The organism is Pedobacter sp. MR2016-19, assembly GCF_014947265.1.
GTDB lineage: Bacteria > Bacteroidota > Bacteroidia > Sphingobacteriales > Sphingobacteriaceae > Pedobacter.
This window is the reverse complement of the sequence record NZ_JADCNK010000005.1, coordinates 230685-288355: the sequence shown is the minus strand read 5'-3', so window position 1 is coordinate 288355 and position 57671 is coordinate 230685. Positions and strand designations below refer to the sequence as shown.

The window sequence follows — 57671 nt, the reverse complement described above, 5'->3', positions numbered from 1 at the left end:
ACCACAACCTGATTCACCAACCAGCCCTAAGGTTTCGCCAGGAAAAACCTCAAAGTTCAATTGGTCAACCGCTTTAACATAATCAGTCGTTTTGCCGAAAAGACCGTTGTGGATAGGATACCAGGTACACAGGTCTTTAATCTGAAGTAAAGGTTTCTGGGCGTAAAGTTTTTCTCTGCGTGCAGCTATTTCGAGTGCTGTGAGTTGATTTGAAGCCTGTAAATGTGCCGAAGCATCATCAATTTTTCCGGTAAGGAAATCGGCCACCACAGGCAATTTTTTTAATTGTAGGCCAGGTGAGGGGCGACAGGCAAGCAAACCTTTGGTATATGGATGTTGCGGATTTTCGAAAATAGATTTTGCCGGGCCTTGTTCTACAATTTGGCCTTTGTACATTACAGCAACTTCGTCGGCAATTTCATTTACTACACCTAGATCGTGCGAAATGAAGATCATCGACATATTCCGTTCCTGCTTGAGTTTTAGCAGGAGTTGTAAAATCGTTTTTTGAACGGTTACATCTAATGCTGTAGTGGGCTCATCGGCTATCAATAATTTTGGATCGCAACTTAAAGCCATAGCAATCATTACCCTTTGCTTTTGTCCGCCTGATATCTGGTGTGGGTAGCTATCAAATATTTTCTCTGGGCGGGGTAGCTGTACCTCGTTGAACAGTGCAATGGTATGTTTTCTCGCTTCTGCTTTATCTACCTTTCGATGCAGCATAATGGCTTCTGCTACCTGGTATCCGCAGGTAAAAACGGGGTTAAGCGATGTCATTGGTTCCTGAAAAATCATCGAGATCTGGTTTCCCCTGATCTGGCGGATTTCATTCGAGCTGAGATTGAGCAAGCTAATTTCTTCAAAATCTATTTCTCCCGTAATTTTTGCCGCACGTTCATCGTGCAAGCGCATAATGGAGAAAGAGGTAACTGATTTTCCAGAGCCTGACTCGCCAACAATACCTAATACGGTTCCTTTTTTTACATTAAAACTGATTTGTTTTACAGCCTTAAACCAGGTTTTTTCATCTTGGTTATAAAAATCGATATTTAAATGCTCAACGTTTAACATTAGGTTACAATGGTAATGTTTTCTCCCGTAATTATATCCATACCTTTAAATTTTAACAATACCTGGGCGGTAGTAATTACATCTTTCTGGCAATAGGTAACAATTCTATCAAGATTTTTTTCTTCATAATAAACCTGCCTCACCTGCGTACCGTTGATATCATCCTTAGGGGTAGGAATATCTAAGATAGCGGCCAAAAGGTTTAAGGAAGTAAAATGTTTGTAATCGCCGAATTTCCAAAGTTCCATCGTATCGATGTGGTTAATCTCCCAGGGTTTTTTGCCAGAAAGCTGTAATTGAACAGGAATTTCTATGCCATTAACTAATAACCGTCGGCATAAATAAGGAAAATCAAATTCTTTTCCATTGTGTGCACAGAACATCAAAGTGGGTACTTGTTTATTCAACAAAGCAGAAAACTGGTGCAACATCTCTTTTTCATCATGGCCAAAAATAGATTTGATGCGCAAAGAGGATGACTTGCCCTGTACACTAAAAATACCCAGGCTGATGCAGATAATCTTACCGAATTCAGCCATGATGCCTGCTTTTTCATAAAATTCTTCCGGACTTTGGTCAGAATTTCGCTGGTAATGAGTTTTCTGCTCCCAAAGTTCCTGGAAATGGGGTGGTACATCCTGAAAAGATGGATATTGAGGTACAGTTTCGATATCGATAACCATTACCTGATTGAGATCTAAAGCCTTTAGCATACATCGATAGTTTTCAGTTAACAATTTACAATTTTCTGTTCAAAATCTTTTATGCAAACCATTAAACATTACAACAATATTTTATAAGTTTGGATATGGCGGAAAGTAAATTCGAGCAATCTTTAGCAGATGGTGCTCACCAAAAGCTTCAAAATTTAATTGGTACCTGGAGTGGGATAACCAAAACCTGGTTTGAAAAAGATGTGCTGGCAGATGAATCTCCAACTGAAGCAAAAATTACTTCTATTTTGGGTAACCGTTTTATTTCTCTTGATTACCAGGGAAGTTTGGAAGGAAAAACTTTTGAAGGCAAAATGATTGTCGGTTTCGATATTCCTTACCAAAGATTTACAACAAGCTGGGTTGATAGTTTTCACATGGGCACGCAGATTATGCTTTCGAGCGGTGAGGCTACAACAAACGGTTTTTCTGTTTTTGGCGAATACGGCAGTCCGGAATATGGTGAACAGCTTTGGGGCTGGAGAACAACGCTTGAAATAATTAACGAAAATGAAATCGTATTAACCGCTTACAATATTTCGCCGGAAGGGGAAGAAGCAAAAGCTACCGAAACGGTTTATAAGAGAAATTAAATATTGTTGGTCGAGATTTGTAATCCCGACTTGAGAACTCTTAAGTGGATTATAAATCCACAACTCATTCAGACGAGATTGCAAATCTCGACTAACAGTGACGATTTATAGAAGGAAATAAATTTAAACCTATCAGGTTTTTAAAACCTGATAGGTTTCTTCTCGACTAAAACAAGCTTGGCGAAGCCTGATTCGCCATTACCGGAATTTTTAAATCGGTGCCTACCGCTTTATTAAGTTTCTCGGTAAAATAGGCTGAAAATAGTGGAGACGAAAGTTCCACATTTTGGTGTACAAAGAAATAAAGGCTTTGTAAACCTTGCTCTTTCCAGGTTACTATTCTTTCGATCCAGTCATCTAAACGTTTTTTATCGATTTTATCATCATTGGCGCCTACAAAACGTACAAAAGCAGTTGGCGTGGTTAAACGCATGTGTAACATGTCTCTTCTGCCCGAAGTATCTACAATGATGTTGGTTATACCATTATCTTCGAAAAGTTTGGCAAATTCATTCGCAATGGCGGGGTTGGTAAACCATTCCGTATTTCTCACTTCAACGCCCAGTGGAATTACTTTTGGAAATTCGTTGATCATGATTTTTAACCTCTCAAAATCTTTCGGTTTAAAGTTATCGTGCAATTGAAGAAAAGCCATTCCTAGTTTATCTTCAAAATTACTGATGGCATCACAATACTGCTCTACGGGTTCCTTAACGTTGATTAACCTTTTAAAGTGACTGATAGTATTGGTTAGTTTAGGAAAGAATTTAAAATCTGCAGGTGTCTTTTGTGTCCACGTAATTACCTGCTCGCGGGTAGGCATGCCGTAAAAAGTGGCATTCAATTCAATCGAATTAAACTGGGTAGAATAATAAGTCAATTCATCCTTGGTTCCTTTTGGATAAAAACCTTTTAAATCGGCCTTATTCCATTTAGCGCAACCCACGTAAGCTTGGAAAGATTGTTTAGGCTTATTTGCGGCTAAAATTGCTGCTGTTTCAGGAGCATCAGCAGGAAGGGTATAATCTATAATCGAAGGATCGTCTACTTTACCGAATTGCATTTTTTTTTAGGTTTTAGGTGTAAGGTAAAAGGTTTAAGGCAAAAAAATACCTTAGCTTATTCAACTAAGGTATTTATATATTGTAAAAATAAGAAACTTGTGCTTTGCTTTAGCTTATTGTGGAAAGTTTATAGTTTCCATAACCTAAACTGAGAACTGAAAATTGCCAATTGAAAACTGACTTAGTAACCCAGAATCTTCAATACTTGCTTGCTGTTCTGTTCCTCTCCAAAAACCTCAAAATTGAAACTTTCGTCGCGGTTTCTGCGGATCAAAACATGTTTCGGACTAGGCAATAAACAGTGGTGAATACCACCATAGCCACTCAATACTTCCTGGTAAGCACCAGTATGGAAAAAACCTAAATACTGCACCTTACGCGTTTTCGGCATAAATACACTGTTCATGTGTGCTTCCTGGTTGTAATAATCCTGTCCATCACAGGTAATACCACCTAAGTTCACCCGTTCATATTCCGCATCCCAATTGTTAATCGGCAACAAAATATATTTTTGGTTCAATGCCCAAACATCAGGTAAATTGGTGATGAAAGAACCATCTAACATCAACCAACGTTCGCGGTCGTTCTGTTGTTTACGGCCCAGTACTTTATAAAGGATACCAGAAGCCTCCGCAACCGTATATTTACCAAATTCGGTAATAATATCTGGTTCCATTACCTCGTGGATAGCACAGATTTCTTTAATCCTTTTCACAATTTCGTTAACCATATATTCGTAATCGAAATCGAACACCAGCGAATCTTTAAATGGCATACCACCACCAATATCAAGGGTATCTAAATCAGGATTGATTTTTTTGAACTTGCAATAAAGGGTTACATATTTCTCCAATTCGTTCCAGTAATATGGTGAATCGGTAATGCCTGAGTTGATGAAAAAGTGTAATAACTTAACCCTGAAATTAGGGTTATGCACGATTTTGTTGTTGTAAAAATCGATAATATCTTCCATACGCACACCTAAACGCGAAGTATAAAACTGCGAGTCGGGTTGCTCTTCAGCGGCAATACGGATACCTAAATTACAAGGGGTATCAATATCAACCTCATCATCAAAAAGATTAAACTCCTCTTTGTTGTCTAAAACAGGGATAATATTGGTATAACCATCGTGCAACATATCAATGATATATTGTTTGTATTGGTAGGTTTTAAAGCCGTTACAGATGATAGTGGTATCTTTCGTTAATACTCCTTTTTTCTCCAGGGCATCAACCATTGGCATATCAAAAGCCGAAGAAGTTTCCAGGTGGATGTTATTTTTTAATGCTTCTTCTACAATATGCTTAAAATGCGAGCTTTTTGTACAGTAGCAATATTTGTAATCGCCACGATAATTGTTCTTTAAAATAGCGGTTTGGAAAAGAATCTTCGCCTGCTGAATCTTCTTACTTACCATCGGTAAATACGTGAAACGTAGGGGAGTCCCGTAAGTTTCGATCATTTCCATCAGGTTTAAATCCTGAAAATATAATTCATCATCTATAACATCAAAGCCTTCCTGTGGAAAACCAACGCTTAGATCGAGAAATTCTGAGTAACTCTGCATTTACTTTTAAATAATTTTTGCAAAAATGTAATTTTAAATCGAGAATTAAACGGTATTGAAAATATTTTTACTGTAAGGAAACGTTTAGCCTGATTACAAAAAACGACGAGAAGTTGTTTTGGATTGAACGTAGATGGTTTTATTTTGTTAATGGTCTGTAAAACAGTTGCTGATAATATATTAAGTTTTAAGATTTGGAAATCAAGTTCCTGTTTTTATAGGTTGGGGTTGGTCCTGCTCTCCACTTTATCCCGATAAAAATCGGGATGTTCGTTCCGATCAGGTTTATTTAAATTGGGCTGGTGCTACTATGTTTTAATAGCGAGTGCATCTATTCGGTGGGTTTTCCGTGCGTTCCGCGCTTCCGTGGCAAAATACCATGGTTCGTGGAGACACGAAGAACCACGGCGAGGAGAATAATATTTAACTTATAACTTGGAAAGCAGGTTTCTGTTTTATAGGTTAGGGTTGGCCCTGCTCTCCAATTACTCGTTGCACTCGTGTTCGTTCCGATCAGGTTTATTTAAATTGGGCTGGTGCTGCTATTTGGGTTTGATAGCGAGTAGCTTAATGGATCATCAAATAGCGCTTTATCCTTTGCGGAGGTATTTTGTTAAAATTACAATGGTTTGTCCTTCTACTTTACCCTCAATCTGTTCAATGTTATCATGAACTAGCCGGATGTTTTTAACTACAGTACCCAGTTTAGCGCTCAAAGTAGAGCCTTTAACATCCAGTGTTTTAACCAAAACCACGGTATCGCCTTCAAATAAACGCGTGCCATTGCTGTCCTGATGGAATTCTACTGTTCCGTCTTGCTCGTGGTCGCCGGTTTTTTTAGCCCACTCCAAAGTTTCATCTTCCAGGTATAAAATATCCAGACTATCTGCTGCCCATCCTTCATTTCTTAACCTGCTCAACATCCTCCAGGCAACAACCTGTACCGGGGCAAATTCCGACCACATGGTTTCTGTTAATATTTTCCAATGGTTTGGTGCCAGCTGTTCTGTTTTTTCAATCTGGTCTAAACAGGTTTTACAAACTAAAATACTGTTATCACTATTGGCATTGCTGGTTGGTGGCACTTCGTACACTGATAAATTGGTTTCAGCGGTGCATAATTCGCATTTATTGCCCGAACGGGTCTGTAATTCTTGTGCTAAAGACATCTTGATACTGGATTTTTGGCGAAAGTAATAAAACTAATTGGAATCACGCGGATCGTCATTTCGACCGCAGTGGAGAAATCTTTATATTTAGGTTTAATAGAAAGGAATGTTTGCTGATGATTTGGAAAGCAAGTTACTGTTTTTATCGGTTTCAGTAGTCCTGCTCTTCACTTTACTCGTTGCACTCGTGTTCGTTCCGATCAGGTTTATGTATTTGGGCTGGTGCTGATATTTAAGGTTTAATAGCGAGTGTGCATTTGTCAGATGGGTTTCCGTGCGCTTCGAGCTTCCGTGGCAAAAATAAAAATGGCTGGGAGATATGAGACAAGGGCGAGAAATAATGTTCTGATCATTTGGAAAGCAGGTTGCTTTTTTATCGGTTTCAGTAGCCCTGCTCTTCACTTTACTCGTTGCACTCGTGTTCGTTCCGATCAGGTTTATGTATTTAGGAGAGTGCTGCTATTTAAGGTTTAATAGCGAGTGTGCATTTGTCAGATGGGTTTTCCGTGCGCTCCGAGCTTCCGTGGCAAAAATATAATGGTTCGTGGAGACACGAACCACGGCGAGGAGAAAGCGGGTTCACAATCCCAAGGTTGGTGGCTCACCAACCTCATATATATTATTTGGCTTGGCTGGTGGGCCGCCAACCAAGGATATTAGGGAATAAACTATTTAATAGGCAAATGTATCTCAGCCAGCATACACCTCGCGCTACCACCGCCATTTTTTTCAATCGTATAAAGGGGTGCGTAAATGATCCTGCTGTATTGTTCTAATGCAGCAATCTGCTCAGCAGTTAAGGATAGATACGCCTGTTCTGACATCACCAATAAACTTTCGTCCTCGGTATTATTTACCTGCAGCATGTTGCCTGCAAATCTGTTCATCTGTTCCAGACTGATTTCGATGATTTCTTTTCCAGTGCCTTTTAAACTAATAGTTACATTTAACCTTTCATCAGTATCTTTAATTGAATCCAGGCAGATTACTGCAAAACGATCGCCAATGCACATCATCACATTGGTATGGTAAATCGGGAAATTTGATCCATCTACCGCCTGGAAGGCAACTGGCTCGTATCCGGTAAGCATGCAAAAATTGTTCAGCACTTCTTCATCAGTGCGCACACTCAAGCAGGCGTAAACAATTTTATTGGTACGATCTAGTACCATGCTTCCGGTACCCTCTAAAAACGCATGTTGTTGTTCGTAAAAGCTTAAATCACTGATGTGGTTGACTTCGAAATGGTTTTTCAATCCTTCTAATATTTCATTTCTGCGCTCTAACCTGCGGTTTTCAGAAAACATAGGATAAAGATATACTGAGCCATCATCGTGGAAAGAAACCCAATTGTTCGGAAAAATAGAATCAGGTGTTTCAGGCTCCAAAGTGTCATCTATAACGGTAACATCAACACCGTTTTGCTGCAATAAGGTTACAAAAGCATCAAACTCTTTTAGCGCAGCTTTTTGTACATCGCTTTCGGTAGAAGCAACCTGGAACTTATTGTTTCCTGCCGTTTGCTCGTTGAATTTAAAATCAACAGGGCGGATCATTAAAATGTGATTGGTCGTCTGCATTTTTGGGTTAATTGTTTAAACCGGTTAATTGGTTAACTGTTCCGGGCGATTGCCCGTCATTCATTTACCATCTTACGTTTTACATGCTACAAATTGTCTCTCAATATCGGTAAACTCATACAATGAAAACCACCACGGGCGCGTGATAATTCTGCAGATGGCATTAAAATCAAAGTATCGGTTATGGTTTCAGCATTTACTTTGCCGCTTTCTAAATCCTGGATCAAATCTTTCACATCCACCACATCAAAGCCAGCGGCTTTAAAGGCTTCAACAGTTTTATCGTTTCTATCGTAACCTAAAACTACACCTTCTTTAATGGCTAAAAGATTACATGAATCCGTCCATTGTTCTCTCGAATCGTAAGGGAACTGGTTATTTCCGCTGTAGATAATCTGCGTGGGTTCAGTGCTTTTTAAGTCGTTCTGGCTAATGTCGTTTAATAAAGCTTCTACATGTTCGAAATGTTTAGGTTCCTGTGGATTGGCTTTAGTAAACTGGATAGCAGTAGTGGCCTCCAATTTTTCTGGTTCTTTTAAAAAGTTGATCGGCTCGTAAGGATTATATTTTGGTGAATGGGCAATGGAATTCAAAATGACCCAGGTATTGCGTTTAACCTGAGTGAAAACTGTGTCCAGGTGCATATAATCGCGTTTGCTTGGTATTTTTACCACGGTAACTTTTTCCACCACATCCTGATCGAACAATAGTTTAATCGCTTCATTGGCACCATGTTCAGAAGTTCTTTCGCTACAGCCAATCAATACATGGTTAGGGCTTACCATCATCACGTCACCACCTTCTAAAGTGGTGCTGAAAGCAGGTTCATCGCCCGGGCGTAAAAAGTGCATGGTCACGTCCGGAATTTCGAGAATATTATTGCGGTAGCTATCAAACAAAGGATGGTTGAAGAAAATATAACGCATTAAAAGTGTTTCGCGCACACGAGCTTTTTTTGCCGGTTTGTTTAACAGGATGTGGTTATTAATGGTTATGCCCACATCCCTGGTGAAAATTAAATTGGGGATTGGCGCAAAAATCATGGTATCGTTGGCCAATGTTCCGGAGATAAAAATCTCTGCCAGTTGTTTCGGATCGGTATTCGTTAATTCCAATTGAACTTTATAAGTACAACCTTCAATCGCACAAACAGCGGCAACCAGTTTTTTACGGATGGATTCGTCCTCCAGCATTTCACTTAAGAGGTTCTGAATCTCAATTACAGACTTTGAATTGTGGAAGTCAGGGTGGTTAGGTTTATAATAATTACGGTTGGATGCTTCTGAATCTATTTCAGCCAGTTTTCCTTTAATCTTATCAGGATCAAGAAAATACATCAGCAGTTTAATATAATAATCGTATTCGCCTTTACGGATGGTATCTAAATGGACAATATCTTCGAAAAGCCAATCTTGTGCCTTAGAGGGTACTACTTTGCCTAATCCACTATCAGGACTATGTATTAATAATTTACGCAATCTGCCGATTTCGGTGGTTACGCTCACTTTAAAATTGGGGTTCTGCTCGCTCATAAAAAAGTTAGTTATTGCAAATCTATCAGAAAAATTCAGATATGAGAATTGAGATGATAGATTTGAGATAGACTGATGCTTAAAAAGGTTTATTTATTGCATAGAACCAAGATCTCTAAACTATTGGAATTTTTTAGCGTCCGAAAGTACGATGTCCGAAAGTCTGAAGATATAGTTTGAAAATAAGCACTGGAAAAGTTAGAAGATCAATGAAGTTATTTTATAGGCACCCTGTCTTCCGACCTCGGACCTCTGACTTTTTTATTGCATAGAACCAGCCAGATAAACCTTATTGAAGCGGCAGCTCCCGATTCCTTCAATCGGGACTATAGCGGAAAGAAGGACTATCGGTACAGATAAGCACTAAGGTACCTTTTCAAACCTTTTATCACGATGAGAATTGAACTGCCAGCCGGAAACCTTTTACCTTCCACCTTTTTTCTCTATTTTTGACGCATGAATTTTATTATTGCCGAAACACAGAAAGCCATTTTTGAACTTTATAAGGAAGAAGTAGCCGAAAGTGTAATCAACATACAAGAAACCCGTAAAGAATTTGAAGGACAGGCAACTATTGTTGTTTTTCCAATCACTAAAATTTCGAAAAAATCGCCAGAACAAACAGCCACAGAAATTGGCGAATATTTAGTCGCTAACGTAGCTGATATTACCAAATTTAACGTAGTTAAGGGCTTTTTAAACTTAAGCATTGCCGAAAGTTATTTCTTAAAACAGTTTAACGAAGAAATTTTATCGCCTGATTTTGGTGTATATGCACCGAATGGTAAAAAGGTAATGGTAGAATATTCATCGCCAAATACCAATAAACCGCTTCACCTGGGGCATGTGCGTAATAACCTGTTGGGTTACTCGGTTTCTGAACTGCTTAAAGCTTACGGTTACGATGTGGTGAAGGTAAACCTGGTTAATGACCGTGGGATCCACATCTGTAAATCGATGCTGGCCTGGCAAAAGTGGGGCAATGGCGAAACGCCTGAAAGCACAGGCTTAAAAGGGGATCACCTGGTTGGAAAATACTATGTAATTTTCGATAAAGAGTATAAAAAAGAGATTGATACTTTAAAAGCGGAAGGACAAACTGAAGAAGAAGCTAAGAAAAATGCACCACTAATTAAGGAAGCGCAGCAAATGCTTTTGAAATGGGAGCAAGGGGATGAAGAGGTAGTTTCGCTTTGGAAAACCATGAACGAATGGGTTTACGCTGGTTTTAATGTAACGTATAAAAACCTTGGTGTTGATTTTGATAAATTTTATTACGAAAGCAATACCTATCTGTTAGGAAAAGGTACGGTTGATGAAGGTTTGGCTAAAGGCGTTTTCTTTAAAAAAGAAGATGGTTCGGTATGGATCGATTTAACTGCAGATGGTTTAGACCAGAAATTGGTTTTACGTGCGGATGGAACTTCAGTTTACATTACGCAGGATTTAGGTACTGCCGAAATGAAACACGATGATTTCAATATGGATGAGTCGATTTATGTGGTCGGAAATGAGCAGGATTACCATTTCAAAGTGTTGTTCCTGATTTTAGAAAAACTGGGTAAAAGCTGGGCAAAAGGTTTGTACCACCTATCGTACGGAATGGTCGATTTGCCAAACGGTAAAATGAAAAGCCGCGAGGGAACCGTTGTAGATGCCGACGAGCTGATTGAAAGCATGGTAACCACTGCCCGCGAAAAAACCGAAGAATTGGGTAAAACCAACGATTTTAGTGAAGCAGACAAAGAAGAATTATATAAAAATATAGGTTTAGGTGCCTTGAAATATTTCCTTTTAAAGGTTGAACCGAAAAAACGTTTATTGTTTAATCCGGCTGAGAGTATCGATTTCCAGGGGAATACCGGACCGTTTATTCAGTATACGCATGCGCGGATTAAATCGTTATTGAGCAAATCGGATTACAAGTTTAGTGTTGGGAGTTTGGCGTATAGCGGGATAAGCGATGTGGAATTGGAAATGATTCTGCAATTGGCAAAATATCCTGCGGAGATTGCCATTGCGGCAAAAGCTTACAGTCCGGCGAGTTTGGCTAACTATTTATATGAACTGGCTAAGCTGTTTAACAAATTTTACCATGAGGTACCGCCAATTGTAAAAACGGAAGAAGGTGAAGCGAAACAGTTCCGTTTAAACCTGAGCAAAAAAACTGCTGATATCATTCATGCTGGAATGTTGATTTTGGGAATTACTTCGCCAGAGCGGATGTAAAGCATGGAAGAGGTAAGATGGAAAATGGGTGATGTGAGATGGAAAATATATACTGCGATTCTTTAATTATTATGCAAAAATAGGGGGGAGTCGCATCATTTAATCATATAAGTAATTATCCCTGCCCTTTGTTCTGTATTTACAGATGGAAAGGGCAGGGGTGATTAATTATTTTGCTTTAGCCGATTCTGGCAGCAGTACCAATCTGATATAATTCTTGCCGGTCAGGTATTTATCTGCAATATCTTTTACCTCTTTTGCAGTCATTCCTTTGATGATCTGGTTATAGTTACTGATCTGGTCAAGCGGTTCTCCATTGCTGAGTTGTCCAGTCAGGTAATCCAGCCAGAAATTATTGGTTTTCATCGTGGTTTGCATCGTATGTAAGTCTTCGGCTTTAAACTTTTCAATGTTTTCAGGTGCCGGGCCAACTTTCTTCAACTTTTCAACCTCATCTACCGCAGAGGCAATCATCCTTTCTACATTTGCAGGTGAACAGCCAAAATAGATAGATATACCATATCTGCCATCAGGCAATTTACGGGTACTTACTTCCGCAGCCGGAGAATAAACCCCACTTTCTTCCTCCCGCAATCTTTCCAGTAAACGGATTTCCAAAGCTTCTTTTAGTGCCTGCATCTTCAGGGTACTCGCGTAATCATAATCAAACTTTCCAGAAAAAACCAGGTAAACCATGGCCTTGTCCTCCTTACCAGCATATACTGTTTTGGATATCAAGCCTTCAGGGGCATGGATGTCCAGATTTTTTGCTGCCTCTATGGTTCCGTTTGCAGGAAGGGAAGCGATGTATTTTTCCAGGTAAGGCTTTAGTTTTGCCTCGTCTATATTTCCTACAAGGACAAATTTCATCCCCGTTACATTGGCGAATCTCTCCTTATATATCGAATATGCGCGATCAAGGTTGATCTGTGCAATCTTCTCCAGGTTAGCAGGCGTACGGCGGACATTGTAGTTCCCCAAAACTGTAGTCATTGTATCACTGAAAACCGATTCAGGATCATCGTCTTTGTTCACCAGGGCCGCTTTTGCATTGGAGATAATTCCTTTGAAAATCTGCTCATCTTTACGCGGTTCTGTAGCGTAGGCATACAGCAAACTAAAGGCACTGTCCATATCTTTGGCATTTGTACTCCCAATAAAGCCTTGCATACGCTCATCTATAAAAGGAAAAACCGATACCTGTTTACCTGAGAGGTATTTTTCCAGCTGACTGGCATTATAATTCCCTACACCTGCTGAAGAGATAATATTTGAGGCATTAGCTGCACTTTCATAGTCCGCATCACCGTATAAGGATGTTCCCCCATCGGTAAAAGCCTGGAAAACAATCTCGTCATTTTTGAAGTTCGTTTTCTTCAGGATCACATTTACACCATTGCTGAGGGTAAGGAAAGTAAGTCCGGTTTTGGCATTTTTCTCCTCCTTCACAATTTTTCCGGGTACCGGCATATGAGCCAGTAAGGGCAACGTACTTACATCGTCTTTAAAAGCATCCATCTTTTCTGCATTGACTTCCTTTATCCAGGCTAAAACAGCAGACTCGGCCGGTAAAGTTGCCTTATCCTTTTCAGGTGCGGTCACAATGATATCCCTGTCTGTTTCCCTGATGTATTCTTTGGCTAGTGCATTTACCTCTGCAAGCGTAATTGTAGGAATAAACCGGTTTACCATTTCATTTTGTTTGCTTAATCCAGGAGCGGCCCCGCCATAAAGGAAATGGTTCATATAAGCATTTACATAGGTATTGGAAGTCATTTTATCCTTTTCCTGCATCATCGCTTCCATATCATTCAGATACTCCCTTTTGGAACGCTCCAGCTCTGTTTTAAAAAAGCCCAGCCGCTGCAGTCTGGCCGTTTCCCTCCAAACCGCTTTAAATCCACTCTCCACTTCTCCGGGCCTGCAGCTAACATAAAGTTTAAATGCTTCCAGCCCTGGCATAACTTCACGAATTGCGGCACCACCTTCTAAAAACGGAGGATTGGCTTGCCGTGATAATTCCATGTAACGCCTGCTCAGCATTCCGTTGAACAGATTTCTCAGCAGTGAAGCACGGTAATCATTCTCTGTATAAATTTTCTGCTCTTTATGCTTGGAATTAACTTCTATAACCGTATTGGTCAATTCTTTATCCGTTACCGCAAGAAACTGGTTTTTTCCTGTTAAGGAAGAACTATATTTTACCCTTGGTTTTTCATTTGGCGGGTTTTTCAGGTCAGCAAATTTTTGCCTGATCAGTTGTTCCATTTTTGCCACGTCAATATCACCTACAATAATAAGGGCCTGCAGGTTCGGACGGTACCAGTTATGGTAATAATTGCGGATCACTTCTGGTTTAAAATGAAGGATTACATCTGCTTTACCAATAGGCAAACGTGAGGCATAACGCGAGTTATTTACCATCACCGGAAGGGTTTGTCTTAGTATGCGGTCTTCAGCGCCCTTACCCAACCTTTCTTCTTCCATAATCACACCGCGCTCCTTTTCAATCTCGGCAGTCTCCAGTGTTAGTCCTTGCGCCCAATCGCGCATAATCTGCAGCCCGTTTTTCATCACCGCAGGATCATCTGTGGGCAGCGGTAACTGATAAACTGTTTCATCAAAACTGGTGTAGGCATTTAAATCGGCACCAAACCTGACGCCGGCTTTCTGGAGATAATTGATCAGCTCACTTTTAGGGAAGTGCTCCGTTCCGTTGAAACTCATATGTTCCAGGAAGTGTGAAAGTCCCTGCTCCTCATCTGTCTCCAGGATAGATCCTACCTTATTGGCAAGATACATCACTACCCTGTGCTCAGGCTCATTGTTATGGCGAATATAATAGGTAAAACCATTCGCCAACTTTCCGGTACGTACCGAAGGATCCAAAGGAATCAGTTTTGTACCCGGCTGAACAGTATGGTGAACAGCAACAGTGGATTTAGCAGGCTTGTGTTGTGCTCCCGCAAGCAAAGGCAGGCAATTGCCTGCGATAAGCAGGGCTATATTAATTTTGTATATTTTCATATGGGTAATAAAATTTATAATGCTGGTTTTTCATCAGCTATACCGCGCTGTGCGATGATCTGTGATCTGCCTGATTTAGTGTGGCAGCACTTCTGCCAGTTTACGCTCCAGTGCTACTCCCCGCAGGTTTTTTGCGATAATCTTGCCGTTCGGGTCAATCAGGAAATTCGACGGGATCATAGTCACATCAAACAGTTTACCGACTTTGGAGCCAACATCCTGTAGATTTGGCCAGGATAATTTATCCTCACGCAAGGCGGTCATCCATGAGCCTTTATCAAAATCTGAAGAGATGCCCAGTACATTAAAATTGTGTACAGCAAATTTTTTGTAGGCTGCAACTACATTAGGATTTTCCTGTCTGCAAGGTACACACCAGCTGGCCCAGAAATCGACAAGCACATATTTTCCCTTGTAGGAAGATAAGCTGACTAACTTTCCGGTAGAATCAGGTAGGGAAAATTCTGGTGCCACCATCCCAACACTTACTTTTTGTGCACGTTTAAGGTCTGCAGTCAGTTTTTTTCCAACTGCAGTCAGTTTCAAAGGGGCCATAATTTGTTTAAACAAGTCCATGGTTTTTTCAAAAGGCATTCCGTGCCTGAAAGACTCTGATAAAAGGTAAAGACTGAAATAATTGGAGGGATGACGGGCTATATATGAACTGTCTGTTGTTATTTTTATCTGATCCAGCGAATCTGATGCCTTTTCTATTGTCTTCATCTGCTGTCTGAGCTTTTCCTTATTTTGTGTGCTGTCACTCATCAGGTCCTCAATGTTGAAATAAGCAGACCTTGCATCACTCAAAGCCAATGTAAGCTCCGCTGTTTTACTTTCATAAGCTACCTTTTCTGTATTCAAAGGAGAACCTGAAAATATGGCTTGTGAAATGTTTCCCAATGGAAAAGAGACATTAAAAACCCCTTTCTCAATAAACAATTGACAGGACGGGCGCACAGCTTCGTCTTTCTGGTACTTTCTTTTAGTGGTCAGGGAATAAGAAAGCACTGACCATACCGGATCTTTTACGTTCCCGCGGAAACTGAAGGTTCCGTTTTTCACCAGGGCAGAATCCTGTTGCATATCATCGCCTATATAACGTTCAAGATAAACAGTCACTTTATCAGTGGGTTTCATGCCGGTTATTTTTCCCTTTAAGGTATAATTCGGAGTTTTCTTCTGCGCTAAAGACACAGTGCTGCCTGTAATCAGCAACAGGAAAAGTATAAATTGGATCGATCTGTTATAATATGTATTCATTCTTATAGATTTAGTTGTAACCTGGGTTTTGTGTCAGTTTTGGATTATTTCGTATTTCTGCCCTTGGTACCGGGTATAGGGCAGCGGTAGACTTCCAGTAGGTAGGTTTATTTTCTGACATCACCTGGTCAAGGTGTCCAAGTCTGCGCAGGTTAAACCAGCGATCGCTCCATTCAAAACACAACTCCACTCTTCTTTCCTGTTCTACAGCATCAAGAATCGAACTTTCGGTTTGTCCATCATCCAGATTTTCAAGCCCCGCACGATTACGGATGGTATTCACATCCTGAACGGCAGCATCAAGTTGTCCGAGTTTAGCTAAGGCTTCTGCACGAATCAGGTATTGCTCCGCAAGCCTGAAAACTACAGTATATTCCTTATATTCTGAATTCTCAAGGTCTAATCTATATTTGTAGATCCTGTAACCGCCAGTTTCCTCATTAATATAATTCCATCTGCGTTTATCGCCGTCTTCAAAAGCGTCGATAAGACTATTGCTACCTTCATCCGCAACGGCAACATAAGCACCATCACCCAGGGTTTGCCCCGCTAAACCATATCCAATTTCATTCCACATTTGAAAGATAGATTCCTTATTATCGCTGTGAAAAATATCCATCTCCGCATCATCTGCGCTGGTTCCTTCCATCACACCAAGGCTATACTGACTATCATTTTCGATGATTTCGGAAGCTTTAAGACTGGCATTCTTCCAGTCACCGGTATATAAATATACCCTCGACAGCAATGCTTTAACCACCCATTTATTTGCCCTTACACGACCAGCGGTAGGATATTGATCACCAAGATAACTCTCGGCTTTTAGCAGGTCTTCCAGTATTTGTGCGTATACTTTAGCGACTGGTGTCCGGGGAAAATTCTTAGTTTCTTTATAAGCTGTGCTGGTTACCAATGGCACATCGCCAAAAAAATTGACGAGATAGAAATAACAAAAAGCACGCATAAATAATGCCTCACCGATAGCTTTTTGTTTCCCTGAAGTAGTCATGCCTTTCGAAGTTGCGACACCTTCTATGATCGAATTTGCGGTATAGATTACACTGTAATAATCTGACCAATAGGTTTTGGTAGAGGAGTTGACAGGATCTAAACGGTTATGGTACATATTCAGGAAGTCATCGTCTAATGATGCTGCTGGCTTCAATTCATCAGAAGAAAGTCCTCCGGCCACAGGGATATCAAATAAATTACTGTTACTTGCCCATTGAGCATACATACCAACCACTACACTATCAGCAGATTTATCATTGGCATATACTTGTTCTGTAGTTCTGATGAACTCAGGCTTTACTTCTAATATTTTTTTACACGATGTGCTAACCACAGTCAGCATCAGCAGGAAAGCTATGCGGTATATCAAATTTTTCATTGTATAATTTTAAAAAGTTGTTTTTAGACCAAAAGTAAACGACCGCAGGGTAGGCATACTGATACCTGTTTCAGGATCAAAGCCAGGATAGTTGGTCAGGGTAAACAGATTATTACCCATCGCGTATACACGCAAATTTTTCATCCCCAATTTCCCGGCTTGTTTTTCTGAGAAGTTATATCCAAATGAAACATTTGAAAGCCTGATATAAGAATTATTAAAGGCGGTAGCTAAACTTGAATTATAAGTGTAGATCACGGCACCATCTGTGGTATAAGCGATGCGGCTACCCGGATTTTGCGGACTTTGCCATCTGTCGAGTACTTCTACGGGCTGGTTATCCAAAGTAGCACCAGGGCTCAAATTCAGGATACTATTTCGTCCGCTCTTTTTAAAACTTAGGAAAATATCCAGATCAAATCTCTTATAAGAGAAATTATTAGTAAAACCTCCGTAAAATGTTGGCAAAAGGTTACTTAACGGAACATTATCATTTGGATATTCTATAGTGCCATTTCCATCCACATCCCTGTATACAGGTTTACCGGTTTGAGGATCTATTTTCTGAAAGTCGAATCCCCAGAACAATGATAAGGATTTGCCGATGGCATATAGATCCTTATATGAGGAATTTTCCAGGTCAGGGAACGATAGCAATTTATTTCTTCCAACGCTTAAATTAAAGCTTGAGGTCCAGCTAAAATCTTTGTGTTTAATCTGCGAAGTGTTCAACATAAATTCCCATCCGCTATTCTGTATCTGCGCATCCATGTTCTGATTTACGTCGCCCACTCCAACTTGTGAAGCCAAAGGATACGCTACCAGCTGGTTACCTGAACGGTTCCTGTAATAATTTACGGTAAGCATCACCGCATCGTTCAGGAAACCAAGCTCTATTGCGGCTTCGAATTTTTTATTTTCTTCCCACTGATAATCACTGTTGAAAAGGTTTTTAGGAAAAAGTCCGGTTCCCTGATATTTGTTGAAGGTTTTTTCGTAATTCACGAAATAACTGTAATCACCTATATTGTCATTACCGCTCAGTCCGTAACTTGCCCTCAGTTTACCCATGCTTAAGAAGGGCATTGCCGATTTCATCCATTGGCGTTCTGTAAAAATCCAGGCTGCACCAAGCGACCAGAAATCGCCGAACTGTTTACCGGGTGCAAAGCGAGAGGAACCATCCCGTCTCAATGTTGCATTCACGAACAACTCATTCTGGTATTCATACCCTATACGGGTAAAGGCGGAAAGAAAGCGATACTGACTTCCCAGTTGCGTGGTATCAGACCTTTGGGCTGCTGAGACATTGCCTAACAAAGCATCATCCGTAAAGCCATAAGCATTTAAGGCATAATTTGAAGATCTGTTATCAATGTAGGTGCCACCAAGTAAAGCGCGGAAAGTGCTGTTTCCACGATGAAGGACATAATCTGCCTGGGGCTCAAAGGTGAATGAGTTGTTTCTGTTATTTGCATAATAGGTGTACCCTTGAGGATTAGAAGATTTAGGGTCTTGTGCAGCGATAGGAGTCAACATCATTTGCCTGATCCGTAAATCAGTATAACCTACACTGGCTTTCAGCGTCAGGTCAGGCAATACTTTGTAACTTCCCACAAAATTGGTGATGGCACTTTTAGATTTGCTTTCCATCTTGCTTAATGAAGTGGCAATCGGATTAGGCACTCCCCAGTTTAAAGAGCCATCCTCATTATATAAGGAGTAATTGGGTGGCAGAGCGTAAAAAGCAACAGGATCGAGGGCGATAGCCGTGTTCCTATCTCCTGAATAGCTGAGGGTCAAGGCAAGATTCAATTTATTATTTTTCGAATTGTGATCGGCATTGAATCTGATATTCCCACTTTTTAGCCCATCCTTAGTATTGTATACCGTTTTCTCATTTCTATATCCTCCTCCCAGCAAAAAACGGGTCTGATTACTTCCACCAGTGATATTCAGCTCTGCATTTTGCGTTAACGCCGTTTTATCAAAAAACTCCTTTTGCCAATTGGTATATTTCGTCTGACTCCACTTGGTTAAATCAGGGAATGCATCTTCGGTGATTTCTATCCCATCATTGATTGCAGCCTGTCTGCGCATGTCAAGATATTGTTCCGTATTCAGCATATCGATGAAATGTGGAATTTTAGCAATAGAAGCGTAAACGTCGGCCCCGATTTGTATCTGGCCCGCTTTACCTCTTTTTGTCGTAATCAGAATCACTCCATTAGCTCCTCTTGCACCATAGATCGCCGTAGCATCTGCATCTTTAAGGACCTCGATATTTGCAATTGAACTGGGGTCTATACTTTTAAATGGACTTTCACTTGATCCATTAGTCAATATGCCAAGATTGGTTAAACCAGCAATAGAGCTTGAAGTAAAAGGAACGCCATCTACGATATAGAGCGGCATTCTGGCTTTTCCATCAAGATTCAATGTATTGATCCCCCTTATCTGCACACTCACTTGTGCGCCCGGCAAGCCACTGTTATTGGTAATCAACATGCCCGAGACCCTGCCCTGTAATGCAGCAATAGGATCTGGAGTGGGTGTTTTCTCCAATACAGCTGCATCTATAGAGACTGTAGATCCGGTATTTGTTCTTTGAGAAGTTTTTTGTCCATAAGCCAGCACCCGCACTTCATCAAGGACATTTGTACTAGGCTTCAGTTCAATATTAATTACCCCTTCAACATCTGCCACACGTATTTTCTGCTGCTGATAGCCAATATAACTCACTATCAGTACATCTTCCTTTTCAAGCCCTTCGATCAAAAAACTACCATCATCTTTTGTCCGGCTCACCCTGTGTGTACGTTCTACCATTATGGATACGCCCCCGAGCGGTCCCTGTTTTACTTTCACCACCCCGCTTACTGTTATTTTAGGGGTGAATAAGCTGATAATTTTTTCGGCTACTGACTTTTCTTTCCTGCTGATAATCACCGAATGTTCGTCTATCGCATAACTGAACGGGAGATTTTCCAGGCATTTATCCAGTACTTTTTCCAGCGGAGCGTTCCTGAAGCCTGCATCTATTTTTACCGTTTGAAAAAGCTGATCTGAAGAGGCTACGACATCGTAACCTGTCTGTTTTCTGATCGCTCCGAAAATTTCTTTGAGCGTACTGTTTTTCTGCACAAAAGTAACCTTTTGGGCGAATCCGGTGGCGCTCACCTGAAGCAACGTTGCTAAGAGTATAATAGTTGTTAACTTCATGATAAACAATATTTTATAAAAGCAGCGCAAAGGCTTGCATAAAATCTTATTATAATTTTTATACATTTGATATCTGTTAAAATTGAATTGATTCATTACCTGATAAGATTAGGTTTTAGCAAAACACGGCCAGGGATGTTCCACCATCCTTGGCTATTTTGTTTTTGAAAGATCAATATGCTAAAAACCCTTTTCGTCGGTTCCTTCCTAAGGATCGTGATGGCGGTTGTTCATGTTGGTTGGTTTGGTTGATTAGTTGATTAGTGATATTGTTAGCCTTTTAATGATCAACGAAAACCTTATTTCCGGTAATTTCGAATGATACATCTTTGGTCCTGGCCAGAAGGTTCAAGGTTTTAGAGAGCTGGTCGTACTTGGTTATACTCCCCAGGAACTTCTTTTTCTTAATCTCCTGGTTTTTATAAATGATCTCCACATTGTACCATCGGGCAATTCTTGACAGGATATTTTCCAGGGGTTCATCATTGAACATAAAGTAGCCCTGTGTCCAGGCAACGGCCTCATCAGGGTTTACAGCTATGATTTGTTCTGTTGTGGCCGAGCGTATAAACTGCTGACTAGGTTTTAGTAACTGGTTGTTGATTTTTACGCTTCCTTCAAGGAGTGTCGTTTTAGAAAGATTATCATCAGGATAGGCCGAAATATTAAAGTGGGTACCCAATACTTCCACCGTTTGTCCTTTACTGGATACAAGAAAGGGATGGATTTTATCTTTCGCTACCTCAAAATATGCTTCCCCTGTTAACTCTACTTTACGGTTGAGTGCCCCCAGGAAGGATGAAGGATATTTGATTGAAGAAGCCGCGTTTAGGATTACTTTGGTTCCATCCGGTAAACGCACTTCATAATTTTGTCCACGTAAAGTAGACAGGGTATTGATTTGATCGTTACTGGTTATACCCCGGTCAACTACTTCGTATACAATTTGCCCGTCGCTGGTTTTGCGGACAACCACCCCTTGTTCTTTTGCCAACTCACCAGTACGGGCATCAGAAAGTATGATGACTTTTCCATCAGGGAGTGTAAGTGTCGCGTTGTTTTTTCCGGGGGCAATATCTTTGGTATAAACTACCTGTTGCTGCTTCGGCTGCGTTTTTACTACATAAAAAATTGCAGTGCCAACCGTAATACATAATGCTGCCGCAATGGATATTTTTTTCCATAGCGCAGGTCTCTGTATTTGTGGAGATGATACCGTATTTTGTTTCTCAAAATCTTTTATGCCATTAACAAACAGCACTCTTCTCCAGATCTCATTGCGAAGCGGGCCATCCTCAATAATTTTTCTGTCTTTTTTTTCATAATTGGCCGAAAAAATATATAAATATTCAACAATTTCCTTCTCTTCCGGTGTACAAATTCCCAGTTGATACTTTTTAAGTAAATTATTGTGCTCGTTCTGATGATTTTCCATCCTTTATTTGCGCTTACTGTGGCTAATTACAGTGATAACAACTAAAGAAGGGGTTGGTAGTAGGCAGGATTAAAAAAAAGTTAAGAAAATATTAAATGAATCACCCATTTTGCTTTTCAGGATCCGTAAAGCATTATTTATTTGCTTTTTTACGGTTTTATCAGAGATATTTAATTGTTCAGCAATTTCTTTATGTGTTTTATGCTGCTTTCTGCTCAATTCAAACACTTCTCGCATTTTTGGTGGCAGGCTGTTTAATCCCTCTTCAATCACACGTTTAAGGTCCTGTTCCCGCACTCTGCTGTCAGGCATTTGTGAAGGGTGCTGAATAATATGCTCTACCTGTGCTAAATATTTAGCTTCTATCTTAAAATGTTTCAGGCGGTTTAAAATTCTGTTACGCGTAACTGCATAGAGGAAAGCTGCTAAATTGGGATAAGAGGGAAGGCTGTCAGATCTTGACCAAAGGGCGGTGAACACTTCCTGAACTACATCTTTTGCTTCTTCTTCATCATTCAGCATCTGGTTGGCATGGCGAATAAGCAGCAGCCAGTAACGGTCGTAAATAATTTCAAAGGCCTCTTTATTTCCTGAATGGAAAGCATTTAAAAGATCGTCATCACTTTCAGGAACGAATGCTTTCATATTCACAAATAAATGCTGTCATAGTCAAAAGTAACAATAAATACCATTTTAAGCAATAATTCTAATATCCATAGTGAATTTTAAAACCTAACAGACAGCATGCTACGAAATCACTATCAATTTGTAAACATCTTTCAAACTTCAATAAACGAATAGTTTTAATCGGACAGCCGGATTTTGATAAGAATTTTTAAAATGGAAACACAGGTGGCTTACCTTTCAAAGGTGATATAAACAGTATTTTTGGCTTAATACTAGCGTTTCTGTAAATCGGTTTAGATTTAACCGGACAACAATTAACTTGTTTCAGAAGCTATCTACAATAGGATAAGATGGGAAATGTAATACGGATGATGCGGAAACTGTTCAGCACCATCCATTTTATAACTCCTATATTTATTTATTAAATGAATTTAGTTCCAAATCTGGATTTAACCTCTGCCACAAACTCTTTAACCCTTTGCTCTTCGTTTCTTGGGCAAATCATGAGCATATTGTTATTTTCAACCACGATGTAATCATGCAGTCCTTGTAAGATAACCAGTTTATCTTTTGGAACATTCACCATACAGTTCGATGAATCGAACATCAGAACCTGATCTGAAGGAATAACGGCATTACCCACATAATCTTTATCAGCCATTTCATAAATTGAGGCCCAGGTTCCTAAATCAGACCAGCCAAAATCAGACGGAAGCACATAAACATTTTCTGCTTTTTCCATAATTCCGAAATCTATCGAAATATTGGTGCATTGGAAATAAGCGTTATTTATAAATTCTTTTTCACCAGCTTTATTCAATTCAGACCTGCCAATATTAAATATTTCATACATGTCTGGGAGGTGTTTCTCGAAAGCATTTAGTATGGCCTTAGCCGACCAGATAAAGATCCCGGCATTCCACAAGAAATCGCCGCTCTGCAAAAATGATTTTGCCAGTTCTAAATTTGGCTTTTCGGTAAAGGTTTTAACTTTATGCAGATCGGTATCAGTATTTAGAACATAATCAGTGTGCTGAATATAACCATAACCTGTATCCGGGCGATTTGGTTTAATGCCCAATGTGATTAAACAATCATTTTTTGATGCAGCTTCTAAAGATTGCTCAATAGATGCTACAAATCCATCAATATTCGCAATGGTATGATCTGATGGGGCAACCACAATAGTTGCATTCGGGTTTAACTCAGCAATTTTTAAACTTCCATAAGCAACACAAGGGGCTGTATTTCTCATTAAAGGTTCCGCCAAAATCTGGTTATCTGATAATTGAGGTAATTGCTCTTTAATTAAATCTGCATAAATTTCGTTGGTAACGATAAATATATTTTCAGGAGGACAGATGTTTAGAAATCTTTCGTAAGTGCTTTGAATCAGGGTTTTTCCAACACCGAAAAAATCGATAAACTGTTTTGGATATTCTGTTCTACTTACTGGCCAAAAGCGACTTCCTACACCGCCAGCCATAATTAATGCATAATAATCTTTATTCATTTTTTATTTTAAAAATTACACTATTCCTTCGTTGAGGAGATCGTGTAAATGGATGATGCCAAAGTAAGTATTTTGTTCCAGAACTAGCAATTGTGTGATGTTATTTTGCTTAATAATGTCTAATGCATCAACTGCTAAAGCATCGAATTGTATGCTCTTTGGTGTTTTGCCCATTATATCTTCGGCTTTTAGGTTTGCAATAGAATTGTTATTTTCTAACATCCTCCTGATATCACCATCGGTAATAATGCCTAGCACGTTCTCATCGTTATCAACAACAACAACAGCACCCAAACGGTTTTTACTAATTTCTATTAACACATCTTTAACCGGAGCTGATGGATGTATGGAGGGTTTTTCGTTTGATAAAGCAAGATCCCTGGCTTTTAAATATAATTTTTTTCCCAGGGATCCTCCCGGGTGGTACTTTGCAAAATCTGATTCGTTAAAATCCCGGCATTCCAATAAACAGATTGCTAAAGCATCGCCCAGAGCCAATTGTGCCGTTGTACTGGTAGTGGGTGCCAAATTATGTGGACAAGCTTCTTTTTCGAAAGAAGTATTTAAAACCAGATCGGCTTGCTCGGCTAAAAAAGAATTCAATTCTCCAACCATCCCGATCAGCAGATTGCCAGCTGTTTTTAACAAAGGGGTAAGTACTTTTATTTCTGGCGTATTTCCACTTTTAGACAGGCAAATTACAATATCATCAAGCTGGATCATCCCTAAATCGCCATGAATAGCATCTGCAGCATGCATAAAAATAGCAGGTGTACCAGTTGAATTAAAAGTGGCCACCATTTTTTGAGCAATGATTGCACTTTTTCCTATACCAGTAACAATTACCCGTCCTTTACTATGTAAGATGCTTGATACGACCTTTTCAAAATCAGCGTTTATGTTCTTGGCAACATTTAATATAGCTGCCGCTTCAAGCTCTAAAGTGCTTATAGCTGATTGGATTATTGATTTTTTACTTTTCAAAGAGAAAATAATTGTTTGTTAATACTTGAAATTCTTGTAAAATTATGTTATTTTGGATACAAAAATAGCATCGCATATTTTATTACACAAAATGGACGTGAAAAAGTCGTTATTTGATAACCTTCAAAATTTCTTTGGGTTTGATAATTTCAAGGGTGATCAGGAGTCGATCATTACCAATATTTTAGAGGGCAACAATACTTTTGTTATTATGCCTACAGGCGGAGGGAAGTCTATTTGCTATCAGTTACCTGCTTTAATGAGCGAGGGGACAGCAATTGTGATCTCTCCACTAATCGCATTGATGAAAAACCAGGTAGACCAGTTAAGGGCTTTCGGTGGAAATGACAGTATTGCTCACTTTCTTAATTCATCCTTAAACAAATCTGAAATTACTCAAGTTAAATCTGACCTCTTAAGCGGGCAGACTAAATTGTTGTATGTTGCGCCCGAATCTCTGGCGAAGCAGGACAATATTGAATTTTTAAATCTGATTAAAATTTCTTTTGTTGCTGTTGATGAAGCGCATTGTATCTCTGAATGGGGGCACGATTTCAGACCAGAATACCGTAAAATTAAACAGGTTATCGCTGGATTAGGAAATAACATTCCAATTATTGCACTAACTGCGACTGCTACTCCAAAGGTTCAGCAGGATATTATGAAGAATCTTGGAATGATGGAGGCAACGTTGTTTAAATCGTCATTTAACAGGCCGAACTTATTTTATGAAATCCGCCCTAAAAGAGACATTGCCAAAGAGATTATTAAATACATCAAATCAAATCCGGGTAAATCAGGCATTATTTATTGCCTTAGCCGTAAAAAAGTAGAGGAAGTTGCCGAAGCCTTAAATTTGAACGGAATTAGTGCTTTGCCTTACCATGCAGGTTTAGATCCAAAAGTACGGGCCGAAACGCAGGATAAATTTTTGATGGAAGATGCTGAGGTGATTGTGGCAACCATTGCTTTTGGTATGGGGATCGATAAACCTGATGTTCGCTTTGTAATTCACCACGATGTACCTAAAAGTATGGAAGGCTATTACCAGGAAACTGGCCGGGCCGGGCGTGATGGTGGCGAAGGCGTGTGCATTGCTTTCTACTCTCAAAAAGATGTAGATAAGCTGGCTAAGTTTATGAAAGATAAGCCGGTTTCGGAAAGAGAAATTGGTACACAAATATTAAAGGAAGTGATCGATTATGCGGAATCTGGTGTTTGTCGCCGTAAGCAGATCCTTCATTATTTCGGCGAAAACTTTAACGAAACAGGCTGTAACTGCATGTGTGATAACTGCAAAAAGCCTAAAAAACAATTTGATGCTGAAAGCCAGTTATCAACTGTATTAAAGTTTATTGAGAAATCCGGAGAAAAATTCGACGATGCACACTTGCTAAACGTTTTCTTAGGCTTAGAAACGGCACAAACCATTGCATACGAACATAGTAAGGTTCCTGAGTTTGGAATTGGCAAAGAAGAAGGTGAGTTGATGTGGAAATCAATTATCCGCCAGGCTGTTTTAAACAATTACCTGTTTAAGGATATTGATAATTATGGTTTATTAAAGTTAACCAAGCAAGGGAGAGATTTTATTGTTAATCCTTATAGCCTTAAATTCATACTAAATGAACCAATAGAGAACGGTGCCGACGATGATGATGATGATGTAAAACATGGTACCGGAGCTTTAGATACCCATCTTTTATCCTTACTTAAAGAGCTGCGTAAAAAAATTGCGAAGCAAAAAAGTGTTCCACCATTTGTCGTTTTTCAAGATCCATCGTTAGAGGAAATGTGTACACATTACCCGATTACCATGGAAGAACTTCGCCAGATTTCTGGTGTAGGTTCAGGTAAAGCGATGAAATTCGGTACGCCTTTTATCGAATTGATCAAAAAATATGTCGAGGATAACGATATCGAACGTCCAATTGATCTGATTATTAAAACTCAGGCCAATAAATCGCAAATGAAAGTTTCGATCATTCAGAATATCGACAGACAGATCGGTTTGGAAGACATTGCTGATTCTAAAGGCATTACTTACGAAGAAATCCTGAAAGAAGTAGAATCAATTGTAAACTCTGGTACTAAACTTAATCTAAACTATTTCATTGATGAAGTGATTGATGATGACAGACAGGATGAAGTTTTTGATTATTTCAGGGCAGCTGAAAGCGATTCTATCGATGAAGCACTTAATGAATTGGGCGAAACAGATTATACCCGAGAAGAAATTCAATTGATGCGCATTAAATTCATGTCAGAATTAGGAAACTAGAGATTGATGGAAGATGGGAGAGGTAAGATGGATGATGTATCTGCTTATCAGTCCCATTTTCTATTATAGATTTTATTCCATACATTTTCCATCTTCCATAATACATTTTACATGTTAAACTATTTAGATAAATTAAAAAATACAGATTCGGGAAATTTCTTTTTAATGGCGGGTCCATGCGCTATTGAAGGCGAGGATATTGCCATGAGAATTGCCGAAAAGATTATTACGATTACCGATAAACTACAGATTCCATATATTTTTAAGGGTTCGTACCGCAAGGCGAATAGAAGTAAAGGAAGTTCTTTTACAGGTATTGGCGATGAAAAAGCTTTGCGCATTTTAGAAAGGATTGGTAGAGAATTTGGTGTTCCAACCGTTACCGATATCCATGAAAGTGCTGAGGCGGCGATGGCCGCTGCTTATGTGGATGTGCTGCAGATCCCCGCGTTTTTATGCCGCCAAACCGATTTATTAATTGCTGCTGCAGAAACCGGAAAAGTAGTTAACGTTAAAAAGGGCCAATTCCTTTCTGCTGGTTCAATGAAATTTGCTGTAGAAAAAGTAAAAGAAGCTGGGAACGACAAAGTCATTTTGACTGATAGAGGTAATACTTTTGGTTATCAGGACCTGATAGTTGATTATCGTGGATTACCAGAGATGCAAAGTTTTGGCGTTCCTGTAGTGATGGATTGTACACACTCGTTACAGCAACCCAATCAGAGTAGCGGTGTAACCGGAGGTAAACCAGAGTTGATCTCAACCATTGCCAAAGCAGCAATTGCAGTTGGTGCTGATGGTTTATTTATCGAAACGCATCCTGATCCTGCAAATGCAAAATCAGATGGAGCAAATATGCTTCATTTAGACCTGCTGGAAGAAACTTTAACCAAACTGATTAGAATCAGACAAGCCATACTATAATTTTGAATAATCCGAAAGTATTTCTTACTGCTGAATGGCGCAAACTAGCTTTGGCACAGTATGCCGTAGATAAAGAAATACTTTCGAAATACTTGCCTCCGCATACCATACTGGATGATTGGCAAGGCAAATATTACGTGAGTTTAGTGGGATTTATGTTTGTGGATGTAAAATTGCGTGGTTTTAATATTCCTTTTCATACTAATTTTGAAGAAGTTAACCTAAGGTTCTACGTCAAATTTAAAGATGGTGGCATTTGGAAACGAGGTGTTGTATTTATTAAGGAATTTGTTCCAAAACCTGCTATCACTTTTGTAGCCAATGCCCTTTATAAAGAAAACTATCAAACACTGGCCATGAAACACCTTTGGGTTGAACAGAAAGATCAACTGGAAGTAGCGTATTCCTGGAAAAACAGAAATTGGAATAGTTTTGCGGTTACTGCTACATCAAAGGCAGAAGATATTTTGGCTGGCAGCGAGGAAGAATTTATTACTGAACATTATTGGGGTTATACCAAAATCGCAGAGAATAAAACCTCTGAATATGGTGTTGAACATCCGCGCTGGCAAGCATATCCCATCAAGGATTATAAAATCAATGTTGATTTTGGAATTAATTATGGCGATGATTTTGCTTTCTTAAACAGTGCCATTCCCGATTCTGTAATTCTTGCTGAAGGATCAGAAATCAGGGTTTTAAAAGGTAAAAAGTTTTAATCTGTTTACCTAATAATGGTCGGTATGCTGAGTTATATTTTATAATATTTTCCACGCGCTAAAACAAGAGAAGTCAAGTTTTTAAAACTTGACTTCTCTAAATCTTAAACTCTTTTACGATAACTGAAAGATTATTTAGCAACTGCTTTACCTGAATAAGTTGCCGCTAATTTTAATGCATTGTAAGTATTTACAATTCCGCCACTGATACAAAGATCAGAAAAAGGAACAGAAACTTTTTCGGCATCTGGTCCTTCGCCTTTAGCATATTCTACATTGTGGTTCACTTTAGTAACCGATTTAACGATAATTTCTTTTACTTGCGCTGCCGTCAATTTAGGGTAATAAGAACGGATTAATCCGGCTAAACCAGCCACAACAGGAGAGGCCATACTCGTTCCATCTAAGTTTTTGTATTTAGAACCCGGTACGGTAGAGTAAATCTGAACACCAGGAGCGAAAACATCAACCTGTGTTTTACCAAAGTTAGAGAAACTGGCTTTTAGTGTTTCATCGTCTTGAGGACCTGAAGCACCAACGGTAATCCATGAAGCAATGGTTTTTTCATCTAAATCTTTATGGTTAGGGAAATTATTTTCGACATCGATATTTTTGTTTTCGTTACCTGCAGCCTGAACGATCAGTACATCTTTAGATGCTGCATATTTCATCGCTTCGTTAACAATAGCTTTATCCCAGCTATAAGCTTTACCAAAACTCATGTTAATTACTTTTGCGCCATTATCAACCGCGTAACGGATTCCATTTGCCACATCTTTATCTCTTTCATCACCATTTGGCGTACAACGAACACCCATAATGGCAACATTATCTGCTACACCTAAAATGCCAAGTTTGTTGGTTCTGTCAGCTGCAATAATACCAGCTACGTGCGTGCCGTGCATAGCATCAGGGCCTGCAACATCATTATTGCCATAAAATTTTTCCTTAGGGTTGTTAGGATCATCGCCAACTATGGAGCGTGGATCATAATCAAGATTTAAGTTGTATTTGGCCTGGCGTGTATAATAATCAAATCCTTCTACAATTTGATCTTCGTAAAAATCTTTAAAACTGCCTTTTTCTAATTGTTGACTTAGTACATTTTGGATCCTGCCCTCAACCTCAGTAGCTGGTTTAAAGTTTTTAAAATCTTCTGCGGTTGGATTTTCTTTACCGATTTTCTTTACTACTGCATCTAAAGCATTTTTAAAACCAGTAATACCTGCCAGATTTTCCTTAGCTTCCGCTAATTGTTTTTCTAAATCGGCTCTTTCTGCTTTAAAAACCTCGAAATCTTTTTTATCTTTTTCTGCTACATTCGCATCTGTGGTATTGGCAAAACGTACCTGGTCGCGACGAACTAAACGGGTTAATTCTAAAGTTTCGAAGTTTACAGATTCTTTAGGGCCACCAATAAAGTTCCAGCCATTAATATCATCGATATAGCCATTCTTGTCATCATCCTTACCATTGCCAGCTATCTCTTTGGTATTTACCCACATAATCCGTTTTAAATCCTCGTGTGTAGCTTCTACACCGCCATCATTTACGGCTACAATTACTTTAACAGATTTTTTACCTTTTAAAAGTTCTTTATATGCTTTTTCCGTACTGATTCCGAAAGTGCTATCACTTTTAAGATCAAGGTTTTGCCAATTGGCTTTTTGCGCATTGGCCAAAGTTGGTACTGCACTTACGAACGCAATGCTTAATAGCGCGCTAAAAATTCTACTCTTATTCATTTATGTATTTTTGTATTAAACGGTGAAAGTTAATTTTAATTTTTTTATTGAAAGAAATTCTATTAAAATTTAATGCTTTCCAGCTATTTTATTGCAGAGCTTTATTAGCAGTTTTAATAAAAAAGCCGTCACCTCGACCCGAGCACCAAAGAGTGGAGATATCTATCTGAACAGATTCCTCGACCTTATTGCACTCCGCTCGAAATGACGACCGATCTAAAAAAAATTACCTTACTCTATTTTAAGCCAGCTGCAATTTTCTTGGCCATTTCATCATGTGATTCAATTACTTTTAAAGTATTCGTAGCCCATTCTTTAATGCTTTGGTCACGGTTTTCAATCCCTTGTTTAAATAATGCTACTGTTTTTTCATGATCGGTAACCATCATAGCCATATAATGTTTATCAAATGCTGTACCGGTCATTTTTTTCATTCCATCCAAATGGATCTGCTCATCGGCGGGCAGTGCATCAGGAGTAATCACTTTTTTGTTAACCGCCAACGCTTTTAATTCTGCATTCGCTTTGGTATGGTCGGCAAGCATTTTAGCTGCGAAGTCTTTTACTTCGGTACTTTTTGCATTTTTTGCTACAATCTTAGCTGCTTCAACTTCCATAATACCACCTACAGCTGCTTTTCTTAAAAATGTAGCGCCTGCCTCATCAATACCAGATTCTGTACTCTCGGCACCGGCAACATGGTTACCATTTACCATGGTAGTATCGCCAGAAACGCTGTCTTTTGTAGTAGCCGATTTTTTATCTGCAGTTTGACAGGCCTGAAAGGAAAGTGCCAAGGCAAAAGCTGTTGACAATAAAAATATCTTTTTCATGTTTTCTCTATATTTAATAGATTAGAAACAAGAGCACTGGAAAAAGGTTTTTGTTGTAAGGGTTATTGTGCTACTCCATATGGATTTTTGATAACAATAGCCATTAAACGCTCCGGATTTTCCACTGGTTCAAAACCAAATTGTTTGTACAATCCATGTGCATCCAAAGTGCCTAAGCGATATGTTCTTAATCCCTGTAAATCGGGATGAAAGATCATAAACGACATCAGTTTTTTAGCTAAACCCAAGCCGCGGTAGTTTTCTTTAACATAAACATCACAAAGCCATGCAAAAGTAGCCTTATCGGTTATCCATCGTGCAAAACCTACCTGTTCCTGATCTTTATAAATTCCAAAACAAAGCGAATTTTCTATAGAACGTTTTACGGTATCCAGCGGAATGCCCTTTGCCCAATATGACTCTACACTTAAATAATAATGTATGGCTTCCAGATCTAAAAGGTCCTTTTTATCAGAAAATATAAAACCGTTTTCGCTGATTTCCATTTTGATTAATGATTGAATTTTAAATGATTAAATGAGTGAATTCTTTCAAAATCCACTTAAAAAATTAGCTGAATTTTTCTAAGCCTCTTTCGCAGTTAACCGATTAACCAGTTCAGATAATTAAGCCTTTCTAGTTACGCATATTAATAAACTGCAGTGGCTGATCAAAATCTTCATTTCTACAAAGGCTGATCACGGCCTGCAAGTCATCAATTTTCTTTGCGGTAACCCGAACCTGATCATCCATAATAGATGGTTGAACTTTTAAGCCGCTGGCTTTGATTTTCGCCACCACTTTTTTTGCTGCTTCTTTATCCAAACCTTCTTTTATGCTGATTTCTTTTCTGATCATGTTGCCTGAAGCCTGATGCTCGTCGCCAAAATCTAAACTTTTCGGATCTAAATTCTGTTTCATCATCCGCGAAATAATGGAATCTTCGATTGCTTTTAATCGCATATCATCTTCAGTAACGATGGTTACTACGTTTGTTTTTTTATCCAGATCGATGGTGCTTTTCGATCCGTTAAAGTCGAATCGGTTAAGGATTTCTTTTTTAGCATTGTTAATGGCGTTGTCTAATGTCTGCGCATCAACTTTACTTACAATATCAAAAGAAGGCATGGTTTTAGCTTTAAAGTAAAAAAATAAGTAGATTTAATAGAAATTAATCCATCCTCACAAAAAAACGAAAAATAATATGAAAACCACTAAACCAAAGTCTCAAAAAAAGATCACAAAAAAAGAAGTTAAAAAACAACTTGAGCAGTCAATCACGGATAAGTTTTTAGAAGTAATTAAAAGTTTAGGTCATGATGTATCGGAAATTAGTACAGAGGTTGGTAAGGCAAGTAAGCGGGTGGCTAAAAAATTAACCAAAAAATTTACCATTGTAAAAGCAGATGTGGGACAAAAAATTGATGATTTGTTACATGCATCTAAAGAGAAAGCAAAAGCAGCGGAAAAACCTGCTGCCAAAGCGATAAGTAAATCTGAAAAATCTGCGGAAAAAGTTGTTAAAAAAGCTGTTGCGAAGGCAAAACCAGTAGTGCAAAGCATTAAAGTTGCCGCAATAGAAACTGAAGAAAAAGCAGAAAAGGTATTGGCAAAATCAGTGGCGACAGCAAAAGAGGCTGTTAAAGAAGCCACTAAAGTAGCTAAAAAAGCAGTAAGTAAAGCGCCGGAAACGGCTAATGAGGTTGTTAAAAAAACGGTTGCGAAAGCTACCCCTGCGGTTAAGAAAGTAGTAAAAAATCCTGCTGGAAAATAAATTTGTTAACGTTAACATGTAAATGAATTAACATCGATTTAACAAATTAATGTGCAGTTTTGAACATCCCTGTTTGGCAGGGATTTTTTATTTTTTTAAATGAGTAATAAGAAGATTCCATTTTTTAACCGCGAAATCAGTTGGCTTTACTTTAATGAACGTGTATTGCAAGAAGCGGCCGATGAAACAGTTCCGCTGATTGAACGGATTAAATTTCTATCTATATTTTCTTCCAATTTAGAAGAGTTTTATCGTGTTAGGGTGGCTACCATGACCCGGTTAACCAATCTGAACGATAAAGCAAAGGCACTTTTGGGATTTAATCCAAAGAAAATTCTGAATGAGATTAAAAATATCGTTGTAAAACAGGAAAGAAAATTCGACCAGCTTTTTCAGGCTACCTTAATTAACGAACTTGCTCAAAACAGGATTTTTATTTTAAACGATACTCAACTGAATGTAAGCAGGGGAGAATTCGTTAAAAATCATTTCAGGGATAAGATTTTATCAAATGTGGTTCCGATTATGCTGGATATGGATAAGCCATTTCCAGAACTGAAAGACCGGTATCTATATTTCTTTGTTAAACTTTCTAAAAAGGATACAAAAGTTAGAGAAAAGTATGCATTAATCGAAATTCCGCCTAATTTACCCCGGTTTTTGGTGCTGCCGGAAACAAACGATCTAAAGTTTATTATTCTTGCCGAAGATATTATCAGGTATTGTTTAGATGATATCTTCTATGTTTTTACTTACGATAATTTAGAGGCTTATTCGATCCAGTTAACACGGGATGCCGAACTGGATATTGATAAGAACATTAATGATAAGTTTATCGAAGATTTAAAAAGCAGTTTAGAAAAACGCAAAAAAGGGAAACCAATGCGCCTGCTTTATGATTCGGCCATGCCGCTTAATATGCTTACCGTTTTAGTAAACAAACTCAAGCTAGAGGCAGATAGTTTAATCCCTGGCAACCGTTACCATAAATTTGGCGATTTTATCGCTTTCCCGAATGTAGGTAAAAAGGAGCTGGAATATGCACCGAACGTACCGCTTAAGGTACACGATCTGCATAGAACCCAAAGCATGTTCAATAAAGTTGCTCAGCGCGATTATCTGGTGAATCTGCCATACCAATCGTACGATTATATCATTTTATTTTTGCGTGAGGCAGCCCTTGATCCAAAGGTTACGGAGATACAGATTACTTTATATCGCTTAGCTGAAAACTCGAAAGTAATCAATGCCTTAATTAACGCTGCTAAAAATGGAAAGGCTGTTTCTGTTTTATTAGAACTTAAGGCCCGCTTTGATGAACAGGCTAATATTTACTGGACAAGCCGCTTAATGGAGGAGGGTGTTAAGGTGAATTATGGCTTAACCGATTACAAAGTACACTCTAAGATTTGCTTGGTTAAACGGATTGAAAAGGATAAGCCGGTTTACTACGCCAATTTAGCTACTGGGAATTTTAACGAGAAAACTGCAGGTTTATATTGCGATCATAGCATTTTTACCGCAAAGAAAGAGATTACCAATGATCTGGTCAAACTTTTTGATGCATTGAGCAAGCGTACCGTAACCAGGGGCTTCAAACACCTTATTGTTTCACCATTGGAGAGCCGTTCTAAGCTGGTTAATTTCATCAACCGCGAAATTAGAAATGCCAAACAGGGTAAACTTGCTTATATCATGCTAAAAGTAAACAGTTTAGCTGATGAAGGCATTATTTCCAAACTTTACGATGCGAGTAATGCCGGGGTTAAAATTCAGCTTATTATACGCGGTATCTGCTGCCTGGTGCCAGGCGTAAAGGGCTTTAGTGAAAATATTACCGCTATTAGTATTATCGATAAGTTTTTGGAGCATGCCCGGGTTTATATCTTCGGTAATAATGGTAAAAACGATATGTATTTATCTTCTGCAGATTTAATGAGCAGAAATTTCGAGCACCGCGTGGAAGTAGGTTTTCCAGTCCTGGATCATGATGTTAAACAGGAGATACAAGACATTATTGACCTGCAACTGCAAGACAATACCAAATCGAGGCAAATTAATGCCTTAAACAATAACAAATACCACAAAAACAGATTAAGTAAAAAAATAAGGGCACAGGTAGACATCTACAACTATTTAAAAACCAAGCATCAATCATAATGTTAAGATACGCAGCTATAGATATCGGTTCGAATGCGGTGAGGTTACTCATTGCAGATATTAGCAAACAAGACGGAAAATATAAATACAAAAAGAATACTTTGATACGTGTACCACTCCGGTTAGGAGATGATGCATTCCTGGATCAATATATTTCCGAGAAAAAATCTGCAGACCTGGTAAAAACCATGACCGCTTTTAAAAATCTGATGGATGTGTATCATGTTTCCGAATATTTAGCTTGTGCAACATCTGCCATGCGTGAAGCCAGCAACGGACAGGATATTGTAAAACTGATTAAGGAGCAAACAGACGTTACCCTGGAAATTATCGAGGGACAGCGGGAAGCGAATATTATTTATGCCAACCATATAGAAGAAGAATTAGACGAAAATAAAAACTACCTGTATATTGATGTGGGTGGGGGTAGCACCGAATTATCTGTTTTTGTAAAGGGTACTCCGGAAGTATCAAGATCATTTAATATTGGTACAATCAGAATGCTCGACAATCAGGATAAGGAAGAAACCTGGGAAGAGATGAAAGATTGGGTAAAAGAGCATACAAAAGAATATAAACACTTAGCTGGTATTGGTACGGGTGGCAATATTAATAAATTGTTTCGCATGTCGGATGAGAAGGAAAATGCGCCTTTATCGTTACAGAAATTAAATTCGATGTATAATAAATTAACCAGTTATTCATTGAAAGAAAGGATCAATACTTTGGGCTTAAATCCCGATCGTGCGGATGTAATTATCCCCGCTTGCGAAATTTATTTAACTTTAATGAAGTGGACGGGTATAAAACAGATTTATGTACCTAAAGTAGGAATGGCTGATGGGATTATTAAATTATTGATAGAAGAGAAGCTGGATTAGAGCAATCATTTCATACAGGTGACATCGTTTAATGATAAATGGCTGGCTGATAGTATATTTAATACGCTAAAAGAAGCCGTTTAATGTGCGCGTATAAACTTACTATATTAACATCCTGAATGATTAAAATATAATGATATATTTGCTAATTAATTTAGTAAGTATGTCGGTAAACGTTAATATCACTTCAAAGGGAATACAAAAAGTACTTAAGAACTATAATGAAAAGCAGGCTATTGCGGAGTACATATGGAATGGTTTTGATGCCAATGCGAATACCATCCGTATAGATTATGTAGCCAATGCGCTTGGCCTTTTGGAGCAGTTAACTATTGCTGATAATGGTTATGGAATTAATTTTGATCGCTTACAACAAAAATTCGATCCGTTTTTCGAATCTGAAAAATCTATTCAGATTGTAGCACCAAAGCACACCTCGAAAATGCATGGCCGTAATGGGGTGGGGAGACTTACCTTTTTTACCTTTGCGAATAATGCTGTTTGGCAAACCACTTACCAATCCGAAAAAGGATTTTGTTCTGGCGAAATACACATTAACACTGGTGCTTTAAATAGTTACAGCCATGATTTTTCCAGCGTTCCGGAGAATACTGGAGAAACTGGAACAACCGTTTCATTTACTAATTTGAAGATCAGTCAACAGGATTTAGAAGAAACAGTACTTCCTTTTTTGATAAACGAATTCTGTTGGTTTATTGAATTGAATAAACACAAAAATTACTCGATTATTGTAAATGGTGAAGCATTAGATTTTAGCAGCAATATTAAAACTGTAGAAGAGTTTAATCTTTTTTATCCCGATACTGCCGTTAATTTTAAGATTAAATATGTTCATTGGAAAGAAAATCTGCACAAAGAACTCTCTAAATACTATTTCTTAACCAGTGGAGAAGAGATTTATAAAGATTACACCACCTTAAATAAAAAGAGCGACGATTATTTTCATAGTGTTTATATTGATAGTGATTTTTTTCGTGATTTCGATTTTAAGAGTTTCGAAAATGAAGGGCAGGTGGCCATATTTGGTGCTGCTAAATCTTCGGCCGAATATAGATTTTTGATTAAAGCACTAACGGAATATCTTAAAAGTAAACGTAAACCGTTTTTAAAAGAATATGCCAACTGCCTGATTGAAACTTACGAAGAGGATGAGATATTTCCTGTTTATGCCAGCGAAAGAGAGCAAGAATTAAGGAAACCGGAGTTGGTTAGTTTAATTAAGGCATTATATGAAGTGGAGCCTAAATTGTTTAGTAGTTTAAATACCGATCAAAAGAAAACCATTGTACGTCTTACCGATCTTTTAATGCGTTCTAACCTCCGTGATGAAATTTTTGAAATGTTTAATGGCATAATCGAATTAGAAGCCGAAGAGCAGGATGAGTTATTGAAATTGATAAAAGGCCTTGAAGCGACGAAAAATTAGATTAACATTTTATCGGTGATTTAGTAATTTCAAGCTGATAGTTCTGCTTTTTTTATCCTATTCTCAAAATCTTTGTTATTTTAATAATATATATTCATTTTTATAGCGGCAGTTTAGCTGTCAGTTTCGTATGATGAAGAATGTTTATTATTAAATCTTACTGTTTTTGTATGAATGAGCAGTTAGGGTGTTTTGAAACAGGTATTCCCATAGAAATTTACGGATTGAGCGAAAAATCAGTTACAATAACGTTCGGAATGGCTATTGATAACGGTTTGTTGCGTCTGATTACTGATTTTAATCAATTGCTGTTGCAAAATCCTTTTCCTGGTTTTATTACTACCGTTCCTGCTTACACTACATTAACTGTTTTCTTTGATCCGTTAAGTGTGATGTTATCAGATCTCCCGGGAGAGGTTTGCTTCGAAAAGGTATCCGCTTATTTAAATGAAATTGCACAAATAAAAAGAGAAAAATCAAAAGTAATAGCTGATAAAGTGGCTATTCCGGTATGTTATGGAGGCAATTTTGGTCCGGATCTTTCAATAGTAGCCCGCACCAATAACCTTACTGAAACTGAGGTAATCAATATTCATAAGGCTGGCGAATACACTATTTTTATGATCGGTTTTGTACCAGGTTTCGCTTATATGGGCGGTATGGATACCAGATTATCAACGCCTAGAAAAGAAGTTCCAAATGCTAAAATACCCGCAGGATCAGTAGGTATTGCAGGCAATCAAACGGGCATTTATCCAATGGAAACACCCGGAGGATGGCAGGTTATTGGAAGAACTCCATTAAAGATGTTTGATGTAACCCGTTCGCAGCCATCACTTTTAAAGGGAGGCGACCTGGTTACTTTTAAATCCGTTGATATAGATGAGTTTAATGCTTATGCTGAATATGAGTATGAAAGTCAGCATCATTAAGCCGGGCTTGTTAAGCACTGTTCAGGATCTGGGCAGGTACCGATACCTCTCGCAGGCTGTACCTGTTTCTGGCGCGATGGATGAATTGGCTCACCGGTTAGCCAATAAAGCTGTTGGCAACAATGATAATGATGCGACCATTGAGTTTACCTATGCCGATGCTTCGTTTAAAGCTGAAACAGCTATTTTAGTGGCTTATTCCGGTGATGGAGCTTTCCTGGTTTTTAATGATCAAGTAATGCCTGCAGAAAAGCCATTGTTTTTTCCGGCAGGCTCCGTTATAAAGCTGATCCATAATGCAATGGGGGTGCGTACCTATCTGGCTGTTGCTGGTGGATGGAATGTGCCTGATCTAATGGAAAGTAAAAGTACATTTCTTGCTGCTGCTTTTGGTGGCTTTAAGGGAAGAGCATTGCAAAAGGCAGATGTTTTGATCGGTGGTACCACTATTAGCGATGTATCACAAGAGATATTAGAAAAATTAATTCATCGGTCGTTAACCTATCCAAATTGGCGCATTTCGCGCGAAAGTTTGCTACCAGAGAAAAGGCAAAACATCAGAGTTGTGCTGGGCAATGAAATCGGCTGGTTTGATGCAGCATCCATTATTTCATTTTTAACCAATTCTTATACCGTCGATAGAAGGAGTAATCGAATGGGTTATCATTTATCTGGAAAACCATTGGTGAGAAAGGTTAAAAAGGAATTGCTCAGTACGGCAGTAACTCCCGGGATTATTCAGGTCACCGGAAGTGGCGACTTGATTATACTCATGGCAGACTGTCAAACAACAGGTGGTTATCCACGTATTGCCCATGTTGCAGCGGTCGATTTGCCTTTATGTGCCCAGTTAAAACCCGGTGACACCATTCATTTTTCTGAAATTTCGAGAGACGAAGCGGAAGAACTTTACCTGGAACGTGAACAGGATTTATCATTAATTACCACTGCAATAAGTCTTAAATATATCAAAACATGAAAATGATCGATCTTAATTGCGACATGGGAGAAGCATTTGGGAATTATGTTATGCCCAATGACGAAAAACTAATGGATTATATTTCATCGGCAAATATTGCCTGCGGTTTCCATGCCGGCGATCCGGCTGTAATGCAGCAAACTGTAGCTTTAGCCTTAAAAAAAGGAGTAGCCATTGGTGCGCACCCTGGTTTGCCCGATCTGCAGGGCTTTGGTCGTAGAGAAATGAAGATTAGCCCAAATGAAGCTTATCAGCTAACTTTATATCAAATTGGTGCATTAAGTGCTTTTGTAAAAGCTGCAGGTAGCAAATTACATCATGTTAAGGCGCATGGTGCATTATATAATATGGCAGCAAAGGATACTGCTTTAGCAAAAGCTATTGTGCAGGCTGTTTACGATTTTGATCCAGGCCTGATCTTATATGCCTTAGCAGGAAGTAAGATGATAGCTGAAGCTGAAAAAGTAGGCATAGTTACCGCATCAGAAGTTTTTGCCGACCGTAGTTATCAGGATGATGGTTTGCTTACTCCACGCTCAGCAAACAACGCTTTAATTACTAACGAAGAAGATGCTGTAAATCAGGTTTTGGGATTCGCGCTAAAGCAGGAAGTAAAGAGTGCAAACGGAAATCGTATCGCCGTAAGAGCAGAGACTATTTGTTTGCATGGCGATGGTGAACACGCTGTTGCTTTTGCTAAATTAATAACTGAACGATTACAAAAAGAAGGCATCTTAATTAAAGCTCCATCAATATGAAGCCTAAATACAATTGGAGTGTACTTTTAGGAGCTGCATTTTTAATGGCTTCTTCGGCCATCGGTCCTGGATTTTTAACACAAACAGCAGTTTTTACCCAACAACTAGGCGCTAGTTTTGCCTTTGTTATATTGCTATCCATCATATTAGATGCCATCGCACAGTTAAACGTTTGGCGGATTATTGCAGTTGCTGATAAACCTGCTCAAGATATAGCCAATAAGGTTTTTCCGGGTTTAGGTTACTTTATTTCATTTCTGGTTTTTTTAGGTGGTTTGGCTTTTAACATTGGTAATATTGCTGGTGCTGGCTTAGGATTAAATGTGTTATTTGGCATTAGTGTAGGGCAGGGCGCTGTAATCAGTGCTATTATGGCAATAGGGATCTTTATTTACAAAGAAGCGGGCAAAGCAATGGATGTTTTTGCCAAAACCATGGGGTTGATTAAGATTGTACTGGCTTTAATTATTGCCTATACTAGTTCGCCACCATTGGCAGAAGCCGCATTAAGGGCTGTAAACCCTACACAGTTTAGTTTTACCGCCGTATTAACCATTGTCGGTGGAACCGTTGGTGGTTATATTACTTTTTCGGGCGCTCATCGCTTATTAGATGCCAGGCAAACCGGAATCCAAAATTTGGGTGCCGTAAATAAAGGTGCATTAAGTGCCATCGGACTGGCATCTATCATGCGCTTATTGTTATTTATTGCTGCTTTGGGCGTAGTAAGTAAAGGTTTTACCTTAGATCCATCCAATCCGGCCGCCTCGGTTTTTAAATTGGCCAGCGGCGAAATAGGATATAAAATTTTTGGTGTAGTGATCTGGGCTGCAGGAATTTCTTCTGTAGTGGGCTCTGCTTATACTTCCATCTCTTTTATCAAAAGCTTTCACCCACTGATCTTAAAGTTTAATAGAGAAATTATCATTGCCTTTATATCCATCTCCTGCATCATTTTTATCCTGATCGGTAAACCCGTAAAAATATTGCTTACTGTGGGTGCTATTAATGGTTTTATTTTACCCATTGCATTGGGGATTATGCTTATTGCGGCTTATAGAACTAAAATTATCGCAAATTATAAACAACCACTTTGGTTAACACTAACAGGTTTAGCTGTGGTAATCACCATGGTTTGGATGAGTTACGGAACCATTTTACAGATGATTAAAGGAGAATAAATCTTTATTTACATGACTACAATTACGAAATATCTTTGCCTTTTCTTACTATTGAATTCCACCTGTTTCGCGCAGCATGCCGCACAGGCTGTTGCTGTTGAACCCGGTGTTTCTCTTGCCCTGGCAAACTCCAGAAGTGCCGCGATAAGTAACATTCAGTATCAGCTTCATTTTAGAATACCAGCAGCGCAATCAGAATCAATTCAATCGACCGAAAATATTGATTTTAAGCTGAATAAATTGGATCAATTACAAATTGACTTTAAGCAAAATGCTGATCATTTGAAAACGCTTACTGTTAATAAGAAATCCATACCTATCGATTTTAAAGCGGAACATATCTTAATCAAGCAAGCGTATTTAAAGGTTGGGAATAACCATATCGAAATCGAATTTATTGCGGGTAATGAATCGCTAAACAGGAATAAAGATTTTTTATATGCGCTTTTTGTTCCTGATCATGCGAGAACGGTATTTCCTTGCTTTGATCAGCCTGATTTAAAAGCTAACTTTTTACTTTCATTAACTGTTCCAACCAATTGGAAAGTAATGGCTAATGCGGTAAAAAAAGATTCGTTGGTACAAGATAATTTTACCACCTATCATTTTAATCATTCAGATAAATTGCCCACCTATTTATTCTCTTTTACTGCAGGGAAATACACACTTGTTAATCAGAAAATGAAAACCCGTGATATGGAATTTCTGCACCGGGAAACCGATTCAGCTAAAATTAAGTTCAGCGTAGATTCTGTTTTTATAGCCCATCGCGATGCCATCGATTTTTTGGAAAACTGGACCGCGATAAAATACCCTTTTCAGAAAATAGGTTTTGTCAGTATTCCAGATTTCCAGTTTGGCGGTATGGAGCACCCTGGTGAGGTACAATATAAAGCATCCTCATTGTTTTTAGATCAGGGAGCTACCAAAGATCAGTTCATTTCCCGTTCAAATCTGATTTCGCACGAAACGGCGCATATGTGGTTTGGCGATCTGGTGACCATGAAGTGGTTTAACGATGTTTGGATGAAAGAGGTTTTTGCCAATTTTATGGCCGATAAGGTAACTGAAAAGTTAATGGGCAAAAATACTTTTGATCTTAAGTTTTTACAAGACCATTATCCTGCAGCTTATGGCGTAGACAGGACATGGGGCGCTAATCCCATTCGCCAGCAATTGGATAACTTACAAGAAGCTGGATCGATGTATGGAAATATTATTTACCATAAAGCACCAATTATGATGCGTCAATTGGAGCTGTTAATGGGCAAAGAGAACTTTCAAAAAGGGATCAGGGAATACCTGAAAAAATACAGTTATGGCAACGCTACCTGGAATGATTTGATTGCCATTTTAAGTAAATACAGTAAAAGTGATCTGCTGAGTTGGAATAAAGTTTGGGTAAATGAACCTGGCCGGCCGGTTTTTAGTTATGATATTAAATACAGTGGCGATAAAATAAGTAACTTAAGCTTAAGTCAGAACAGTGAAATGGGGCAGGCCCGGGTGTGGCCACAATCTTTTACGATTAAGCTGGTTTATCCAACCTATAGTAAGTTTTTGGTAGTAAATGCAATGAATGCACAAACTGTTTTAAATGAAGCAAAAGGTCTTCCAAAGCCGTTATATATTTTGTTTAATGCAAATGGTGCGGGATATGGCCTTTTCCCGATGGAGAAAGAGATGATGGCAAATCTTTATAATATTACTGATCCTTTAGAACGTGCATCAGCTTATATCAATGCTTATGAAAATATGCTTTCGGGCAAAAGTAATAAACCTGAGGAGCTTTTAAATGTATTGCTTAAAGGTATAGCAACGGAAAAGAATGAGATGAACCTGAGGTTGATCACAGGGTACATGACCAATATTTACTTGACATTTTTAACTGACGAAAAACGAACGGGTATCCATGCGGTGATGGAAAAAACAATTTGGGACGCAATGGAGCAACAGCAAATGCAAAACAACAAGAAAATTTTGTTCAATGCTTATCAAAATGTGTATCTGAGTGCCGAAGCTGGAAAAAGAATGTATAATATTTGGCTCAAGCAAAATGCGCCAACTGGAATCAAATTGTTAGAAGATGATTATAGTGCATTAGCTTTAACGTTGGCGCTTAAATCAGATACTGTTAACACGATCTTAAAAGATCAGCTGGAACGGACCAAAAATGAAGACCGTAAAAACCGGCTAATTTATTTAATGCCCGCATTATCTTTAAATGTTAAGGAAAGAGATCGTTTCTTTAATGGTTTAAAAGACCGGAAAAACCGCCAGAAAGAAGCTTGGGTAACTACGGCTTTATCTTATTTGCATCACCCCATCAGGCAAAAAACATCTATTCATTATTTGAAAGAAAGCTTAGACTTATTAGTAGAAATACAGCAAACTGGCGATATATTTTTTCCGCAATCGTGGTTAGCGGCTATATTCTCGGGTTACAATAACAAAGAAGCAAATGCCATAGTGCAAGATTTCTTAAAATCACATCCTGCTTACAATCCAAAATTAAGGGATAAAATTTTGCAGACTACCGATAACCTTCGACGGGCGCAAATCATCATACATTAACTTTTAATTAAATAAATTTGTTACAAACGGGTTTATGAAGAATTTATACTTTCGTCGCGAGAGCGTTAATTTAGATTTGAAAAGGGTAAGCATTAATTTGTTTGCCCTTTTCTTTTTAGATCTGGACTGGAAGCCGATTGACTTACTTATTCTTAATTTTAACATTCACATATATAGGTACTCTTTGAAATTACTTTATAGATCAAATATGAATTAAATAGTTATTTCATTTTTTGTGAAATAATTTATTTTGTGTCATTAATTGTGAAATAATATTAATTGTTTCATTATATTTGATATAATTAATGGTAAATTAAAAAGATGATATGAAAGACTACTTTGTATTAATGGCGGATATAGTTGATAGTAGAAGAAGTGATCAAAATAAACTCATGAGTAACTTTAAAACAGTAGTTAGTGAAACTAATTATGAAAATAATGAACTCATGCTATCTCCGATGACAATTACTTTAGGAGATGAATTCCAGGGAATAGTTAATGATGCTAAAGCAGCTGTGAAATTGATATTTTCTATTGAGGAGAAAATTGTACATCTCAACGCTGGATTTAAACTAAGATTTGTATTGGTTGAAGGAAAAATAGATACACCAATTAATAAAATCATTGCTTATGAAATGCTTGGTGATGGATTAACACAGGCGCGTGAAGCATTGGCGCTCCATAAGAACTCAAACATTAGGTATTATTTTGATCTTAGAAATAAAACTAAAAGTGAAGCCTTAGTAAATAGCATGTTTTTATATCAAAGCATCGTTGATGATTGGAAAATTAGCAAAGATTATGATCTGATTACCAAATTCATTAAATTAAGGGATTATAAAGTTGTTGCAGAACAATTAGGAAAAACTCGTTCTCAAATATGGAAAAGAGAAAAAAGCCTTAAAATAGAAGAGTACTTTTCAGCTAAATCATTAATAAATTACATCTCAGAATTACCATGATCTCAATCTTAATTATAGGCATACTGATTATCGCATGCGAGTTAATACTTGCCTTTTTGTTTTCGCTTATTGCACAACAGTATTACAAAAAGTCGGAAATAGATATTAGATCAATTAGCAAGGGATTCATCGAACGTCTTTTTCTGACAATCTTTATGTTTAATGGTATTCCTCATGCGCTAACTTTTTTTAGCGCATTAAAGTTAGCAACAAGGTTAAAACATGACGATAAAACAGGGGAGACAGAAAAATTTAACAGCTATTATTTAATAGGTAATATGGTTTCTGTTACAGTTGCTCTATTTTACGTTTACATATGGAATCATACGGGAAATATCGAAAATGCTGTAAATCGGGTTCTAAATAAATGAGTATTATTGGGTTATGAAAGTAATCCAATGAACCCAAAGTAGTTCTTTACTTGGCTTATGTTTTATTCCCAGCTGCTTTTAACATACGTGTTCCCTAACATTGTATATAAAGGCCTAATTAAAAGACTCAGTTTCGTTATTCAGGTCATCCAATAAACCATTCAACAAAATTTCTCTTTTATCTTCAATCGAAGTATCATCCTGGATATAAACAGTAAGGTTCGTATTTTCTGCGGCTTGAGTATACATATCGGTCTGGTTTATGTTTATCAATTAAATGTCTATGATTATTTAACGTAGATTTTTGAATATAGTTTGTAACTTTTTTATTTGAAATTTAATAATATTCCAGTTAAAGAATAAATTATTCCTGGTCAAACATTGATCTACTTATTCAGGTTATCATTACAACAAAACAAATCCTATCAATGAAACATTACGACGCGATAATTATCGGAGCGGGGCAGGCAGGTACACCATTAGCCAAAAAACTTGCTGAAGCGGGCAAAAAAACAGCCATAATTGAGAAAAGATTGGTGGGTGGCACCTGTATAAACGATGGTTGTACACCAACAAAAGCTATGATTGCTTCTGCAAGGGCAGTTTATCAAGCCAGAAAAGCAACTGAACTTGGCGTAGAAGTTGGAGCCATCAAAATTGATTTCAAGAAGATAAAACAGCGCAAAGATGATATTGTAGAACAGTTTAGGGCATCGTCAGAAAAGGGAATTAACAATACAAAGGAACTCCGGCTCATTTTCGGAACAGCAAAATTCAGCGCTGAAAAAGAATTAACCATTGCCCTTAACGATGGTGGTGAAGAAAAAGTAACTGCTGATTTGATTTTTATCAATACCGGAGCAAAAACTGCCATACCTGATATAGAAGGACTTGATGAAATTGATTATCTTACATCCACAACAATTTTAGATATAGAAACCGTTCCAGAGCATTTGGTGGTGATCGGCGGCAATTACATCGGACTGGAGTTTGGGCAAATGTTTAATCGCTTTGGTAGTAAAATAACCATTTTGGAAAAATCATCAGGCATATTAGCTAAAGAAGACCAGGATATTTCATCAGCCCTTACCGAAATCTTAACAGATGAAAAGATTGAAATCATTACGGCTGTGAAGATTGATAAAATCAGTCAGGATAAAAAACAGCTTCATCTTTCAATCCAATCGGGTAAAACAAAAAAGAACATTACGGCAAGTCATGTATTAATTGCAGCCGGACGCATACCGCAAACCGCTGATTTAGGCCTCGAAAATTGTGGTGTTAAATTAGATGATAAAGGACATGTAATCGTGAACGAAAAGTTGGAAACCAATATTAAAGGAATTTATGCATTGGGTGATGTAAAAGGTGGGCCCGCCTTCACCCATATCGCCTATAACGATTATACCATTGTTTACCGTAACCTGATTGAAGGGACGAAATATTCCATTCACGATCGGCCGGTACCATATTGCATGTTTACCGACCCTCAACTGGGGCGGATAGGCATTTCTGAAAAAGAAGCAAAAGAAAAGAAATTGAATTATAAGGTCGCCGTTCTGCCAATGTCGAATGTTGCGCGCGGTATCGAAACAAACGAAACTTTGGGGCTGATGAAAGCAGTTGTAGATGCTGACACTAAAGAGATTTTGGGTGCTGCTATCCTGGCCTCAGAAGGCGGAGAAATTATGTCTGTTCTGCAAATGGCAATGGAGGGCGGTATTACTTATGATAGGATTAGGTATTGCGTTTTTGCGCACCCTACCTATACCGAATCGCTGAATAACTTATTTATGAAACTCGATAAATAGTATGATCGAATTAAAAGGGATAAGCAAGAAATTTGGAGATACCCAGGCGGTAAAGCAAGTCTATTTTAAAGTTGCCGAAAAGGAAACATTGGTATTGTTAGGTACCAGTGGATGTGGTAAAACCACCACTTTAAAAATGATCAATCGTTTAATTGAGCCCGATGGAGGCCAGATTTTTATTAATAATGAAAACATCACCAATCAGGATCCTGATGTATTGCGCAAGAGTATAGGTTACGTGATGCAGAATATTGGTCTTTTTCCGCATTATACCATTGCGGAGAACATTGCACTTGTACCTAAACTTTTGAAATGGGATAAGGAAAAAATTAAAAGCCGTACGCAGGAATTGATCCAAAAACTTCATCTACCGGAAAGCACGCTGGCGATGTATCCGCATGAGTTAAGTGGCGGACAGCAGCAGCGCGTAGGGCTAGCCCGTGCGTTGGTTACCGATCCATCGGTATTGTTGATGGATGAGCCCTTTGGAGCCTTAGATAACGTTACCCGTACCAGTATCCAAAAAGAATTTAAAGCACTCGAAGAGTTGAAAAGAAAAACGATTGTGATGGTGACACATGATGTTCAGGAAGCTTTTGAACTGGCAGACCGGATCTGTTTAATGGATAGAGGTGAGGTAGTTCAGATTGGAACACCCAAAGAATTATTATTTCGGCCTATAAACGATTTTGCAAGGAATTTTCTCGCCGGACAAATGCTGGCATTAGAGTTTAAAGTAATTAATATCCAGGATATTTGGACTTATCTACCTGAAGAAACCATTCATGAGGGAGAAAGTAAATCTGCTGATTTAAGTATATGGGAAGCCATGGAATTATTAAGGAATAATGACCGGTCTGAGCTTTTCGTTTCAGGCGCTGATCAGGCAATCAAATCGATCAATTTCGAGCAGTTAACCAAAGGATTTAACCAATACCAAAACGCACAGCTGCATGAATGAGCAACATCAAACCATATGGCAATTTATGTCGGGGCAGTCTGATAAACTGCTCAGTCAGACTTTACAGCATGTAGGTTTAACCTTTATTTCTTTAATCCTCGCTATTGCCATTGGTTTACCCTTAGGTATATTGATTGCGAGAAAGCGTAAACTTTCCGGAACGGTTTTGGGCATTGCAGGGGTGTTGCAAACCATACCAAGCATTGCCTTATTGGGATTTATGATCCCGGTTTTAGGGATTGGTGCAAAACCTGCAATCGTAACACTGCTCATTTATGCCTTGCTGCCGATTATTCGAAATACTTATACGGGCATTATTGGCATTGATCAGCATGTTAAAGAAGCGGCCAGGGCTATGGGGATGAGTAAAGGCCAGATTTTACTAAGAGTAGAATTGCCGCTCGCTATGCCCGTTATTCTGGCAGGTATCCGTACTGCAACCGTAATAAATGTGGGCGTGGCTACTTTGGCCTCATTTATTGCCGCAGGAGGCTTGGGCGAGTTTATTTTTGGCGGCATTTCGCTCAATAATACCAATATGATTTTGGCTGGAGCCATTCCAGCCGCTTTGTTAGCAATTATACTAGATGCTTTACTTTCACTTGTCCAGAAAATGGATTTTAAGAAGTTAAGGAAAGCCTTGTACGCTTTTCCTATCGTGATTTTGATTTTGGGTGGTTTTTATGCTTTACCAACAGCTTATGGCTCTACTTTAACAGCTGGATTTACTCCCGAATTTATGGGCAGGCAGGATGGCGACCTCGGATTAAAATCAACTTATGGTTTAAAAATACATACCATCGTGATCAGCGATGCAGTGATGTACAAAGCTGCTTTTGCAAAAGAACTGGATGTAATCAGCGGTTATTCTACCGATGGCCGCTTAAAAGCTTTTGACCTGAAAATTTTAAAAGACGATAAGAATATTTTTCCGCCCTATTATGCTGCACCGATTGTTCGTGATGAAGCTTTAAAACAATTCCCCGAATTGGAAAAAGCCCTCAATCTACTCTCCGGGAAAATTACAGATTCGATCATGACTGATCTGAATTACAGAACAGATTACCTGCATCAAACACCAGAACGGGTGGCAAAAGATTTCCTCATTGGTTCAGGTTTATACAAAGCGCCTCAAAATGGACATAAAGGTACCGTGCGCATAGGATCTAAGATTTTTGGCGAGCAATATATTCTTGCTGAAATGTACAGCATGTTGATTAAAGGGAATACAGATTACGATGTAGCTACTAAAACCGGATTGGGCGGAACAAAAATCTGTTTTGATGCGCTGATGAATGATCAGATTGACTTTTACCCTGAATATACCGGAACAGGTTTACTGGTTTTATTACAGCCTGATCCAAAAATTGCAAAGGAAATGGCGCACGATAGAAACAAAACTTATGATTATGTCTCTACCGAATTTGAGAAAAAGTTTAAAATCAAATGGCTAAAACCAATCGGTTTTAATAATTCTTATGCTTTAATGATGCGGCAAAAACAATCAAAAGAACTGAATGTTAATAGCATCACAGACCTTAAAAATTATCTGGATAAAAATTAATGACACTGCTAGAAGAATACTTACAGATTCGGAAATATTCCGAGCAGATTTGTGAACCTTTACAAACTGAAGATTATGTGGTGCAACCTGTTGTAGATGTAAGTCCACCTAAATGGCATTTGGGGCATACCACCTGGTTCTTCGAAACCTTTATATTGAAGCCATTTTCGGCTAACTATCAGGTATATAACGACGATTATAATTTTGTATTTAACAGTTATTACGAAACCGTTGGCAATCGGGTAATCCGTACCGACCGGGGCAATTTAAGCCGGCCAAGCGTGAACGAAATTTACCAATACCGGGCTTATGTAGATGAAACCATGACAAATTTTTTAAACACACCTTTAAAGGATGAAGTTAAAGAATTATTGGTTTTGGGCTTTAATCACGAGCAGCAGCATCAGGAATTGTTATTAACCGATATTAAATATATTCTAGGCAATAATCCATTATTCCCTGTTTACACTAAAAATAAAAAAGAAATTTTAGCGATTGAAAATGAATCTGGTTTGATCGATATCTCAGCAGGAATTTACGAAATCGGTTATGAAGGAACTGGTTTTAGCTTTGACAATGAACTGAACAAACATAAAGTTTACCTGCACGATTTTGCCATCAGTAAAACATTAGTCAGCAATGCCGAATTTTTAGAATTTATCAAAGCAGGCGGATATGAAAATTTTAATTATTGGCACTCCGAAGGATGGGATTGGGTAAAAAGCAACTGCATCACATCACCCATGTATTGGCATTTGATTGATGGAGAATGGTTTAATTACACTTTGGGCGGACTTTTACCAATTGATCCGAATGCGCCGGTAAGTCATGTCAGTTATTACGAAGCTTATGCCTATGCCAGTTGGAGCGGCATGCGTTTGCCAACCGAATTTGAATGGGAAGTGGCGGCAAAAAGCTTTAATTGGGGCGAAAGGTGGGAATGGACTGAAAGCGCATACCTCCCTTATCCTGGCTTTAGTAAAGCACCCGGGGCCATTGGCGAATATAACGGCAAATTTATGGTCAATCAGAAAGTACTTCGCGGAGCATCCATAGCTACTCCGCAAAATCATTCACGCATTACTTATCGAAATTTCTTTCATCCGCATTTAAGATGGCAATATACGGGCATACGCCTGGTAAAATAAAATAAACATGAGCACCACTACCATTGAAATAACAACCGACAACAAAACGCAATTTCTTCGGGAGACCTTAACAGGACTACGATCTGAGCCAAAATTTATGCTTTCCAAGTATTTTTATGATGCTACCGGAGACCGCATATTTCAGCAGATTATGGAAATGGAAGAATATTATCTAACCAATGCAGAAATGGAAATCCTCCAGTATCAGTCTGCGCAACTTTCGCAAGCCATATCTGCAGATGGTACTGCCTTCGACCTGATCGAGTTGGGTGCTGGTGATGCCACCAAGTCCATTCATCTGTTAAAATCACTGCTGGACGATCAGATGGAATTTAGTTATTTTCCGATTGATATTTCAGCGCATGTAATTTCAGATCTGGAAGAAAATCTGCCTAAAAAACTTCCTTCGTTGGATATTAAAGGGCTAAATGGCGATTATTTCGACATGCTGAAAAAAGCCACTGAACTGTCGGAACGTAGAAAAGTGGTGCTGTTTATGGGCGCAAATATTGGTAACATGACAATTGCCGATGCTGAAAGTTTCTGTTTGTCTTTAAAGCAATTACTTTCTCCAAACGACCTGCTCATTATCGGCTTCGACCTCAAAAAAAATCCGCAACAAATTTTAGCTGCCTATAACGATAAAGGCGGAATTACCAGATCTTTCAATCTCAATCTACTTCAACGCATCAATAAAGAACTCGATGGTGATTTTAATATTGATCAATTTGAACATTATGCCAGTTACGATCCGGCATCAGGTGCCTGTAAAAGTTACCTTATCAGTTTAAAAAACCAGATTGTAAATATTGGCCGCCATGTCATTCATTTTATCGAAAATGAATATATTTTTATGGAAATCTCACAAAAATATTCCTTAGGTGATATTGATCAATTGGCCGCGAAAACAGGCTTTAAACCTCTTCAACGTTTTTTTGATCACAACCAATATTTTGTAGATGCCATTTGGAAAGTAGATTAGCTCTTGCCATCTAAAACTTGTAACAACCGGTTTAAATCCTCTTCCTTATTATAAAAATGGAAGGAAATCCTTGTACCTGCCCCTCTTGGTGAGCAGAGTATTTTGGCGGCAACAAGTTTATCTACTGTTTTTTGATCAAGCGGCATACTCATAATTGTCGATTGATACTTTCTGTCGAGCATCCAGTCGGGAACTAGTCCTCTTGAATTTAGTTCCAATCTTGCTTGATTACTGAGCGTTTGTGTGGTTTTTTCAATCCAATCGAAACCAAATGAACCAAGATAATTTAAACTTTCGTTTAACGTGCCGAAGTTTAAGGTATCCAGATGTCCGGGTTCGAAACACATAGATAAATGATCTTTGCCTTTTAAGAAAGGCGCTGTAGGTAATTCGGCCAGTTTGTTTTTATTATAAATGGCATCTTTCATCTGATCTGAAAGCAAGGCATAACCGTTTCCATATCCGGCTAAAAGCCACTTGTAACCACTACCAATCAATGCATCTAAGCCCGATTTTTCAAAATTAAAGGCAGTAGTACCCAAAAACTGAGTTCCATCGCCAACTAATAACAAGTCAGGGTAGCTTTTTTTTAGTTTCCGGATAAAATCCTCATCCATTCTAAAACCACTAATGTATTGTACCATACTAAAAGCCAGAATGGTAGGTTTAAATTTTTCGATGGCATTAATGATATTTTCTTCTAGTTTTTCATCGACTGGAATACTATGATAATCAAAACCCATGCTGATTAAGGGGTAACTTACAGACGGGTATTCTTCTTCCAGTAATAGAAAACGATGGTTTTTGTCCAATCCACTTAATAAAGTATTAAAACCGACTGAGAAATTCTGAACCAGATAGGTGTTCTCAGGTTTTGAACTGAAAAGTTTAGCAATGTTATTTCCGAGGTCAGTAATAATGGGCATATTTTCCATCTTGAAAATGCTCCCACCTGCTATAAATGCCTGGTCATGTTGGGTTCGCCATTCAGCCAAATTGGTCGATAAAATGCCTGAATTGGCAGTATTGAGGTACGTGTATTCTTTGAGGATCGGAAAAGATAGGTTCATGCCCAAAATTAAAAGAATTATGCATTAAAAAATAAATGCTGCCCCCAAAATTGATTTTTATACAAACCTATGAGAATCACGTTTGTTAGGGTAATACAATCTGCTAAAGTTATTATGGAAAATCAAACATCGATACTGGTTACGGAACTTAAAAAATTATTAAATGGGGGTGGAGCACATGTAGGCTTTAAAGATGCTGTTGCTAATCTACCTTTTAATCTTTTGGGCGAAAAGCCTAACAACTTGCCTTATAGTATTTGGCAATTGGCCGAACACATTAGAATCGCTCAGTGGGATATGCTTAAATTTAGTAAGGATGGATCGCATCAATCGCCTAAATGGCCAGACGAATATTGGCCTAAAGAACTGGCACCTGAAGATGAACAGGCCTGGAGCAACACCTTAAAGCAGATTGATACTGATTTGAAAGAATTTATTGCTTTGCTATATTCTTCAGATTTATATGTGCCAATTCCGCATGGCGATGGACAAAGTATCTTACGTGAAGCCTTACAAATTGCCGATCATAATGCTTATCATATTGCCGAGATTGTTGTCATCAGGCGTTTATTGGGTGCCTGGAAAAGCTAAAGAAAATTGTCTTGTTTGGGCCTGTACTTTGCCGCTTATGCAGCCGGTTACTATTGTTTTAATCTGCTAAATTTAACTGTTCGTTCTCGTGAAAATTGATTTAAAAAAAGATTTATGTTACAAAACTCAAAAGCATTCAGTTCATTTTCTGTAGATGATGTACAGCAAGCAAAAGATTTTTATCAGGGAGTACTGGGTATCGAAGTTAAAGATAATCCAATGGGCTTAATCGAATTGGTTATTCCCGGATCAGCAAATGTTTTACTTTATCCAAAGCCAAATCATGTTCCGGCAACTTTTACGGTGCTTAATTTTCCTGTAGAAAATATAGATCAATCCGCCGACGAATTGATTGCCAGGGGAGTAAAGTTCGAGATTTACAATGAAGAGTATTTAAAAACAGACAGTAAAGGCATCTCCCGTGAAAATGGAGGACCAAGCATTGCCTGGTTTAGAGATCCTGCTGGTAATATTTTGTCTATTTTGGAAACGTCCTAAGCTTGGCTAGACTTCCGAAGTTGGCAAAGCGCAAAGGCCATAGTGCAAACTTCGGAAGTCTTTTCCCTATTCAATGGTCGGTGGCTCACCGACCATAAATTTAATTCAGATTATTTTGATAGCGCATAACACTGTAAGAAGTTTTGTAATGGTATGGATTTATGGGTTCGGTCTGTGAGGATACAGACCGAGGAGATAGGCTTGGCAAGACTTCTGAAGTTGGCAAAGCGCAAAGGCCATAGTGCAAACTTCGGAAGTTTTGCAATTAGCCGATCAGCCCAAAACATTGATGTGCAATTTCGTATTCTTCATTAGTTGGAATAACCAATATCTTAACCTTTGAATCCGCTGTGTTAATCTCTTTTATTTCACCTTTATATGCTCTGTTATGCTCTGGATCTATTTCAATACCCAGATAATTCAGCTCTGAACATACAGCCTCGCGCATGTTGCTATCATTTTCACCAACTCCTGCGGTAAATATAATCGCATCAATGCCGTTCAATATAGCAGCATAAGCCCCTATAAATTTCTTAATCCTGTAAGCATATAATTTAAGCGCTAAAACTGCTGCTACGTTTCCATCGCTAACCATTTTTCTGATGTCGCGCATATCGCTTGAGCCACCTACACCCAAAAGCCCGGATTGTTTATTAACCAGCGTGCTCAGTTGCTCTAAGGTATATCCGGAATGCTCCATCAGATGAAAAATAACCGATGGATCGATATCTCCGGAACGTGTGCCCATCATTAAGCCACTTAGGGGACCAAAACCCATACTGGTATCTATTGATTTACCATTTTTAATAGCCGTTATACTGCAGCCGTTTCCTAAGTGAATGCTGATTATTTTACTATCTTTTTTGTTTAACCAATTAATAGCCTGTTCACTTACATATTTATGGCTGGTGCCATGAAATCCATATACCCTAATGTTATGCTCTTTATAATACCATTCTGGAATGGCATAACGATAAGCCTGTTCTGGTATGGTTTGATGAAATGCCGTATCAAATACAGCAATTTGTTTGGCATTTACAAAAGTCTGTTCGGCTACTTCAATACATTTATAATTAACCGGATTATGGAGCGGAGCAAGGGAAAACAGTTTTTTGATCTGATGTTTTACCTCATCAGTAATAATTGTCGGCCCAGAAAAATGTTCACCTCCATGCACTACTCTATGGCCAACAGCTGCAATATCATCATGACTTGTAATTACTGCGTATTCTCCTTGTGTTAATAGTGCCAAAACCTGTTTTAAAGCTTCACCATGATTGGCTATAAAACCTGCTTCTTCTATGCTGTGTTTTTCGCTATTGGCATAAACTGTATGTTTTATAAATGAGCCTTCAATGCCAATACGCTCTACCAGCCCACTGCAAACTGGGGCTTTTTCGGGCATGTTAAAAAGCTGGTATTTTAAGGAGCTACTTCCCGAGTTAATTACTAAAATCTTCATATTAAATATCCTGGCATTGAATCGCTGTAATTACAACGGTGTTAAAAATATCATCTACCGTACAGCCACGGCTCAAATCGTTTATTGGTTTGTTTAAACCTTGTAACATCGGGCCAATGGCCAACGCCCCGGTTTCGCGCTGTACCGCTTTATAGGTGTTGTTACCGGTGTTTAAATCGGGAAAGATGAGCACACTTGCTCTCCCAGCTACTTCAGATCCCGGTAGTTTTTGTTTACCCACAAGTGGATCTACAGCAGCATCGTATTGTATCGGTCCTTCAATTTTTAATTCCGGATGTTTTGCTTTTACTATTGCGGTAGCTTCTCTTACGCGTTCTACATCTTCACCTTCTCCAGATGTACCTGAAGAATAAGAAAGCATGGCAATACGTGGTTCAATGCCGAATTTGGCACTGCTTTCTGCCGAGGAAATTGCGATCTCAGCTAATTGCTGAGCAGTAGGATTGGGATTAACCGCACAATCGCCAAATACGGCCACACGCTCTGGCAAGCACATAAAGAAAATAGAGGAAACCACCGATACACCCGGCTTTGTTTTAACAAATTGTAAAGCAGGCCTGATGGTATGCTGTGTGGTATGAACGGCCCCTGAAACCATTCCATCAGCATCACCTTTGTAAACCATCATCGTACCGAAATAAGAAACATCAGTCATCATATCTCTGGCCATTTCCAGGTTTACATTTTTGGCTTTGCGCAATTCATGCAAGGTATTTACATAATCATTGTAATGTGCAGAATGTCCTGGGTTGTGGATTTTTAAAACGTTTGTATCTAAATTTAATCCAAGTCTCTTAATACTATTGGTAATTTCAACCGGATCGCCTAAGAGTGTAATGTCTACAATTTCCTGGGTGATGAGTTTTTCAACCGCTTTTAAAATGCGTTCATCGTTTCCTTCCGGCAAAACGATATGTTTTTTATCACGTTTGGCCCATTTAACCAATTGGTACTGGAACATGTGTGGCGTAATACCCTGGTAGCTGAACGTGATAATTTTATCATCCAGTGCTTTTATATCCACATACTTTTCGAAAAGTTCTATCGCTAACGCAATTTTTTTCTTATTCTCAATCGTAATTTTAGAATGAATGCCACCAATGGCTGTAGTGGTTTCAAAAGTTCCTTTTTGTACCGCTATAATTGGGATAATGGTTTGTAAACCTTCAATCAATTTAATAATCGGCTCATCAGGTAAACTGCCTGCGGTTAAAACAATCCCAGCAATTTTTGGATAATTGGCTGATAAGTTGGCCTGAAGCGCGCCAATAATAATATCGCCACGATCGCCAGGAGTAACAATAAGCAGGTTATCTTTAATGTGCCTTAAAAAATTGGGTAACATCATGGCTCCTGTTACAAAATTATCAACCTGATTATCCAATAATTCAGAGCCAAAAAGCACTTCGCCACCTAAGGCTAAAGTAATTTCGTTCATGGTTGGACTTTGCAGACCATTTTCAGTTGGAATAACGGCGATAAGCAGTTCCGTCGGCAACTGATTGATTAAAGCTTGTTTAATACGCTCCGCTTCCTCCGGATTCACCATATTGGCCACTACACCTAATACCTGTACATCACGCAACAGGAAGTTCCGGTAGATATTGATGGCTGATTTAAAAAGCTGGCTTGCCGTTTTGTTTTTCCCTGATACCACTATTAAAACAGGTGCACCTAAGTTTTTGGCCATTAAGGCGTTCGATTCGAATTCAAAGGCCATTCCTTCACCTAAAAAGTCGCTGCCCTCAATTACGGTGAAATCGTAGTTATCTTCTAGTTTTTTATATTTACTGATGATGGTATTGATAATCGCTCCGCTATCTTCTGATTGATGGAGCATTTCTTGCCGGGTAAAGGCAAAAGCATCTTCATATTTAACAGGAAGCGAAAAATAATCTAACATGGCTTCTACATGTTCATCTTTTTTATTCGGATCGTCTTGTGCAATAATCGGTTTAAAATAACCTACCTTTTGGGTTTTTGCCAGTAACATATTGATCATCCCGAAAGCAATTACTGATTTTCCTGTATAGGGTTCGGCTGAAGCAATGAATATATTT

Annotated in this window: 45 protein-coding genes (2 of these 45 cut by a window edge); 22 read left to right on the top strand and 23 right to left on the bottom strand. The window is 38.6% G+C overall.

What is annotated here, in order from left to right; genetic code table 11:
- Together IM793_RS10075 and IM793_RS10070 are read right to left on the bottom strand one after the other, a co-directional pair.
- Positions 1-1074 carry the 5' portion of an ABC transporter ATP-binding protein gene (locus tag IM793_RS10075; RefSeq protein ID WP_193420942.1) on the bottom strand. Its footprint begins 633 nt before the window's first position, so only the first 1074 of its 1707 coding nucleotides appear in the window; its start codon is at positions 1072-1074; its stop codon lies beyond the left edge, outside the window.
- Complete coding sequence (locus IM793_RS10070) at positions 1074-1787, bottom strand: 3'-5' exonuclease (protein WP_193420940.1); 714 nt, start codon at positions 1785-1787, stop codon at positions 1074-1076. Before IM793_RS10070 ends, IM793_RS10075 begins: the two co-directional genes overlap by 1 nt.
- A 95-nt stretch (positions 1788-1882) precedes the next feature.
- Here IM793_RS10070 and IM793_RS10065 point away from each other — a divergent pair, with 95 nt between their 5' ends.
- Positions 1883-2380, top strand: a complete 498-nt coding sequence (locus IM793_RS10065; RefSeq protein WP_193420938.1) for a DUF1579 domain-containing protein — start codon at positions 1883-1885, stop codon at positions 2378-2380.
- Positions 2381-2546: 166 nt separating this feature from the next.
- Here IM793_RS10065 and IM793_RS10060 read toward each other — a convergent pair whose 3' ends face one another.
- From IM793_RS10060 to IM793_RS10040, 5 genes are all read right to left on the bottom strand, one after another.
- The gene (locus IM793_RS10060) at positions 2547-3443 is read right to left on the bottom strand and encodes a DUF72 domain-containing protein (protein WP_193420936.1); all 897 of its coding nucleotides are present in this window, start codon (positions 3441-3443) and stop codon (positions 2547-2549) included.
- 182 nt (positions 3444-3625) lie between these two features.
- On the bottom strand, positions 3626-5014 hold the full coding sequence (locus tag IM793_RS10055) for an arginine decarboxylase (RefSeq protein WP_025146786.1): 1389 nt from the start codon (positions 5012-5014) through the stop codon (positions 3626-3628).
- A 590-nt stretch (positions 5015-5604) separates the two neighbouring features.
- Positions 5605-6183: a PhnA domain-containing protein gene (locus tag IM793_RS10050; protein ID WP_029277860.1), complete on the bottom strand. Its 579-nt coding sequence runs from the start codon at positions 6181-6183 to the stop codon at positions 5605-5607.
- Between the two features lie 668 nt (positions 6184-6851).
- Positions 6852-7763 carry a citrulline utilization hydrolase CtlX gene (gene ctlX / locus IM793_RS10045; RefSeq protein ID WP_193420934.1) on the bottom strand — a complete coding sequence of 304 codons (912 nt, stop codon included), beginning with the start codon at positions 7761-7763 and terminating at the stop codon, positions 6852-6854.
- A gap of 86 nt (positions 7764-7849) precedes the next feature.
- Positions 7850-9295 (bottom strand): arginine deiminase family protein, encoded by a 1446-nt coding sequence (locus IM793_RS10040; RefSeq protein ID WP_193420932.1) that lies wholly within the window; start codon positions 9293-9295, stop codon positions 7850-7852.
- A gap of 456 nt (positions 9296-9751) precedes the next feature.
- Between IM793_RS10040 and argS the strand changes: the two genes are divergently transcribed.
- Positions 9752-11524: an arginine--tRNA ligase gene (gene argS / locus IM793_RS10035; RefSeq protein ID WP_132397964.1), complete on the top strand. Its 1773-nt coding sequence runs from the start codon at positions 9752-9754 to the stop codon at positions 11522-11524.
- A 168-nt stretch (positions 11525-11692) separates the two neighbouring features.
- Here the strand turns inward: argS and IM793_RS10030 are convergent, their stop codons facing one another.
- The 8 genes from IM793_RS10030 to IM793_RS09995 form a co-directional block, all read right to left on the bottom strand.
- Positions 11693-14551 (bottom strand): pitrilysin family protein, encoded by a 2859-nt coding sequence (locus IM793_RS10030; protein WP_193420930.1) that lies wholly within the window; start codon positions 14549-14551, stop codon positions 11693-11695.
- A 75-nt stretch (positions 14552-14626) separates the two neighbouring features.
- On the bottom strand, positions 14627-15811 hold the full coding sequence (locus IM793_RS10025) for a TlpA disulfide reductase family protein (protein ID WP_193420928.1): 1185 nt from the start codon (positions 15809-15811) through the stop codon (positions 14627-14629).
- Positions 15812-15821: 10 nt separating this feature from the next.
- Positions 15822-17201: a RagB/SusD family nutrient uptake outer membrane protein gene (locus IM793_RS10020; protein ID WP_193420925.1), complete on the bottom strand. Its 1380-nt coding sequence runs from the start codon at positions 17199-17201 to the stop codon at positions 15822-15824.
- Positions 17202-17210: 9 nt separating this feature from the next.
- Positions 17211-20423, bottom strand: a complete 3213-nt coding sequence (locus IM793_RS10015; RefSeq protein WP_193420923.1) for a SusC/RagA family TonB-linked outer membrane protein — start codon at positions 20421-20423, stop codon at positions 17211-17213.
- Positions 20424-20703: 280 nt separating this feature from the next.
- Positions 20704-21858, bottom strand: coding sequence for a FecR family protein (locus tag IM793_RS10010; RefSeq protein ID WP_193420921.1), 1155 nt, complete (start codon positions 21856-21858; stop codon positions 20704-20706).
- A 69-nt stretch (positions 21859-21927) separates the two neighbouring features.
- On the bottom strand, positions 21928-22503 hold the full coding sequence (locus IM793_RS10005; protein ID WP_193420919.1) for an RNA polymerase sigma factor: 576 nt from the start codon (positions 22501-22503) through the stop codon (positions 21928-21930).
- A 403-nt stretch (positions 22504-22906) separates the two neighbouring features.
- Positions 22907-23998, bottom strand: coding sequence for a mannose-1-phosphate guanylyltransferase (locus IM793_RS10000; protein ID WP_193420917.1), 1092 nt, complete (start codon positions 23996-23998; stop codon positions 22907-22909).
- A 15-nt stretch (positions 23999-24013) separates the two neighbouring features.
- Entirely contained in the window at positions 24014-24982 is a 969-nt protein-coding gene (locus IM793_RS09995; RefSeq protein ID WP_193420915.1) for an SIS domain-containing protein, read from the bottom strand.
- A gap of 91 nt (positions 24983-25073) precedes the next feature.
- Between IM793_RS09995 and recQ the strand changes: the two genes are divergently transcribed.
- From recQ to IM793_RS09980, 3 genes are all read left to right on the top strand, one after another.
- Positions 25074-27263, top strand: a complete 2190-nt coding sequence (gene recQ, locus IM793_RS09990) for a DNA helicase RecQ (RefSeq protein WP_132397988.1) — start codon at positions 25074-25076, stop codon at positions 27261-27263.
- Between the two features lie 111 nt (positions 27264-27374).
- Positions 27375-28187 carry a 3-deoxy-8-phosphooctulonate synthase gene (kdsA, locus tag IM793_RS09985; RefSeq protein WP_193420913.1) on the top strand — a complete coding sequence of 271 codons (813 nt, stop codon included), beginning with the start codon at positions 27375-27377 and terminating at the stop codon, positions 28185-28187.
- 2 nt (positions 28188-28189) lie between these two features.
- A complete protein-coding gene (locus IM793_RS09980; protein WP_193420911.1) occupies positions 28190-28906 on the top strand; it encodes a YqjF family protein in 717 nt (238 codons plus the stop codon).
- 131 nt (positions 28907-29037) lie between these two features.
- Here IM793_RS09980 and IM793_RS09975 read toward each other — a convergent pair whose 3' ends face one another.
- The 4 genes from IM793_RS09975 to IM793_RS09960 all read right to left on the bottom strand — a co-directional run bounded on the left by IM793_RS09975 (position 29038) and on the right by IM793_RS09960 (position 32612).
- The gene (locus IM793_RS09975; RefSeq protein ID WP_193420909.1) at positions 29038-30651 is read right to left on the bottom strand and encodes a S8 family peptidase; all 1614 of its coding nucleotides are present in this window, start codon (positions 30649-30651) and stop codon (positions 29038-29040) included.
- 236 nt (positions 30652-30887) lie between these two features.
- On the bottom strand, positions 30888-31484 hold the full coding sequence (locus IM793_RS09970; protein WP_193420907.1) for a DUF4142 domain-containing protein: 597 nt from the start codon (positions 31482-31484) through the stop codon (positions 30888-30890).
- 62 nt (positions 31485-31546) lie between these two features.
- Entirely contained in the window at positions 31547-31990 is a 444-nt protein-coding gene (locus IM793_RS09965; RefSeq protein ID WP_193420905.1) for a GNAT family N-acetyltransferase, read from the bottom strand.
- 130 nt (positions 31991-32120) lie between these two features.
- On the bottom strand, positions 32121-32612 hold the full coding sequence (locus IM793_RS09960; protein WP_132397938.1) for a YajQ family cyclic di-GMP-binding protein: 492 nt from the start codon (positions 32610-32612) through the stop codon (positions 32121-32123).
- Positions 32613-32688: 76 nt separating this feature from the next.
- Here IM793_RS09960 and IM793_RS09955 point away from each other — a divergent pair, with 76 nt between their 5' ends.
- The 10 genes from IM793_RS09955 (at position 32689) to IM793_RS09910 (ending at position 45132) form a co-directional block, all read left to right on the top strand.
- Positions 32689-33258, top strand: coding sequence for a hypothetical protein (locus IM793_RS09955; protein ID WP_193420903.1), 570 nt, complete (start codon positions 32689-32691; stop codon positions 33256-33258).
- A gap of 99 nt (positions 33259-33357) precedes the next feature.
- Positions 33358-35418 carry a polyphosphate kinase 1 gene (gene ppk1, locus IM793_RS09950; RefSeq protein WP_193420901.1) on the top strand — a complete coding sequence of 687 codons (2061 nt, stop codon included), beginning with the start codon at positions 33358-33360 and terminating at the stop codon, positions 35416-35418.
- Positions 35418-36299, top strand: a complete 882-nt coding sequence (locus tag IM793_RS09945; RefSeq protein WP_132397933.1) for an exopolyphosphatase — start codon at positions 35418-35420, stop codon at positions 36297-36299. Before ppk1 ends, IM793_RS09945 begins: the two co-directional genes overlap by 1 nt.
- Positions 36300-36462: 163 nt before the next feature.
- Positions 36463-37746: an ATP-binding protein gene (locus IM793_RS09940; protein ID WP_193420899.1), complete on the top strand. Its 1284-nt coding sequence runs from the start codon at positions 36463-36465 to the stop codon at positions 37744-37746.
- A 170-nt stretch (positions 37747-37916) separates the two neighbouring features.
- A complete protein-coding gene (gene pxpB / locus IM793_RS09935; protein ID WP_193420897.1) occupies positions 37917-38678 on the top strand; it encodes a 5-oxoprolinase subunit PxpB in 762 nt (253 codons plus the stop codon).
- Positions 38629-39657, top strand: a complete 1029-nt coding sequence (locus tag IM793_RS09930) for a biotin-dependent carboxyltransferase family protein (protein WP_227256203.1) — start codon at positions 38629-38631, stop codon at positions 39655-39657. Before pxpB ends, IM793_RS09930 begins: the two co-directional genes overlap by 50 nt.
- A gap of 2 nt (positions 39658-39659) precedes the next feature.
- Positions 39660-40415, top strand: coding sequence for a 5-oxoprolinase subunit PxpA (locus tag IM793_RS09925; protein ID WP_227256202.1), 756 nt, complete (start codon positions 39660-39662; stop codon positions 40413-40415).
- A complete protein-coding gene (locus IM793_RS09920; RefSeq protein WP_193420893.1) occupies positions 40412-41596 on the top strand; it encodes an NRAMP family divalent metal transporter in 1185 nt (394 codons plus the stop codon). Before IM793_RS09925 ends, IM793_RS09920 begins: the two co-directional genes overlap by 4 nt.
- A 12-nt stretch (positions 41597-41608) precedes the next feature.
- Positions 41609-44170 carry a M1 family aminopeptidase gene (locus IM793_RS09915; RefSeq protein WP_193420891.1) on the top strand — a complete coding sequence of 854 codons (2562 nt, stop codon included), beginning with the start codon at positions 41609-41611 and terminating at the stop codon, positions 44168-44170.
- Positions 44171-44496: 326 nt separating this feature from the next.
- Positions 44497-45132: a SatD family protein gene (locus IM793_RS09910; RefSeq protein ID WP_193420889.1), complete on the top strand. Its 636-nt coding sequence runs from the start codon at positions 44497-44499 to the stop codon at positions 45130-45132.
- A 485-nt stretch (positions 45133-45617) separates the two neighbouring features.
- Here the strand turns inward: IM793_RS09910 and IM793_RS24970 are convergent, their stop codons facing one another.
- Positions 45618-45752: a hypothetical protein gene (locus IM793_RS24970; RefSeq protein WP_255511958.1), complete on the bottom strand. Its 135-nt coding sequence runs from the start codon at positions 45750-45752 to the stop codon at positions 45618-45620.
- Between the two features lie 179 nt (positions 45753-45931).
- Between IM793_RS24970 and IM793_RS09905 the strand changes: the two genes are divergently transcribed.
- From IM793_RS09905 to IM793_RS09885, 5 genes are read left to right on the top strand one after another with little or no spacing between them, the layout of a single operon-like run.
- The gene (locus IM793_RS09905; protein WP_193420887.1) at positions 45932-47314 is read left to right on the top strand and encodes a mercuric reductase; all 1383 of its coding nucleotides are present in this window, start codon (positions 45932-45934) and stop codon (positions 47312-47314) included.
- Between the two features lies 1 nt (position 47315).
- Positions 47316-48275 carry an ABC transporter ATP-binding protein gene (locus tag IM793_RS09900; protein WP_193420885.1) on the top strand — a complete coding sequence of 320 codons (960 nt, stop codon included), beginning with the start codon at positions 47316-47318 and terminating at the stop codon, positions 48273-48275.
- Positions 48268-49839, top strand: a complete 1572-nt coding sequence (locus tag IM793_RS09895; protein ID WP_193420883.1) for an ABC transporter permease/substrate-binding protein — start codon at positions 48268-48270, stop codon at positions 49837-49839. Before IM793_RS09900 ends, IM793_RS09895 begins: the two co-directional genes overlap by 8 nt.
- A complete protein-coding gene (gene egtB, locus IM793_RS09890; protein WP_193420881.1) occupies positions 49839-50987 on the top strand; it encodes an ergothioneine biosynthesis protein EgtB in 1149 nt (382 codons plus the stop codon). Before IM793_RS09895 ends, egtB begins: the two co-directional genes overlap by 1 nt.
- A gap of 7 nt (positions 50988-50994) precedes the next feature.
- Positions 50995-51969 carry an L-histidine N(alpha)-methyltransferase gene (locus tag IM793_RS09885; protein WP_193420879.1) on the top strand — a complete coding sequence of 325 codons (975 nt, stop codon included), beginning with the start codon at positions 50995-50997 and terminating at the stop codon, positions 51967-51969.
- On the opposite strand, the gene IM793_RS09880 is transcribed toward IM793_RS09885, so the two are convergent.
- Positions 51966-53039: an aminotransferase class V-fold PLP-dependent enzyme gene (locus IM793_RS09880; RefSeq protein ID WP_193420877.1), complete on the bottom strand. Its 1074-nt coding sequence runs from the start codon at positions 53037-53039 to the stop codon at positions 51966-51968. The genes IM793_RS09885 and IM793_RS09880 overlap by 4 nt on opposite strands.
- A gap of 114 nt (positions 53040-53153) precedes the next feature.
- Between IM793_RS09880 and IM793_RS09875 the strand changes: the two genes are divergently transcribed.
- Together IM793_RS09875 and IM793_RS09870 are read left to right on the top strand one after the other, a co-directional pair.
- Complete coding sequence (locus IM793_RS09875) at positions 53154-53630, top strand: DinB family protein (RefSeq protein ID WP_193420876.1); 477 nt, start codon at positions 53154-53156, stop codon at positions 53628-53630.
- A 114-nt stretch (positions 53631-53744) separates the two neighbouring features.
- Positions 53745-54128 (top strand): VOC family protein, encoded by a 384-nt coding sequence (locus IM793_RS09870; RefSeq protein ID WP_193420874.1) that lies wholly within the window; start codon positions 53745-53747, stop codon positions 54126-54128.
- Positions 54129-54393: 265 nt separating this feature from the next.
- On the opposite strand, the gene IM793_RS09865 is transcribed toward IM793_RS09870, so the two are convergent.
- Both IM793_RS09865 and pta read right to left on the bottom strand, forming a co-directional pair.
- On the bottom strand, positions 54394-55590 hold the full coding sequence (locus IM793_RS09865; protein ID WP_193420872.1) for an acetate/propionate family kinase: 1197 nt from the start codon (positions 55588-55590) through the stop codon (positions 54394-54396).
- Position 55591: 1 nt separating this feature from the next.
- Positions 55592-57671, bottom strand: partial view of a phosphate acetyltransferase gene (pta, locus tag IM793_RS09860; RefSeq protein ID WP_193420870.1) — the 3' portion only. It continues 8 nt past the right edge of the window; the window shows 2080 of its 2088 coding nt (coding positions 9-2088); its start codon lies beyond the right edge, outside the window; the stop codon is at positions 55592-55594.

Excerpts from the sequence above, each read along its gene's own strand:
- IM793_RS09945 (WP_132397933.1), top strand. The coding sequence starts at position 35,418 with ATGTTAAGATACGCAGCTATAGATATCGGTTCGAATGCGGTGAGGTTA.
- IM793_RS10050 (WP_029277860.1), bottom strand. The coding sequence starts at position 6,183 with ATGTCTTTAGCACAAGAATTACAGACCCGTTCGGGCAATAAATGCGAA.
- IM793_RS09895 (WP_193420883.1), top strand. The coding sequence starts at position 48,268 with ATGAATGAGCAACATCAAACCATATGGCAATTTATGTCGGGGCAGTCT.
- IM793_RS10040 (WP_193420932.1), bottom strand. The coding sequence starts at position 9,295 with ATGAGCGAGCAGAACCCCAATTTTAAAGTGAGCGTAACCACCGAAATC.
- IM793_RS10015 (WP_193420923.1), bottom strand. The coding sequence starts at position 20,423 with ATGAAGTTAACAACTATTATACTCTTAGCAACGTTGCTTCAGGTGAGC.
- IM793_RS10010 (WP_193420921.1), bottom strand. The coding sequence starts at position 21,858 with ATGGAAAATCATCAGAACGAGCACAATAATTTACTTAAAAAGTATCAA.
- kdsA (WP_193420913.1), top strand. The coding sequence starts at position 27,375 with ATGTTAAACTATTTAGATAAATTAAAAAATACAGATTCGGGAAATTTC.
- IM793_RS09870 (WP_193420874.1), top strand. The coding sequence starts at position 53,745 with ATGTTACAAAACTCAAAAGCATTCAGTTCATTTTCTGTAGATGATGTA.
- pxpB (WP_193420897.1), top strand. The coding sequence starts at position 37,917 with ATGAATGAGCAGTTAGGGTGTTTTGAAACAGGTATTCCCATAGAAATT.
- IM793_RS24970 (WP_255511958.1), bottom strand. The coding sequence starts at position 45,752 with ATGTATACTCAAGCCGCAGAAAATACGAACCTTACTGTTTATATCCAG.
- IM793_RS10000 (WP_193420917.1), bottom strand. The coding sequence starts at position 23,998 with ATGAATAAAGATTATTATGCATTAATTATGGCTGGCGGTGTAGGAAGT.
- egtB (WP_193420881.1), top strand. The coding sequence starts at position 49,839 with ATGACACTGCTAGAAGAATACTTACAGATTCGGAAATATTCCGAGCAG.
- IM793_RS09975 (WP_193420909.1), bottom strand. The coding sequence starts at position 30,651 with ATGAATAAGAGTAGAATTTTTAGCGCGCTATTAAGCATTGCGTTCGTA.
- IM793_RS09925 (WP_227256202.1), top strand. The coding sequence starts at position 39,660 with ATGATCGATCTTAATTGCGACATGGGAGAAGCATTTGGGAATTATGTT.
- ctlX (WP_193420934.1), bottom strand. The coding sequence starts at position 7,763 with ATGCAGACGACCAATCACATTTTAATGATCCGCCCTGTTGATTTTAAA.
- IM793_RS10030 (WP_193420930.1), bottom strand. The coding sequence starts at position 14,551 with ATGAAAATATACAAAATTAATATAGCCCTGCTTATCGCAGGCAATTGC.
- recQ (WP_132397988.1), top strand. The coding sequence starts at position 25,074 with ATGGACGTGAAAAAGTCGTTATTTGATAACCTTCAAAATTTCTTTGGG.
- IM793_RS10060 (WP_193420936.1), bottom strand. The coding sequence starts at position 3,443 with ATGCAATTCGGTAAAGTAGACGATCCTTCGATTATAGATTATACCCTT.
- IM793_RS10005 (WP_193420919.1), bottom strand. The coding sequence starts at position 22,503 with ATGAAAGCATTCGTTCCTGAAAGTGATGACGATCTTTTAAATGCTTTC.
- IM793_RS09905 (WP_193420887.1), top strand. The coding sequence starts at position 45,932 with ATGAAACATTACGACGCGATAATTATCGGAGCGGGGCAGGCAGGTACA.
- ppk1 (WP_193420901.1), top strand. The coding sequence starts at position 33,358 with ATGAGTAATAAGAAGATTCCATTTTTTAACCGCGAAATCAGTTGGCTT.
- IM793_RS09915 (WP_193420891.1), top strand. The coding sequence starts at position 41,609 with ATGACTACAATTACGAAATATCTTTGCCTTTTCTTACTATTGAATTCC.
- IM793_RS09920 (WP_193420893.1), top strand. The coding sequence starts at position 40,412 with ATGAAGCCTAAATACAATTGGAGTGTACTTTTAGGAGCTGCATTTTTA.
- IM793_RS09865 (WP_193420872.1), bottom strand. The coding sequence starts at position 55,590 with ATGAAGATTTTAGTAATTAACTCGGGAAGTAGCTCCTTAAAATACCAG.
- IM793_RS09970 (WP_193420907.1), bottom strand. The coding sequence starts at position 31,484 with ATGAAAAAGATATTTTTATTGTCAACAGCTTTTGCCTTGGCACTTTCC.
- IM793_RS09960 (WP_132397938.1), bottom strand. The coding sequence starts at position 32,612 with ATGCCTTCTTTTGATATTGTAAGTAAAGTTGATGCGCAGACATTAGAC.
- IM793_RS10055 (WP_025146786.1), bottom strand. The coding sequence starts at position 5,014 with ATGCAGAGTTACTCAGAATTTCTCGATCTAAGCGTTGGTTTTCCACAG.
- IM793_RS09940 (WP_193420899.1), top strand. The coding sequence starts at position 36,463 with ATGTCGGTAAACGTTAATATCACTTCAAAGGGAATACAAAAAGTACTT.
- IM793_RS09930 (WP_227256203.1), top strand. The coding sequence starts at position 38,629 with ATGAGTTTAATGCTTATGCTGAATATGAGTATGAAAGTCAGCATCATT.
- IM793_RS09880 (WP_193420877.1), bottom strand. The coding sequence starts at position 53,039 with ATGAACCTATCTTTTCCGATCCTCAAAGAATACACGTACCTCAATACT.
- IM793_RS09910 (WP_193420889.1), top strand. The coding sequence starts at position 44,497 with ATGAAAGACTACTTTGTATTAATGGCGGATATAGTTGATAGTAGAAGA.
- IM793_RS09875 (WP_193420876.1), top strand. The coding sequence starts at position 53,154 with ATGGAAAATCAAACATCGATACTGGTTACGGAACTTAAAAAATTATTA.
- IM793_RS10025 (WP_193420928.1), bottom strand. The coding sequence starts at position 15,811 with ATGAATACATATTATAACAGATCGATCCAATTTATACTTTTCCTGTTG.
- IM793_RS09885 (WP_193420879.1), top strand. The coding sequence starts at position 50,995 with ATGAGCACCACTACCATTGAAATAACAACCGACAACAAAACGCAATTT.
- IM793_RS10020 (WP_193420925.1), bottom strand. The coding sequence starts at position 17,201 with ATGAAAAATTTGATATACCGCATAGCTTTCCTGCTGATGCTGACTGTG.
- IM793_RS09965 (WP_193420905.1), bottom strand. The coding sequence starts at position 31,990 with ATGGAAATCAGCGAAAACGGTTTTATATTTTCTGATAAAAAGGACCTT.
- IM793_RS09955 (WP_193420903.1), top strand. The coding sequence starts at position 32,689 with ATGAAAACCACTAAACCAAAGTCTCAAAAAAAGATCACAAAAAAAGAA.
- IM793_RS09900 (WP_193420885.1), top strand. The coding sequence starts at position 47,316 with ATGATCGAATTAAAAGGGATAAGCAAGAAATTTGGAGATACCCAGGCG.
- IM793_RS10070 (WP_193420940.1), bottom strand. The coding sequence starts at position 1,787 with ATGCTAAAGGCTTTAGATCTCAATCAGGTAATGGTTATCGATATCGAA.
- IM793_RS10065 (WP_193420938.1), top strand. The coding sequence starts at position 1,883 with ATGGCGGAAAGTAAATTCGAGCAATCTTTAGCAGATGGTGCTCACCAA.
- argS (WP_132397964.1), top strand. The coding sequence starts at position 9,752 with ATGAATTTTATTATTGCCGAAACACAGAAAGCCATTTTTGAACTTTAT.